Source organism: Clostridioides sp. ZZV14-6153, from assembly GCF_020657855.1.
GTDB lineage: Bacteria > Bacillota > Clostridia > Peptostreptococcales > Peptostreptococcaceae > Clostridioides.
Map to the genome: position 1 here is coordinate 1 of NZ_JAGWCZ010000002.1, position 57,671 is coordinate 57,671.

General features: G+C 28.5%; 47 protein-coding genes, 1 riboswitch and 1 other annotated feature. Of the genes, 31 read left to right on the plus strand and 16 right to left on the minus strand.

Translation table 11 applies throughout. The features are described from left to right. Window positions 1-90: 90 nt before the first annotated feature. Window positions 91-2,517 (plus strand): diguanylate cyclase domain-containing protein, encoded by a 2,427-nt coding sequence (locus KGF46_RS02835; RefSeq protein ID WP_227861788.1) that lies wholly within the window; start codon window positions 91-93, stop codon window positions 2,515-2,517. A gap of 132 nt (window positions 2,518-2,649) precedes the next feature. On the opposite strand, the gene KGF46_RS02840 is transcribed toward KGF46_RS02835, so the two are convergent. Both KGF46_RS02840 and KGF46_RS02845 read right to left on the minus strand, forming a co-directional pair. Then, window positions 2,650-4,014, minus strand: a complete 1,365-nt coding sequence (locus tag KGF46_RS02840) for an amidohydrolase (protein ID WP_227854494.1) — start codon at window positions 4,012-4,014, stop codon at window positions 2,650-2,652. A 159-nt stretch (window positions 4,015-4,173) separates the two neighbouring features. Beyond that, window positions 4,174-5,517, minus strand: a complete 1,344-nt coding sequence (locus KGF46_RS02845; RefSeq protein ID WP_227829221.1) for an NCS2 family permease — start codon at window positions 5,515-5,517, stop codon at window positions 4,174-4,176. A 71-nt stretch (window positions 5,518-5,588) separates the two neighbouring features. Then, window positions 5,589-5,690: riboswitch (purine riboswitch) on the minus strand. Window positions 5,691-6,022: 332 nt separating this feature from the next. On the opposite strand from KGF46_RS02845, the gene KGF46_RS02850 reads away from it, so the two are divergent. The 3 genes from KGF46_RS02850 to KGF46_RS02860 all read left to right on the plus strand — a co-directional run bounded on the left by KGF46_RS02850 (window position 6,023) and on the right by KGF46_RS02860 (window position 9,478). Next, window positions 6,023-6,676 carry a pentapeptide repeat-containing protein gene (locus tag KGF46_RS02850; protein ID WP_227829220.1) on the plus strand — a complete coding sequence of 218 codons (654 nt, stop codon included), beginning with the start codon at window positions 6,023-6,025 and terminating at the stop codon, window positions 6,674-6,676. A 140-nt stretch (window positions 6,677-6,816) separates the two neighbouring features. Beyond that, a complete protein-coding gene (gene brnQ, locus KGF46_RS02855) occupies window positions 6,817-8,088 on the plus strand; it encodes a branched-chain amino acid transport system II carrier protein (protein ID WP_227842353.1) in 1,272 nt (423 codons plus the stop codon). Window positions 8,089-8,290: 202 nt separating this feature from the next. Further along, entirely contained in the window at window positions 8,291-9,478 is a 1,188-nt protein-coding gene (locus KGF46_RS02860) for a DUF3798 domain-containing protein (protein ID WP_227829219.1), read from the plus strand. 152 nt (window positions 9,479-9,630) lie between these two features. On the opposite strand, the gene KGF46_RS02865 is transcribed toward KGF46_RS02860, so the two are convergent. Next, window positions 9,631-11,655 (minus strand): sigma 54-interacting transcriptional regulator, encoded by a 2,025-nt coding sequence (locus KGF46_RS02865; RefSeq protein WP_227842017.1) that lies wholly within the window; start codon window positions 11,653-11,655, stop codon window positions 9,631-9,633. A 387-nt stretch (window positions 11,656-12,042) separates the two neighbouring features. Here KGF46_RS02865 and KGF46_RS02870 point away from each other — a divergent pair, with 387 nt between their 5' ends. From KGF46_RS02870 to KGF46_RS02900, 7 genes are all read left to right on the plus strand, one after another. Then, on the plus strand, window positions 12,043-12,711 hold the full coding sequence (locus KGF46_RS02870) for a nucleoside recognition domain-containing protein (protein WP_227432369.1): 669 nt from the start codon (window positions 12,043-12,045) through the stop codon (window positions 12,709-12,711). 1 nt (window position 12,712) lies between these two features. Continuing rightward, window positions 12,713-13,198, plus strand: coding sequence for a YjiG family protein (locus tag KGF46_RS02875; protein ID WP_227829217.1), 486 nt, complete (start codon window positions 12,713-12,715; stop codon window positions 13,196-13,198). A gap of 58 nt (window positions 13,199-13,256) precedes the next feature. Beyond that, window positions 13,257-14,378, plus strand: coding sequence for a M20 peptidase aminoacylase family protein (locus tag KGF46_RS02880; protein ID WP_227829216.1), 1,122 nt, complete (start codon window positions 13,257-13,259; stop codon window positions 14,376-14,378). Between the two features lie 284 nt (window positions 14,379-14,662). Continuing rightward, a complete protein-coding gene (locus tag KGF46_RS02885) occupies window positions 14,663-15,853 on the plus strand; it encodes a MalY/PatB family protein (protein WP_227829215.1) in 1,191 nt (396 codons plus the stop codon). 138 nt (window positions 15,854-15,991) lie between these two features. Beyond that, window positions 15,992-16,247, plus strand: a binding site (T-box leader). 58 nt (window positions 16,248-16,305) lie between these two features. Continuing rightward, window positions 16,306-17,307, plus strand: coding sequence for an aspartate--ammonia ligase (gene asnA, locus KGF46_RS02890; RefSeq protein WP_227829214.1), 1,002 nt, complete (start codon window positions 16,306-16,308; stop codon window positions 17,305-17,307). 191 nt (window positions 17,308-17,498) lie between these two features. Then, window positions 17,499-17,888 (plus strand): YkvA family protein, encoded by a 390-nt coding sequence (locus KGF46_RS02895; RefSeq protein WP_227829213.1) that lies wholly within the window; start codon window positions 17,499-17,501, stop codon window positions 17,886-17,888. Window positions 17,889-18,049: 161 nt separating this feature from the next. Beyond that, window positions 18,050-19,252: a dicarboxylate/amino acid:cation symporter gene (locus KGF46_RS02900; RefSeq protein WP_227829212.1), complete on the plus strand. Its 1,203-nt coding sequence runs from the start codon at window positions 18,050-18,052 to the stop codon at window positions 19,250-19,252. Between the two features lie 125 nt (window positions 19,253-19,377). On the opposite strand, the gene KGF46_RS02905 is transcribed toward KGF46_RS02900, so the two are convergent. Further along, entirely contained in the window at window positions 19,378-20,454 is a 1,077-nt protein-coding gene (locus KGF46_RS02905) for a pyridoxal phosphate-dependent aminotransferase (protein ID WP_227861789.1), read from the minus strand. Between the two features lie 228 nt (window positions 20,455-20,682). Between KGF46_RS02905 and hpt the strand changes: the two genes are divergently transcribed. The 5 genes from hpt to KGF46_RS02930 all read left to right on the plus strand — a co-directional run bounded on the left by hpt (window position 20,683) and on the right by KGF46_RS02930 (window position 24,192). Further along, window positions 20,683-21,210 carry a hypoxanthine phosphoribosyltransferase gene (hpt, locus tag KGF46_RS02910; RefSeq protein ID WP_227432377.1) on the plus strand — a complete coding sequence of 176 codons (528 nt, stop codon included), beginning with the start codon at window positions 20,683-20,685 and terminating at the stop codon, window positions 21,208-21,210. 88 nt (window positions 21,211-21,298) lie between these two features. Beyond that, window positions 21,299-22,231, plus strand: coding sequence for a phosphatase PAP2 family protein (locus KGF46_RS02915; RefSeq protein ID WP_227829210.1), 933 nt, complete (start codon window positions 21,299-21,301; stop codon window positions 22,229-22,231). A gap of 69 nt (window positions 22,232-22,300) precedes the next feature. After that, window positions 22,301-23,527 (plus strand): NAD(P)/FAD-dependent oxidoreductase, encoded by a 1,227-nt coding sequence (locus KGF46_RS02920; RefSeq protein ID WP_227861790.1) that lies wholly within the window; start codon window positions 22,301-22,303, stop codon window positions 23,525-23,527. Window positions 23,528-23,610: 83 nt separating this feature from the next. After that, on the plus strand, window positions 23,611-23,832 hold the full coding sequence (locus tag KGF46_RS02925) for an alpha/beta-type small acid-soluble spore protein (RefSeq protein WP_227432380.1): 222 nt from the start codon (window positions 23,611-23,613) through the stop codon (window positions 23,830-23,832). Window positions 23,833-24,021: 189 nt separating this feature from the next. After that, window positions 24,022-24,192 carry a hypothetical protein gene (locus KGF46_RS02930; RefSeq protein ID WP_227829208.1) on the plus strand — a complete coding sequence of 57 codons (171 nt, stop codon included), beginning with the start codon at window positions 24,022-24,024 and terminating at the stop codon, window positions 24,190-24,192. Window positions 24,193-24,289: 97 nt separating this feature from the next. Here KGF46_RS02930 and KGF46_RS02935 read toward each other — a convergent pair whose 3' ends face one another. Continuing rightward, on the minus strand, window positions 24,290-24,751 hold the full coding sequence (locus KGF46_RS02935) for a hypothetical protein (RefSeq protein WP_227829207.1): 462 nt from the start codon (window positions 24,749-24,751) through the stop codon (window positions 24,290-24,292). A 191-nt stretch (window positions 24,752-24,942) separates the two neighbouring features. On the opposite strand from KGF46_RS02935, the gene KGF46_RS02940 reads away from it, so the two are divergent. From KGF46_RS02940 to nifJ, 5 genes are all read left to right on the plus strand, one after another. Further along, window positions 24,943-25,404: a hypothetical protein gene (locus KGF46_RS02940; RefSeq protein ID WP_227829206.1), complete on the plus strand. Its 462-nt coding sequence runs from the start codon at window positions 24,943-24,945 to the stop codon at window positions 25,402-25,404. Between the two features lie 42 nt (window positions 25,405-25,446). Beyond that, window positions 25,447-27,210 (plus strand): GAF domain-containing SpoIIE family protein phosphatase, encoded by a 1,764-nt coding sequence (locus tag KGF46_RS02945; RefSeq protein WP_227829205.1) that lies wholly within the window; start codon window positions 25,447-25,449, stop codon window positions 27,208-27,210. Between the two features lie 7 nt (window positions 27,211-27,217). After that, window positions 27,218-27,826, plus strand: coding sequence for a flavodoxin family protein (locus tag KGF46_RS02950; protein WP_227829204.1), 609 nt, complete (start codon window positions 27,218-27,220; stop codon window positions 27,824-27,826). A 72-nt stretch (window positions 27,827-27,898) separates the two neighbouring features. Then, window positions 27,899-28,468 carry a phosphate propanoyltransferase gene (gene pduL, locus KGF46_RS02955; protein WP_227829203.1) on the plus strand — a complete coding sequence of 190 codons (570 nt, stop codon included), beginning with the start codon at window positions 27,899-27,901 and terminating at the stop codon, window positions 28,466-28,468. 513 nt (window positions 28,469-28,981) lie between these two features. After that, a complete protein-coding gene (nifJ, locus tag KGF46_RS02960; protein ID WP_227829202.1) occupies window positions 28,982-32,521 on the plus strand; it encodes a pyruvate:ferredoxin (flavodoxin) oxidoreductase in 3,540 nt (1,179 codons plus the stop codon). An 88-nt stretch (window positions 32,522-32,609) separates the two neighbouring features. Here the strand turns inward: nifJ and KGF46_RS02965 are convergent, their stop codons facing one another. Continuing rightward, complete coding sequence (locus KGF46_RS02965) at window positions 32,610-32,978, minus strand: hypothetical protein (protein ID WP_227829201.1); 369 nt, start codon at window positions 32,976-32,978, stop codon at window positions 32,610-32,612. A 220-nt stretch (window positions 32,979-33,198) separates the two neighbouring features. On the opposite strand from KGF46_RS02965, the gene KGF46_RS02970 reads away from it, so the two are divergent. After that, complete coding sequence (locus KGF46_RS02970) at window positions 33,199-33,795, plus strand: TetR/AcrR family transcriptional regulator (RefSeq protein ID WP_227861049.1); 597 nt, start codon at window positions 33,199-33,201, stop codon at window positions 33,793-33,795. A gap of 169 nt (window positions 33,796-33,964) precedes the next feature. Here KGF46_RS02970 and KGF46_RS02975 read toward each other — a convergent pair whose 3' ends face one another. The 6 genes from KGF46_RS02975 to KGF46_RS03000 form a co-directional block, all read right to left on the minus strand. Beyond that, on the minus strand, window positions 33,965-34,864 hold the full coding sequence (locus KGF46_RS02975) for a CAP domain-containing protein (protein ID WP_227842021.1): 900 nt from the start codon (window positions 34,862-34,864) through the stop codon (window positions 33,965-33,967). A 409-nt stretch (window positions 34,865-35,273) separates the two neighbouring features. Then, entirely contained in the window at window positions 35,274-36,608 is a 1,335-nt protein-coding gene (locus KGF46_RS02980) for a GntP family permease (protein WP_227829198.1), read from the minus strand. Window positions 36,609-36,671: 63 nt separating this feature from the next. Continuing rightward, window positions 36,672-37,448 carry a 3-hydroxybutyrate dehydrogenase gene (locus KGF46_RS02985; protein WP_227829197.1) on the minus strand — a complete coding sequence of 259 codons (777 nt, stop codon included), beginning with the start codon at window positions 37,446-37,448 and terminating at the stop codon, window positions 36,672-36,674. Between the two features lie 97 nt (window positions 37,449-37,545). Further along, window positions 37,546-38,211 (minus strand): 3-oxoacid CoA-transferase subunit B, encoded by a 666-nt coding sequence (locus KGF46_RS02990; protein WP_227861791.1) that lies wholly within the window; start codon window positions 38,209-38,211, stop codon window positions 37,546-37,548. Then, the gene (locus tag KGF46_RS02995; protein ID WP_227861792.1) at window positions 38,211-38,867 is read right to left on the minus strand and encodes a CoA transferase subunit A; all 657 of its coding nucleotides are present in this window, start codon (window positions 38,865-38,867) and stop codon (window positions 38,211-38,213) included. The genes KGF46_RS02990 and KGF46_RS02995 overlap by 1 nt, the downstream gene beginning before the upstream one ends. Before the next feature lie 8 nt (window positions 38,868-38,875). Further along, window positions 38,876-40,054, minus strand: a complete 1,179-nt coding sequence (locus tag KGF46_RS03000) for an acetyl-CoA C-acetyltransferase (protein WP_227842025.1) — start codon at window positions 40,052-40,054, stop codon at window positions 38,876-38,878. A 351-nt stretch (window positions 40,055-40,405) separates the two neighbouring features. Here KGF46_RS03000 and KGF46_RS03005 point away from each other — a divergent pair, with 351 nt between their 5' ends. After that, window positions 40,406-41,308, plus strand: coding sequence for a LysR family transcriptional regulator (locus KGF46_RS03005; protein WP_227829193.1), 903 nt, complete (start codon window positions 40,406-40,408; stop codon window positions 41,306-41,308). 218 nt (window positions 41,309-41,526) lie between these two features. On the opposite strand, the gene KGF46_RS03010 is transcribed toward KGF46_RS03005, so the two are convergent. The 3 genes from KGF46_RS03010 to KGF46_RS03020 form a co-directional block, all read right to left on the minus strand. Further along, window positions 41,527-42,339, minus strand: coding sequence for an ABC transporter permease (locus KGF46_RS03010; RefSeq protein ID WP_227842029.1), 813 nt, complete (start codon window positions 42,337-42,339; stop codon window positions 41,527-41,529). A 2-nt stretch (window positions 42,340-42,341) separates the two neighbouring features. Next, window positions 42,342-43,301, minus strand: coding sequence for an ABC transporter permease (locus KGF46_RS03015; RefSeq protein WP_227842030.1), 960 nt, complete (start codon window positions 43,299-43,301; stop codon window positions 42,342-42,344). A gap of 129 nt (window positions 43,302-43,430) precedes the next feature. Further along, window positions 43,431-44,996, minus strand: a complete 1,566-nt coding sequence (locus KGF46_RS03020; protein WP_227842032.1) for an ABC transporter substrate-binding protein — start codon at window positions 44,994-44,996, stop codon at window positions 43,431-43,433. Between the two features lie 215 nt (window positions 44,997-45,211). On the opposite strand from KGF46_RS03020, the gene KGF46_RS03025 reads away from it, so the two are divergent. The 6 genes from KGF46_RS03025 (at window position 45,212) to ptsG (ending at window position 52,308) form a co-directional block, all read left to right on the plus strand. Beyond that, a complete protein-coding gene (locus KGF46_RS03025) occupies window positions 45,212-46,189 on the plus strand; it encodes an ABC transporter ATP-binding protein (protein WP_227842034.1) in 978 nt (325 codons plus the stop codon). Next, window positions 46,190-47,161 carry a dipeptide ABC transporter ATP-binding protein gene (locus KGF46_RS03030; RefSeq protein ID WP_227842036.1) on the plus strand — a complete coding sequence of 324 codons (972 nt, stop codon included), beginning with the start codon at window positions 46,190-46,192 and terminating at the stop codon, window positions 47,159-47,161. Between the two features lie 61 nt (window positions 47,162-47,222). After that, window positions 47,223-47,795 (plus strand): cation:proton antiporter, encoded by a 573-nt coding sequence (locus KGF46_RS03035; protein WP_255640440.1) that lies wholly within the window; start codon window positions 47,223-47,225, stop codon window positions 47,793-47,795. A gap of 222 nt (window positions 47,796-48,017) precedes the next feature. After that, window positions 48,018-48,836: a hypothetical protein gene (locus KGF46_RS03040; RefSeq protein ID WP_227861793.1), complete on the plus strand. Its 819-nt coding sequence runs from the start codon at window positions 48,018-48,020 to the stop codon at window positions 48,834-48,836. 258 nt (window positions 48,837-49,094) lie between these two features. Further along, window positions 49,095-49,937, plus strand: coding sequence for a BglG family transcription antiterminator LicT (gene licT, locus KGF46_RS03045; protein ID WP_227842044.1), 843 nt, complete (start codon window positions 49,095-49,097; stop codon window positions 49,935-49,937). A 289-nt stretch (window positions 49,938-50,226) separates the two neighbouring features. Next, complete coding sequence (gene ptsG, locus KGF46_RS03050; protein ID WP_227829191.1) at window positions 50,227-52,308, plus strand: glucose-specific PTS transporter subunit IIBC; 2,082 nt, start codon at window positions 50,227-50,229, stop codon at window positions 52,306-52,308. Window positions 52,309-52,508: 200 nt separating this feature from the next. Here the strand turns inward: ptsG and KGF46_RS03055 are convergent, their stop codons facing one another. Further along, window positions 52,509-53,387, minus strand: a complete 879-nt coding sequence (locus KGF46_RS03055; protein WP_227829190.1) for an AraC family transcriptional regulator — start codon at window positions 53,385-53,387, stop codon at window positions 52,509-52,511. A 154-nt stretch (window positions 53,388-53,541) separates the two neighbouring features. Here KGF46_RS03055 and KGF46_RS03060 point away from each other — a divergent pair, with 154 nt between their 5' ends. Both KGF46_RS03060 and KGF46_RS03065 read left to right on the plus strand, forming a co-directional pair. Next, window positions 53,542-54,996, plus strand: a complete 1,455-nt coding sequence (locus tag KGF46_RS03060) for a UDP-N-acetylmuramoyl-L-alanyl-D-glutamate--2,6-diaminopimelate ligase (protein ID WP_227842049.1) — start codon at window positions 53,542-53,544, stop codon at window positions 54,994-54,996. A gap of 296 nt (window positions 54,997-55,292) precedes the next feature. Next, window positions 55,293-57,560 (plus strand): EAL domain-containing protein, encoded by a 2,268-nt coding sequence (locus tag KGF46_RS03065; RefSeq protein WP_227829188.1) that lies wholly within the window; start codon window positions 55,293-55,295, stop codon window positions 57,558-57,560. Window positions 57,561-57,671: the final 111 nt, after the last annotated feature.

A 57,671-nucleotide genomic window follows, 5' to 3' on the forward strand; every position in this document is an offset into this window, starting at 1 on the left:
TAGGAACTAGCCTAATAGCTTGGAGATACTGATAACAATAGTTATCTTGACCAAGAAGCCACCACTTCAAACATTACCGTAGGTAGTTAAGTGGATGGTAGTTCACATCCTATGGGTAAATTAATTGAAAGTATAGAGAAAATAAGAGATGGAGATACAAGTATAAGATTCAATAATGATAAAAATAATGAATATACTGAAATTGCTACCGCTTTTAATAATTTAATTGATACAATGGTAAGTAACTCTGAAGAACTTAAAAGAATAAATGATGACTTAGAAGTGTTGACTGCAAATATTCCTGGAGGAGTATATAAGTATAGTTGTGATGGAAATTACATATTTAGCTTTATAAATGAAGGATATCAAAAATTGTTAGGATATACAAAAGAAGAGTTTGAATCATTTTTCGATAATAAATTGTTAAATGTTATATATGAAGGTGATCGTAAACTGGTTAAAAATGCACTAGAAAAACAATTAAAAAATAGCAATATACTTGAAGTTGAATATAGAGTTGTTCGCTCTGATGGAGAAATACTTTGGTTATTAGATAAAGGCCAAATAGTAAAGGATAAATATGGGAAGCCTTGGGTTTATTGTGTTGTAATTGATATTACATCAAGTAAGTCAGCTCAAGAGCAGTTGGATATAAGTGAAGAGTGCTATAGAATTGTTATGGAGCAAGAAAATAATATTGTTTTTGAATGGAACTTAAATACAGATACAGTAAATATTTCTGACAATTGGGAAAAGAAATTTGGATATAAACTAGTTAGAAGTAATTTAATTGAAGGTATATTGAAAAATGAAATCATCTATAAAGATGATATACAGAAGTATTTAGACCTTTTTACAAATGCTATAAAAGGTGATAACCCATATCATGAAAAAGAACTTAGATTTAGAAAAGGAAAAGATAAATATATTTGGTGTAAAGTTAGATTATCTAGTATTATTGATAAGTATAGTCAATGTACACGTATTATTGGTGTCGTTGTAGATATAGATAAAGAAAAACGAAAAAATGAAGAACTTGAAAATAGAGCCCAAAGGGATTTGCTTACAGGACTGTATAATAAAATCACAGCAGAGGATTTAGTTAGAAAATACATAGAAAATGAAGGAAAAAACCTTAAAAGTGCATTATTTATAATCGATATTGATGACTTTAAAGGAATTAATGATAATTTAGGCCACTTATTTGGAGATGCAGTTTTAAATGATATATCATCTAAATTTATAAATATATTTAGAGAAGATGATATTATTGGGCGTATAGGTGGAGATGAATTTTTAATTTTTTTAAAGGATTTACATTCAGAAAAAGTATTAAAGAAAAAGGCAGATGAATTAATAAATCTATTTAGACGTTCATTTACAGGAAAAAATAAAGATTATAAGATTTTTGGAAGTATAGGGATATCTATTTATCCTGATAATGGTAAAAATTTCAAGGATATTTTTAGATGTGCAGACAATGCACTTTATTTTGCAAAGAGAAAAGGCAAAGATTGCTATTGTATATATGAAAATAATAGCAAAATTATGGATAATGGATTAATAAAAACCAAAACCTTTAATTCTGTCTTAGGTGGAGAAGAAAATATTGATGAAGCGTACAAAACTAAGTCAACATTTAGACAGAATTTTTATGAATATATATTTAGAATTTTATATGAGTCCAAAGATGTTGATACAGCAGTAAATTTTATATTAGAATTAGTTGGTAAAACTTATGATGTAAGTCGTGCATATATATTTGAAAATTCAGATGATAATCTTTACTGTAGCAATACATTCGAATGGTGTAATGATGGTATTAACCCAGAGATAAGTAATCTTAAAAAAGTATCATATAGTTTATTTGATGATTATAAACAAAATTTTAATGATAGAGGAATTTTTTACTGCAAGGATATATCTTCACTTGATGATGAGTTATATAAAATTTTGAAAGTACAAGGGATAGTATCTATGTTACAATGTGCAATCTTAGATGAGGGCGAATTTAGTGGATATGTAGGATTTGACGAATGTAATGGAAATAGATTTTGGACAAAAGAGGAAATAGAATCCTTGACATTTATATCAGAAATATTAAGTATATTCTTAATTAAAAAGCGTAAAGAAGATAAATTAATAAAATCTTATAAAACTATAAAAGCAGTTATGGATAATTTGAATTCATGGACTTATGTGATAAACAAGAATACATATGAGCTTTTATTTATAAACCAAAAGACATTAAGTATAGCTCCAAACACAGAGATAAATCAATTATGTTATAAAGCATTTTGGAATATAGATAAACCATGTGAAGTTTGTCCAATGAATGAACTTAGCGAGGAAAAAAGTTTTTGTACAATAGAATTGTATAATGATAATCTTAATGTTTGGACTAGTGCTAATGCTTCATATATTGAATGGAATGAAGAAAAAAGTGCGTGCCTAATGTGCTGTAATGATATAACTAAATATAAAGAAAATGAATCTAAACCTGAACCTAATTGTTAGTGATATATTTATAGTATAATACTACTACTATTTTTATTTTAATAAAATATAGCATAAAAAAACCAATTGTTTTGTAAGTAGACTATACAAGTTTACTTGAACCAGTATCTCTACAAAACAATTGGTTTTATGCTATTTTATAATTTTAAATTTAGAAGGAATTTTAACTTCTGATTTTTCTTTTATTTTAGAAGCTTGTTTTTTAACTTTTTCCAATAACTCAGATTCATTTACAACTAATACCGTTCTTTCTTTCATAAGCCACTTTCCATCACAAATTGTAGAATCTACATTTTCGCTAGTCATAGAATACACTATGTTTCCAATTGGATTATGCATTGGTAAGCAATGAATTGTATCTGGATTAAGAATAATCATATCTGCTTTTTTGCCAACTTCAAGACTACCAATTTCTTTTTCAAGTAAAGCACATTTTGCTCCATTTATAGTAGCCATTTCTAATATTTGTTCAGCTGGAATAACTGTTGGATTTAAAGTTCTTCCTTTATGTATTAATGAAGTTAAATACATATCTCTCATTAAATCCATTCTATTATTTGAAGGGGCCCCATCCGTACCAATTGAGACTGGAATTCCTTTTTCTAGCATTTCAGGAATTGATGCAAAACCTAGTACTACTTTCATAGCTGCACCAGGGTTATGGGAAACTTTTACATCATGCAATCTGAATAAATCAATTTCTTTATGAGTAAGCCAAACTGTATGAGCAGCTAAAAGGTTTGGCCCCAAAACGCCTAACTTATCAAGATATTCAACTGTTCCAACTCCAGTATTTTGTTTTACAAATGAAATTTCATCAGCTATTTCAGCTATATGCATGTGTATACCTGTGTTGTATTTGTCAGCTAATTGTTTAGTTCTAACAAGTAAATCCTCAGTTGTATTAAAAATAGTTCTTAAAGCAAACCATATTTTAATTCTTTCATTAGATGTATTATTAAACTTATGGAATAAATCTAATTGAGTGTTGATTTCTTCATCAGTAGTTTTTTGCCATGCTTCAGGAAGACCATCTCCTGTATCCATAACTGACTTAGCTAGACATGCTCTAACTCCAGTTTTATCAACAGCTTCAACCATAGCATCGACATATTGACCACCAGACTCTAAAAATGTAGTAACACCAGATTTTATTAGTTCTACACAACATGCAGTAGATGAGATTAAAGAATCTTCGTAATTAAAGCTACTTTCATATGGCCAGATTCTTTCTCTAAGCCATGTTAAAAGCACAACATCATCAGAAAGACCACGACCTAATTGTTGAGATAAGTGAACATGTGTATTGACTAACCCTGGCATTAATATTTTTCCATTAGCATCGTATATTTCAGCATCTGTATCTACAATATTATTATCAAATTTACCAACTTTTTTTATAATATTGTCTTCAATAAGTATACTTCCATTCTCATATACTTCTCTATCTGTATTCATAGTGATTAGATATGCATTTTTTATAAGTAATTGTGACATAAATATCATCCCTTTTCTATGTATTTTTTTATCTATCTATATATTATGATAATAAATTTTATATATAAAGTTAATAGCAAAATCAATTTAGATATAAAATTGATTTTGCTATTTGCAAATTAAAAATAAATAAGCTTTTAATATATCAAAATTAAAATACTAACTTAGTACTAAGTTTACAACTGCAAGTATTCCTATAACCCAAAGTGTGATACTAATTTTATCAGTTTCTTTAGCTACAACATGCATTATTATATATGAAATAAATCCAAAACACAAACCAATACTTATACTATAAGTTAGAGGCATCAATAAAACTGTAACAAAGGCAGGGACTGCTATTTTACTATCAGCAAAATCGATTTGTTTTATACTTTCAAACATGAATACCCCAACCATAACAAGTGCAGGCGCTGCAGCATAAGTAGGAACTATACCAAGTAATGGTGTAAATATAAGTGTAGCTAAGAATAATGCTGCTGTTACTACAGAAGCAAGTCCAGTTCTTGCACCTGCTGCTATACCAGAAGCTGATTCTCCAAATGTTGTAACTGTGCTAGTTCCTAAAAACGAACCTATTAAAGTAGAAGAAACATCTGCATATAACATTTTTCCAAGGTCTTTTATTTCTCCATTTTCATCTTCAAGACCCATCTGCTTGCAACAAGTGATAAGGAATGCTAATGAATCAAACATGTCTATAAACATGAAAGAGAATATAGGTCCAATTAATGAGAATTTTAGTGCTCCTACAATATCTAATTTAAAAGCAATTGGTGCTATACTTGGTGGTGTTGAGATTATTGCTGTTGGTAATTCTACAAATCCACATATAATAGATATTACTGTTGCGACGACTATACTTATTAATATTCCACCTTTAATTTTTTTGTACTCTAATATCGCCATTAAGATAAGTGCAAAAAGAGCTATTAAAACTGTTGGTGTAAAATCTGCAAGTGAAACTATTGTATCTGGGTTTGCAATTATAACCCCCATGTTTTTTAAACCGACAAAAGCAAGGAAAAGACCTATACCTGCTGAAGATGCTACTGCTAATTCTCGAGGAATTGCATCAGCAATTGTCTTTCGTAGACCTGTTACTGCGAGTGTGAAGAATACACATCCAGATAAGAACACAACTCCAAGACCTGTTTGCCATGGAATTCCTGCTCCTATAACCAATGAATATGTGAAGAATGCATTTAGACCCATACCAGGTGCTAGTGCAAATGGTGCATTTCCTAAAATTGCAAATATCAGTGTACCAATGGCTGTAGCTAATATAGTAACTGTTATAAGTGCTGCTTTATCCATACCAGCCTCAGATAATATTGCTGGATTTACGAAAACTATGTATGCCATTGTTAAGAATGTAGTAACTCCACCTATTATTTCTGTCTTAAGGTTAGAGCCACGTTCGCTGAATTTAAACATTTTGTCTAAAAAGCTTAATGATGAATTATTTCCACCTGGTTGTACATTATTAGTGTTTGGTACCATTTTTACCTCCAAAAAACTTTAAAATATAAACAAAAAAATATATATTCATATAGATAGAATAGAATATATATTAAAATTAACATTCTATTCATAGAAAACTCATTTAAGGTGAGTTTGTAGAGACTATTAGACCATATTACTAATATTATATGAACATTTTCTATTTGTTTTTCTGTTGTATTATATCGTAATATTGTATTATTTACAATAAATTTAAAGAAATTATTCGTTTTTTTGTCGATTTTATAAAAAATTGAGGTCATTTTTTATAAAAAATAATTATTTCTAAAGATAAATATTACAGAAGTATAATAAATGTTATACTTTTATAACATTTATGCTATTAATGGAAATTCATTATAAATAAGTTTGTGATATAATTATAAATGTACTGAATACAAGAATATTTCGTAAAAACTTTTTAATATATTGAAAGTACATATAATAGTTTAATATAATAATAAAAATGAATTTAAAAATAATATAATTTATAGTGGAGGAGAAAATGACTAAAATTATTAAAGTACAAAATCCTAAATTTACAGGGGAATTAGAAAATGTTGAAAATATTGAAGCTGTATTAGATGATATATTCAATGATGAAAAAATATTTAATAAAACTATAGAAAATGAGGTTATAAGTGATTTGGATATTACAAGAGCAAGTTTTGAATCTTGTATATTTAGAAATGTATCCTTTGAAAATTGTAATTTAAAAAAGATTGACTTACTTGATGTAGTATTTGAAAACTGTAATTTATCCAATACATCTTTCGATGGAGGAAGTATATACAGAGTTGAATTTAAAGACAGTAAATTAATAGGAGTTAGATTGGATGATTGTATACTTAAAAACGTATTGTTTAAGGATGTTTTAGGTAGATATTCTAACTTCTCGTTTTCTAAGTTTAAGATAGTTTCTATTTTAGATTCAAATTTTGAAAGTTCTGTGTTTCAGGAAGTAAAAAATGAAAATTTAGTATTTGAGTATACAAATTTAAAAAAAGCGAATTTTAATGGAACTAAACTTTCTGGAGTAGATTTTACTACTAATAATATTGAAGGTATTGAAGTAGGAATAGATGATATTAGAGGAGCGTGTTTTGATGTGTCACAAGCAATCGATTTAACAAAACTGATGGGAATTATCATAAAATGAAAATTATATTCAAATATTAAATTGGGAAAACGTTAACAATGTGAGAATTTTTACCAGATTGACATTTTTATGAAAATAAAGTAAGATTATCTTAATATTCAAAATATTTTCAAAGGGGGTAGTTTGGTGTGAGTAAGCAGATGAGAGATATTTTTATAGTTGGTTTTGCTTTGTTTTCTATGTTCTTTGGCGCAGGAAATCTTATGTTCCCTCCATTCTTAGGAATGGAATCCGGTAAAGACTGGTTAATTCCTCTTGTTGGCTTTGTTGTTGCAGATGCTGGTATAGCAATGCTTGTTATCATAGCAACAGCAAGATGTAAAGGAAGCATGGATGATGTACTTAGAAGAGCAGGTAAAGGATTAGCAAGAGTAATGAGTGTAGCTGCTCTAGCATGTTTAGCACTTCTTGTTATACCAAGAACTTGTGCAACAACATATGAAATGGGTATTATACCTATATTTGGAGACCATGGAGCAGCAGCTAAAGCAGTATTTTCAGTAATATTCTTTGGTTTAACTTTAGCATTTACGATTAGGTCTTCTAAAGTCATAGACATAATAGGTAAATATTTAACTCCAGCGCTATTATTAGTATTATTTGCTCTAATTGTAAAAGGGATAATCTCTCCAGCAGGACCTATGAGTCCAGAACATATGATAGATAAAAATCTATTTGGTGAAGGGATATCACAAGGTTATCAAACAATGGATGCTCTAGGTGCAGCATCTATGGCTACTATAATGTTAATGTCTATAGTGGCTAAAGGATATACATCAGATAAAGACCAAATAGGCATGACTATTAAAGCTGGTTTTGTAGCCTGTGTATTCTTGGCATTAGTATATGGTGGTCTTACTTATCTAGGAGCAACAGCTTCAACTTTATATGATACTAGCATACCTCAAGCATCTTTATTAGTTGAGATAACTAGTATACTATTATATGGTCAAGTAGGAAAGGTAATTTTAGGTGTAATTGTAGCACTTGCCTGTTTAACTACTTCTACAGGTCTAACAGCATCAATTTCAACTTATTTTGAAGGAATAAGTAAAGCAACTTATAAACAACTAGTTATAGGTATATGTGTGGCTAGTATGCTTATATCTAATTTAGGTGTTGATGCTATAATAGCTATATCAGTTCCAATTCTACAAACAATATATCCTGTTTTATTGGCAATAGTTATCATGGAATTGGCTGGTAAACATATAAAAAATGATAATGCATTTAAAGGTGCAGCATATGTTACATTACTAGTTAGTGTATTATCAGCTGTAAATGGAATGACAGGAGCTGTTCCATTTATACAAAGTTTACCACTTGCAGGTTTGGGCTTTAACTGGGTAATACCAGCTATATTGGGTGGAATAGTTGGTAACTTCATAAAAAGCAACAAACAAATAGCATAGTAATTTATAATTAATTTAATTTTATAATATATATTTTTTTTAGTACTATGGGTAGATTTAATTAAAATCTAATCTACTCATAGTACTTTTTAGATTGGATTATAATAGTTGGGATATAATTTTTTATAATATAATTTTTCTTTGAAGTATGATAAAATTAGTAATAGTGATAAGAAAGTACAAATTTAGGAGGTTTTAACTAATGCTTAAAAAAATAACAGCATTTATGCTATCTATATGTTTAATCATTGGACTTACAGGCTGTAGCTTAGTTACTGGCAAAAATGATAAAGAGAAAATCATTGATGATTTTAAAGTTGCAGTAGTAACTCAGCCATTATCTGAAAATAAAGTACAATACAATATAGTAGAAGATTTAGCCAAAGAGTATAAGGAAGCTAATGAAACTGATAAAGAAAAAGATGGTGAAGCTAGAGTTGAGCGAACTATAAAACATGTTGTGTTGCCAGAAAACTTTACTTCTAATATAGATAAGTCTATAAATGAAATAGTAAAATTGACTGATGATGAAGAAATTCAGGCAATTGTAGTATCAACAGACCAAGCAGGTCTTTTACCAGCATTACAGAAGGTAAAAGAAAAGCGTCCAGAAATAATAACTATCTCAGCTCCTATGGGAGAGGACAAAAACCAATTGAGTCAATATGTAGATGTAAATCTAGGGATTGACACAGAGGAAAGAGGAAAGTTATTAGTTGAACGTTCAAAGGAAATGGGAGCAAAAGCTTTTATTCATTATGCATCTAAGGATGATTTGAAAGATGCTGATATCGCCAAAAGACTGGAAAAAATTAAAGAGACTTGTAGAAATTTAGGAATGCAATTTGTACAAGTTAATACACCAAATGTAAATACAGAAGAAGATAAAGGTAAAATGAAACAGTTTTTAAATGAAGATATTGATAAACAAGTTAAGAAGTATGGAAAAGATATAAATGTATTTGGTGTAAATGAGTACATGGATGAAGTTATATTAACTAAAGCTTTAGAGTTAAAATATATAGTTGCAGAGCAAAGTAATCCATCACCAGTGGAGACATACCCTAGCGTTATGGGATTTAAAATATCTAAAAAAGATGCTCAAAATTATGATAAGATAAATGATGTGATAAGTGAAAAGGCTAAAGCTGCTGGCATGTCAAATAGACTTGGTGGATATCCTATGCCAATGGATGCTTTTATACCATCATTAGCAACTTATCTTGCAACTGAAATGGTACTTCAAGATTTTACACAAGAAGATGTATGTGACCCAGACTATCTAGAGGCGTTTGCAGAATTAAAATTTGGTATTGGTTCAGAATTTACACCTTTAACAGAGGCACTTTATAATTATCAATCAGTAATATTAAATCAATTAATATATTAACATTAAAAGCTATGAAATTAATAATAAAAATTATTATTTCATAGCTTTTTTGCTGAAAGTATATTTTATTATTTTATAATCAGTTATAGTAAAAATAAAATTTATGATTATAAATATAAATTTTGAAGTAGTAAATTTGAATTACTATAAAACTAAAATATATTATTTTCTATAATTTTTATACCTTTTTCGGTGATAGAACTACCTTTTCTTCCTTTACCAGGAGTTAAATATTCATTAAATGTCAAATATTCTAGCATATTTCTTACTTCATATTCTGTGACATTATGCTCCATAAATTTCATGAGTTTTGCTCTTCCCATAGGTTTTATATATAGTGACTTTAGGATAGCAATACATATATTTTTGTCATATTGATTTAAATCATGAAATATAGATGTATTTCCTAACATATGATGATTATTTAATTTTGAAGATATATTTTGTGGCAGGTCATTTATCGTAAGTTGATTAGAACCCATATAAGCCATATATTCAATACAATTTCTCAATTCTCTGATATTTCCCATCCAAGTATAAGAATTTAAAGCCCTTAAGAGACTTTTATCAAGTTTAATATTTTTATAGGGAAGTTCTTTTAAAAATGATTCCAAAAGAAGTGGTATATCTTCTAATCTGTTTCTAAGAGGAGGCAACTCTAATGTGAACATACTTATCCTGTAAAACAAATCCATTCTAAATTTATTTTCTAAAATTAATTTTTCTAGGTTTTTATTTGTAGCAGCCAGTATTCTTACATCAATTGGAATAATATTTGTACCACCAATCTTTCTGATTTCTTTTTCTTGTAAAACTCTTAAGAGCTTTACTTGTAAATCATGTGGCATATCTCCTATCTCATCTAAAAATATGGTTCCAGTATGAGCTAATTCAAATAATCCCTTCTTTCCACCTTTTTTTGCTCCAGTAAAAGAACCATCTTCATATCCAAACAGTTCACTTTCAAGTAACTCACTTGGAAGTGAAGCACAATTTATTGCTACAAAAGGTTTATTTTTTCTATGAGAATGGTTGTGTATTGATTGAGTAAAAGCTTCTTTACCAGTACCTGTTTCGCCAGTTATTAGTATAGGGTTATCTGTAAGAGCCATTTTTTTTGCTTTTTTTATACAGTCTTTTATAACAGCACTATTTCCAATTATATTATTGAACTTATACTTGGCTATATAACCTCTTTTAACAGAGTCACTTCTTATTTTTTGCTCTAGTATTTCTATCTTGCTTACATCTTTTAATGTAATTAAGCAACCTTCTATATTTTTATAAAGATAAAATGGTTTTTTTGATAGTATAAATTTCTTGTCTATTTCATCTATGTATATAATCATATTATCTATGTTTAGATTTTTCGTGATTTTATCTAAAAAACTCTTTGGTAAAGATTCCATTAAAGAAGGTGATTTTATGAGTCTTTCATCTAATTCTAACATGCTTAGTAAAGATTTATTTACAAATGTGACCTTGTTAAATGTATTGAAAAATATTAATCCATCTCCAATTTCATCAATAGTCATATAGAGTATAGTTTTTAATTTAGATATATTATCTAATGATGTATTTAAAAAATCATGACTAAGTGTTTCCTTAGATAGCTTGTATAGTTTTTCTATAAACTTCTCGTTTTTTAGCTTTAATACTACTAGTAACGACATATATGTATCTAATGAAATTTTTCTCCAACCTAAGTCAACGATGTTTTTTATATATTTTGGTATAAATCTGGTCTGACCTGGTGTTATAGCTGTATCTAAATCATATATTTCTTCACAGTTTGGGTATGTTGGTACAAAATCAATATGATTTATTCCTATTTTATATAAATAAGTAGCCATTTCAAAGGCTGAAGTTTTATTGGTAGTCATAAGTAATGATTTTGTGCCTGGAGGTAGTTTCATCATTTTCTCATATCCAAGCTTTGAAAGTGCTTTTGTTCCATGGATAATTTCAATATCTTCCTTGAAATGCTTTATTAAAAAATTACTAGTTAAAGGTGATAGAGAAAGAACTACATCACCCTCTAAATTCTCTCTTATACCATCAAGTATATTTTGTGTTTCTATGCTTATTTCATCTCCAAAAAAGCTTATTAACTCTTCTTTGTAGTGGTCAGCATTTAATTTATCATATGTTATAAGGATTAATTTTTTTCTGTCCATTTTATTTCTCCTAACTAAGGTAATATTTAGTTTGCTTTTTTAAGAGCAGAACAAGTTATATTATACAACAAATAACATGATAAATTTATACATTTAGCTAAATAATAGGTTTTTGTAGGTTTTTATCCTATAAAAGCCTGTTTATAAAATTAGTTTTAAAAATTATATAGAAAAATATTTATAATATAAAGATTTTTCTACTGTATGTCAATAAAAGGTACATAAATAGAAGTTTAAAAAGTTAGCAATTGCAAGCTGTTCATGTTATGTAAAAAATTAACAATAAAAAAACAAATGAAAAAATATTATTATTAAAGTATTGGCATGGGTTTTGCTTAATAAAAAGGTGTACTAATAAAATTTATTTAAGCAGGAGGGAGAATTTATATGAGCAAACTAGAATCAACAACAGAAAAAATAGAAGTTAAATGGTATGGGTATGTAGCATTAATATTAGGAGCATTATTCTTTTCAGGAATATTTAAAGATGCACCTGGAGCATTAAAGGTACTAGATTTTAATAATGTATTAGGAAACTTTGGTTCATTGGGAACAGTTAATGATGGTGTAGGTACATTAGCTGCAAACTTTAGAGGAGATGGAGGGACTGGTCCTCGTGATGGATGGCTATATGCATTAACTTTAATACCATCAGTTATGTTTGCGCTTGGAATAGTTAGAGTTATAGACCACTTAGATGGTATGAAAGCAGCACAAAAACTTCTTAGTCCACTATTAAAACCATTACTAGGATTACCTGGATTTGCAGGATTAACTTTAATAGCTAGTTTACAATCTACAGATGCTGCTGCATCTATGACTAAGGAACTTAAAGATGATGGATATATAGATGAAAAGCAAAAAGCTGTTTTCTGTGCATTTCAATTTTCTGGCGCATCTGCAATCACGAATTTCTTTGCTTCAGGAGCAGCATTGTTCCCATTTATAGGCGATGTTCCAATATTTATACCACTTGCCTTAATATTAATTATGAAATTTGTTGGAGCAAACTTACTTAGATTATACTTAAATAAATTTGAAAAGGAGGAAGCTTAATATGAGTGATATAGCAAAAAAAGAGGTAAAAGTTAAAAAAGGAAATGTGATAGATGCATTTATTGGTGGAGCTAGAAATGGGTTTCAAATAAGTACAAATTCAATGGCTCCAAATGTTATATTTGGTTTTGCTATAATTTCTATATTCAATTTAACTGGTCTTTTGGATATAATAGGAACAATTTTCACACCTGTAATGAGCATATTTGGGCTTCCAGGCGTTGCAGCAACTGCAATAATGACGATATTTATATCAATGGGAGGAGCTTCTGGGGTAATAGCTGGCTTGTTTACAGCAGGTCAAATAAATCAAGCACATGTTGCAATACTTTTACCAATGTTATTACTTTCAGGAGCTCAGATACAATTTATGGGTAGACTGTTAGGAACAGCTGAATTAAAAACTAAATACTATCCACATATGTTCATAATAGCAACTTTAAATGGATGTATTGCAATGCTTATAATGAATTATTTTATAGTATAGATAACATATGAAAAAAATAATATAGGATAAAAATTAAAATTTATGGAGGTATTATATTATGGAAAATAATAAAAGTTATATTGACTATGTACATAAGGTGTATGATTATTTGCATACAATTCCAGAAAAAGGATTTGAAGAATACAAGACATCTACATTTCTTTTAGAAGAACTTAAAAAAATGGGATTTGAAAATATAGATGAAGGTGTTGCAGGAACTGGTATTATAGTAACAATAGACTCTAAAAAAGAAGGACCAGTATTTGCTATAAGAGCAGATATAGATGCATTAGAATTTATAATTGATGGAGAAAAGAAAATGATACATGCTTGTGGTCATGATGGTCACACTTCAATGCTTCTAACAGCTGCAAGATTAATAAAAGAAAGGGATTTGGTAAAAAAAGGAAAACTAAAAATAATTTTTCAACCAGGTGAAGAAAAACTTTATGGAGCATTAAGAGTAATAGATTCTGGTTTATTAGATGATGTTGAAGAGATGGTAGGTATGCATTTAAGACCTGGGCAAGATTGTAGATTAGGAAAGGCCATACCTGCAATGTATCATTGTGCCAGTTGCATAATGGAATTTAGTATTAAAGGTATTACTTGTCATGGTTCTAAGCCACACTTGGGTGTAAATGCAGTAGATGCTGTCTGTTTAGCAGTAAATGCAATAAATGCAATAAGAGTAAATCCAGCTGTTCCAAATTCTATTAAAGTTACAAATATATCAGTTAAAGGGGAAACATATAATAATATACCAGATGAAGCTTTTATGGCTTTAGATATAAGAGCAGAGAGTAATGAGATAATAGAAGAATTAAAAGAAAAAGCTATTCATGCTATAAAAACCGCTGCAAGTTCTATAAACGCAGAGGCTATACTACTTTCAAAAGATGGAGTTCCAGCAGCAGAGTTTGATGAAGGTCTTGTAAGTTTAGCTGAAGAGACTATTAAAGATGTACTTGGTGAAGATGCATCTATAGGTATATTTAAAAACTCTGGTGGAGAAGATTTTCACTATTACACTCAAAAACTAAAATGTAAGACTACATATATTGGACTGGGTGCTGATGCTACACCAGGATTTCATAATCCTAATGTGACATTTGATACTAAAGCTTTAGAATATGGAGTTGATATCTGGTGCAGACTAGTTGAAAAGAGATTAGGATAAGGTTTTAGATTAATTGCTTTGTATTTAAAAGTTTTTTAAAATTATGAAAAGAGAATTTTTATGTTATTTGCAATATTATTGACATAAAAATTCTCTTTTTATTTTGTTGCAATGAAGTTATTTTTACAATATCGAAAAAATCTATTACAGGAAAAATATGTATATTTTAAATCTATTAAAGCAAAAAGTGTTATTATTATAGTGTGTAGAGTGGTAAAATGTCATTAGATTACAAGGAGTGACAAATTTAATATTTATAGAATTTATATTTTTAGGAGGTTCAAATGAGTAAATATAATTTTGATAGACTTATAGACAGAGTCGGAACAGACTGTGTAAAGTGGGATTTTAGAACTAATTGTTCACCAAAATCGCAAAAAGATGGTTTACCTTTTTGGATTGCAGATATGGATTTTGAATGTGCAGAACCAATAATAGAAGCATTACATAAAAAAATTGACCACAAAATATTTGGATATAGTTCTAATAATAGTGATAAATACTTCGATGCAGTTTGTGGATGGTATAAAAGAAGATTTAACTGGGAAGTAAATAGAGACGATATTGTTTTTAGTCCTGGAGTTGTACCTGCTGTTGCTATTTTAGTAAGAATATTAACAGACTTTGGAGAAGGAGTAATAGTTCAAAAACCAGTATATTATCCATTTGAAGCAAAGATAAAAAGTAATAATAGGGAAGTTGTAAACAATTCTCTAATATATGAAAATGGAAGTTATAGAATGGATTACGCTGATTTAGAAGAAAAAGCTAAGTGTGACAATAATAAAGTACTTATTCTTTGTAGCCCTCACAATCCTGTTGGTAGAGTATGGAGAGAAGAAGAATTAAAAAAAGTTGTAGAAATATGCAAAAAATATGACTTATGGATAATAGCAGATGAAATACACTCTGACTTAATTCGAAAAGGATTTAAACATACTCCTTTACAATCATTATGCCCAGAATATAAAGAGAAAATAGTTACATGTATAGCTCCAAGTAAGACATTTAATTTAGCTGGAATGCAATTATCCAATATAATAGTGAATAATAAAGAGTTAAAGAAGAAGTATCAAGATGAAGTTACAGCTGTTGGAGTTGGTACTTCACCAAATCCTTTTGCTATTGTAGCTACTATAGCAGCATATAATGAAAGTGAAGATTGGCTTGATGAATTAAATGAATATCTAGATAATAATATAAAATTTATTGATGAGTATTTAAAAGAAAACTTACCAAAAGTTAAACTTGTTTATCCAGAAGGAACATATCTAGCTTGGTTAGACTTTACTGCTTATGGATTAAATGAAGTAGAACTTGAAGATTTAATGTTTAAAAAAGCCAATGTATTATTTGATGAGGGTTATATATTTGGAAAAGAAGGTATTGGGTTTGAAAGAATAAATGTAGCATGCCCACAGTCTCTATTAAAAGAATGTATGAATAGATTAAAAACTATATTTGAAAACTTATAAAGCATAGGTAAAAATTTATAAAGTATACAAAAAAATAAAAAATAATAAACTTGACAAAATTTAACTAATCACTTATCATACTATTATGAATAAATAGAAAACATAAAAGTTAACTTTTATTAAAGTAAAGATAAAACTTTAAAGACGTTGAAAGGAAGAGTAGGTATAGAATGTAATTAAAGCGAGTTGGTGATGGTGTGAGACCAATATGAAGTCTATAGTGAAGAACATCCTGGAGTTGCTAACTGAAATTTTAAAAGAGTAGGCTTAGTCGGAACCAAACCGTTATCATATTGGGATGTATCGAGTAATATCTGTACATTATGAGCTGGGTTTGAATTTATTTCAAACTAATCAGGGTGGTACCGCGGAAAAGCAACCTTTCGTCCCTTTTTATAGGGATGAGAGGTTTTTTTAATGGAAAAATATATAAAATATAGGGAGTGAATAGTATGAGTACAATAATACCAAAAGATTATAAAAGTAGTCTAAATGTAATTGATACACAAGTAGCTATAAAAAAATTAAAAGATTTTTTTGAAATGAGATTGAGTAATGAGTTGAATCTAATAAGAGTTTCTTCACCATTATTTGTATTGCCTGAGACAGGGGCAAATGATAATTTAAATGGAGAAAAAGCAGTAAGTTTTGATATACCATTTATGGATAAAAATGCAGAAATTGTTCAATCACTTGCAAAATGGAAGAGATTAGCTCTTAAAAAATATGGTTTTGCAGTTGGAAGTGGTTTATATACAGATATGAATGCAATAAGAAAAAATGAAGAATTGGATAATATACATTCTTTATATGTAGACCAATGGGACTGGGAATTAGTTATAGAAAAAAGTAGCAGAAATGAAAAAACTTTAGAAGATGTTGTAAAAAGATTATATGGAGTATTTAAAGATACTGAAATATTTGTGTGTAGTATGTATGAAGGTATAAAAGAAATTTTACCAGAAGAAATAACATTTATAACATCACAAGAACTAGAAGATATGTATCCAGAGCTATCACCAAAAGAGAGAGAAGATAAAATTGTAAAAGATAAAAAAGCTGTATTTATAACACAAATAGGAAAGACATTAATATCAGGAGAAAAACATGATGGAAGAAGCCCTGATTATGATGATTGGGAATTAAATGGAGATATACTATTTTATAACCCTGTTCTAGATTCTGCATTAGAATTATCATCAATGGGAATTAGAGTTGATGAAGAATCACTAGATAGACAGTTAAAGCTTGCTGGATGTGAAGATAGAAAAGAATTTGATTATCATAAAATGCTTTTAAATGGTGAGCTTCCATATACAATTGGTGGAGGAATTGGTCAATCAAGAATATGTATGTATTTCTTGCAAAAGGCACATATAGGGGAAGTGCAAGTTGGAGTATGGCCACAAGATATGATTGAAAATTTTAGAAACGCAGGAATTGAGTTGTTATAATAAAAAATAAATTAATATTATTGTAAAGATTATAAATGATTTAAACTACTTAAGTCATGATATAACATTCTATATGTAAGCAATACAATTTAAATATAAAATAATTAATAAAATTTATATCTAAAATATTCATCAAATTAATTATATCGGTTATAATGTAGAGTAACCTATGATTATAAGAGGTGATGAATATGGAACTTTTAAAAAGAGCTATTGATATAATTTTAGATACTTTAAAAAAAATTTTAGTAAGATTTAAAAATGCTAAGTTTGGATTACTTTTTATATTTGATTTATTTAAACTACCAGACTTTATGACGGACAAAAGAATAAATATAATTAATAAGGTCAAAGTAGTTTCTGTATTAGTTTTTACTGTATCCTATTTTGTATCTGGGATTGATATAATACCTGAAATGCTCGCGGGAGTATTTGGATTTATAGATGATGCTATAGTATTAATTTGGAGTATAGGTATTGTGGATGAAGAAATTAATAAATACAGAATCATTGCAGAAAAGGAGAAACATTCAAATATAATTGAAAATGTAGAATTTTCTATAAAAGATGAAGAAGAATAACATTTTATAACTGTTATTCTTTTTTTTATTAACAAAAAATGGTTAAAATGTTGACGGAGAGATAAAACTCTATTATCATAAGAAGTGGGGATTCAATGATTGACAAAGTATTCAATGTACAAGAATACTTAATCTAAAAAAATTTATGGAGGGTAAAAGTTATGAGTAAGAAAAAGATAGGTTTAGTGCCTAAACTAATCATCGGTATCATAGTCGGTATTTTAATCGGAAGTTATGCACCAGAAATAATAGTTCAAATATTAGTAACAGTTAGTACTTTATTCTCAGCATTCTTAAAGTTTGTTATACCATTTATAATTATAGGATTTGTAACAGCAGGAATAGCTGACTTAGCAACAGGAGCAGGAAAGTTATTAGGAATAACTACAGGAATAGCATATGGTTCTACTTTAATTGCAGGAGTATTGTCATTTGCAGTATCTATGTTAATATTTCCAAATTTTATTGATGCAAGTGTAGCAAGTCAAATTGGAGACCCAGAAGCAGGAATGTTAGCACCAATATTTACAATTCCACTAGAGCCTATGGTAGATGTAACAGCAGCAATAGTGTTTGCATTTGTAATGGGGCTTGGAATATCAGCTTTGAGAAATCATGGAAAAGGAGAAGTTCTATTTAATTTCTTCCAAGAATTCCAAGAAATCGTAACGAAAACGTTGTCAACAGTAATTATACCTTTACTACCATTATATATAGCAGGAACTTTTGCGAATATAACTATAGCAGGACAAGTATGGACAATATTAGGAGTATTCTGGAAAGTTTATTTAGTAGTAATACCATTACACTTTGTATATATGGCATGTCAATTCACAGCAGCAGGAGCATTCTCAGGAAAGAATCCAATCAAAATGTTAAAAAATCAAATACCTGGATATTTAACAGCTATAGGTACTCAATCTTCAGCAGCAACTATACCAGTTAATGTTGGTTGTGCAGAAAACAATGGAGTAAGTAAGCAAATAAGAGAATTCGTTGTACCTCTTTGTGCAACAATACATTTATCAGGTAGTATGATATCTATAACAGGATTTACAACAGCAGTTTTAATGATGAATGGTATGCCACATGGAATCGATGTATTATTCCCTTATATTGCAATGTTGGGTATAGCAATGGTTGCAGCACCAGGAGCTCCAGGAGGCGCTATAATGAGTGCACTTCCTTTCTTACCAATGGTTGGAATCCCATCAGATGGTGGTCTTGCGAGCTTAATGATAGCTTTATACTTAACTCAAGATAGTTTTGGTACAGCATGTAATGTATCAGGAGACAATGCAATAGCAGTTGTTGTAGACCAAATAAATGATGGAATGAGCAAAAAAGGAAAACAAAGTGCTTAATTTCTTAATAAATAAAAATGAGTTATCTCATAAAGAGATAGCTCATTTTTTTATAATTTATAATTATAAATCCTTAATTATTGTATTATTTGAACTATTTGTGCTAATCTGTATCTAGTCTTTTTCTATTTGAAAATTGTTTTAAGAGATGATATTAGTAATTTATTTTCATCAGGCTTTAGTATACATACTCTAAAAAAATATTCATCTAAACCTTCAAATGAGCAGCAATCTCTTATTATTATTTTTTGTGGAATTAGTTTTTCACGAAGGGATTTAGCTGTCAATTCATGAGTTTTGATTTTACATAATATAAAATTACCTTGAGTATCATATACATCTAGATTGTCTATGCTTTTAAGCTCCTTAAGTAAGTAATTTCTCTCAGTATTCATTAAGGAAATAGTATTAGAGATAAAGTTTGAATCTCTAAACATGATTTCTCCCATCTTAGAGGCCACTATATTGATATTCCATAAATCTAAGTTGTTATTTATTTTATTCTTAACATCATTATCAGATATAAGACCATATCCAAGTCTTATGCCTGGTGTTGAAAAAAACTTTGATGTTCCTCTTATAACAAATAAATTAGAATAATCATCGACTAATTGAGTAGAAGAGTATATGTTTGTATCAGTAAACTCTACATAAGTTTCATCAATCATTAAAAACTTATCTGTGTTTTTTAATAGTTCTCTTATTTCTATTTTAGTAAATGCAAATCCAGTTGGATTACTAGGATTGCAGATTACAACTAAATCATAGTCTTTAGAATTAATAGTCTTTATAAGATTTTCTAATTCTATATGAAAATCATATTCTTTTTTAGCAAAATATTTATCTATAGAACAATTAATTTTAGATAGTTCTTTTTCATACTCTGAATAAGCAGGAGAAAGTAAAAGAGCTTGTTTAGGGTTAATTGTATGTATAAAAGATGAAATTAATTCTGTAGCTCCACTACCAAGTACTATATTATCTATAGAACACTTACAGTAGTTAGATATAGAAGTTTTTAAGTCTATGTAATCAGGGTCAGGATACATAGATACTATATCTATATTGTTTACAATGTATTGTTTGGCTAAATCTGATGTACCAAAAGGATTTATATTAGAACTAAAATCCATAAATTCTTCTTTTGAAAAGCCATACTTACTAGATAAACTATATAAATTAGCTCCATGGTTTATGCTCATAAAAGTACCTCCAATAATAAAATTATATAATTAATAAAAATAACTGATTAATATATTTACATATAGATTATAATACAAAGGAATATTTATTCCAAATTTTTAAGAGAAAAAGCAAAAAAGTATGGATAAGCTGTTAATTTAGGTTTAAAAATGATGAAAAATATTTTAATTGATATTTTAGTATGCTATAATATATAGGTTAATAGATGGAAAGCGGGAGGATTCAAGATGTACAAAGTTACAGGAAAAATGTTGACAGAAGAACAGATAAAAGCAAAAGTTTATGAATTAGGTAAAAAAATAGAAGAAGATTTTAAAGGTGAGGATTTACTAGTAGTAGGTATCCTTAAAGGAGCTAGTGTATTTGTTTCAGATTTAATAAGATGTATAGATTTAGATGTAAATATAGATTTTATGAGTGTTACAAGTTATGGAAATTCAACAGAATCTTCTGGTACAGTTAAAATATTAAAAGATTTAGATGTAGATATTGAAGGAAAGAATGTGTTAATTGTAGAGGATATAATAGATTCTGGTTTAACATTAAGCAATCTAGTTGCAGCTTTAAAAACTAGAAACCCAAAATCTCTAAAATTATGTACTCTACTTGATAAACCTCAAAGAAGAAAAGCTAATATACCTGTAGACTATGTTGGATTTGTTATAGAAGATAAATTCATTGTTGGTTATGGAATAGATTATGCTGAAAAATATAGAAATTTACCTTATATAGGTATAGTTGAGGATGTAGAATAGACTTAAATGTGAATTAAAAGCACTAATCTCTGTAGGAGTTAGTGCTTTTTAATTAAGTATATAAAATTTTAGTAAAGGAGACATCAGTATGGATATTCAATTGAGTATATTATTATTTTTCCAGAGTTTAAGAAATCCAATTTTAAACTTTATATTTCTTGTATTTACAGTAAGTACAGAAGCACCATTATTGATATTAATTACAGCAGTTATATATTGGTGTATAAATAAAAAATGTGGACAAAAAATGTTGTTCGCGATAGTTGGAAATTTTGTTGTGAATCTAGGTATCAAAGAATTTGTAAAGGCTCCTAGACCAATAGGTATAAAAGGTCTTGAATCACTGAGAGTTTCTACCGCTGGAGGATACTCTTTTCCAAGTGCACATACTCAAACTGCAACTACATTTTGGGTTAGTATTATGACTATATTTAAAAGAAACTATATACGTTTATTGGGTGCAGTGATGGTTTTAGGAGTAGGATTATCTCGACTATATTTAGCTGTTCATTGGCCTATAGATGTAATTGCTGGTTGGATACTTGGCATATTTTTTACAGTTGTATTTGTAAAAATATTTGACTATATCGATGATAATAAAAAATATATTTTTCTTGTAGCATTACTTATCCCATTTATATTAATAGCAATATTTCTAAAAAGCCCTGAATATTTTGAAAAATTTGGTATTCTAGTAGGGTTTGTATTTGGGTATATAGTTGAAGATAAATTTGTTAAATTTACTACAGAAAATAATAATAAAAAAATTAATTTTAGTAATAAAAATAAAAAGAGTAAAAACATGATATTTTCGAGAATTTGTAGGTTTTTGATTGGAATAGTCACAATAGGGATTTTATATGTTGCTATTAAAGTGTTGATTTCAATATTAATAACGACTTTAAATATAAGTGACTCTAGTATGAGTATAATTTTTATGAATTTTATTAAGTATACAGTGGTTGTTTTTTATGGAGTAGCAGGAGCTCCTGCATTGTTTAAAATTTTGAAATTAAATTAATTTAATTTGCACTATTGATAGATACTAATTTAATTTTAAGAAAATTTAAGGATAGAAAAGAGTGATTATTTGAAGAAAATAGTAGTAATAGGCGGTGGACCAGCAGGGATGATAGCAGCATCAACTGCATCTGAAAGAGGGTTTGATGTAACTTTAATTGAAAAAAATCATAAGTTAGGTAAGAAGCTTGCAATAACAGGAAAAGGTAGATGTAATATAACTAATGATTGTGATATAGAGGAATTAATAGAAAATGTTCCTACAAATGGTAAATTCTTATATAGTGCTTTTTACACTTTTACAAACGATGATGTAATAAGTATGTTTAATAATCTTGGAGTAAAAACTAAAACAGAAAGAGGAAAAAGAGTTTTTCCAGAAAGTGATAAAGCTTTTGATGTTGTAAAAGCTCTTGAAAAACAAGTAAAAAACAAAAAAGTAAATATATTATTAAACTCTAGGGTAGAAAAAATAATATCTAAAAATAATAAAATCGAAAAAGTAATTCTAAACAATAAAAAAGAAATCAAGTGCGATTCAGTCATAATAGCAACTGGTGGATTAAGTTATCCACTTACTGGTTCTACTGGTGATGGATATAAATTTGCTGTTTCGCAGGGGCATACTATTGTAGATACAAAACCATCTTTGATTGGTATAGAAGTTCAAGAAGGTTTTGTAAAAGATTTAGAAAAATTATCATTAAGAAATGTCGAGATAAACGTGTTTAATAGTAAAAAAAAGAAAGTGTATAATGATTTTGGAGAACTTGAATTTACTAAATTTGGTTTAGATGGACCTATAATAAAGTCTGCAAGTTGTAGGATGAAAGGTACAACTAAAGAAAATTATACTATACTGTTGGATTTAAAACCTGCATTAGACGAAGAAAAATTAGATAAAAGAGTTCAAAAAGATTTTCAAAAGTATACAAATAAAAAATTTGAAAAAGCATTGGATGATTTGCTTCCTAAAAAACTTATACCTATAATAATAAATTTAAGCGAGATTTCTCCAGATACAGTTGTTCATCAAGTTTCTAGAGAACAAAGAAAAAATTTAGTTCATTTACTAAAAAATTTAAAATTTACAGTAAAAAGATATAGACCTATTGATGAAGCAATAATAACTTCTGGTGGAGTAAAAGTGAATGAGATAAACTCAAGTACAATGGAATCAAAATTGGTAGAAGGTTTATTTTTTGCTGGTGAAGTAATAGACATAGATGCATACACAGGAGGATTCAATTTGCAAATAGCTTTTTCAACTGGATATTTGGCAGGTTTTAATTGCTAAAAATTACCTGAATTAAAAATGTTTAAAATCACATAATATTATCAGCAACACAAAATAAATTAAACAGAAGGAAGGTAATCAACATGGCAAGTAACAATAACAACAACAAAACAGTAGTACCAGGAGCAAAAGAAGCTTTAAACCAAATGAAATTAGAAATAGCTAATGAACTTGGTATGAGTAATTATCAACAAGTTGATAAAGGAAACCTTACTGCAAGAGAAAATGGTTATGTAGGTGGATACATGACTAAAAAATTAGTTGAAATGGCTGAACAACAAATGGCTGGAAAAAACAACAGATAGTTAATAAATAATTATTTATAACTATTAGGCTATTGTTATAGCTAGAGCTATCTCAAATATAGAAAGTAATTTCTAAATTGAGATAGCTTTTTTTTATTAAGTTTTATATGTCGATATTTTTATGTAATAAATTTTAGAAATCTGGATAAAATAGTACAAATGAATATATTACATAAGGAGTGATGTAAAATGAGTAGTGTAAACTTTGAAGATTTAAAAAATAAATTTATTAATAGTGATTTAGATGAAAAAATAAAAATCTATACAACAACAGAAGGATTATCAGTAGAACAGTTTAAAGAACTATTGAAATATTATCCAATACAACACTTATCTAAATTAGAAAAAGCTCTTGGGTAATGTCATATAGAAATAAAAATTAAAAAGGCAATTTGTTTAATATAAAAAAATAGTTTTTATATTAAATAAATTGCCTTTTTATAATAAATTTATTTTATTATGCTTTTGATATATAATTATATATTCTCTCGTTTCCAAGTTCAATAGACCCAGTATTGATAAGTGTAATAATACCTTCTATATCCTTAGGAGTCAGGTACTTATATGGAATTGATAGATTATAACCAGTATCATGTAATAAATTTTTCAATTGAATTATCTGAGAGATATTAAAACATTTTATAGATTTAGTAGATTTTTTTCTTGAGTTAGACAAATTTTCATTTTGTATCTTTATTAAAGTTTCAATATAGTCTATATAAGATAACTTAAATTCATATTCATTTATTATTTTTTCATCAAGTATACTATTTATAAAATCTTGAGATAATATATTATCTGCAAATTTATCTGCTGTTAATTTTCCAGATGTAATACCTTTTTGGTATTTTCTAAGAATTTTTTTTGTATAGCAGTATATTTTATTTCTTGTTTCTAAATCTAGCTGTTCTATTTGCACAAAAACACTTCCTTTTAATTGTAAGAATATTTATTTTGAAAAATTTATACTTAGTCTATAAAGTTTTAATAATTTATTTACAATAAATACTAAATTATAAAATATTTGTTATTTTTTATTATTACCAAGTATAAAAAATATTATAATTGTAAAACTTACAAATATATGTAAAATATTTAGGAGTGATGAAAATGTTAAATGGGATAATAAAGCTTTTTTATTCTGAAATTGTAAAAACAAAGATTAATAACTTAGATTCAAGTGGATATTCATTAAGGGATGAATGTAAAGAAATTAGAAATATAACTTTAAAGATAGATAGTGTGTTTTTTAAACTTTTAAAGTTAGTTTTTGGTTCAATACTGCTTATTGTAGCATTCAATCTAAATTGGATATTAGGTATAGGAGTATTTCTAGTTGGAGTGGTGTATATTCTTTATAAGAGAAATATGGAAGAACAAGTGAAGGAACATATAAACAATGTAAAAAATAATATCGACATCTCTAAGATAACTTTTATGGATGAAAAGGGAAGAACAGGTCTAAATTCATTGATTACATTACTTCTTATAGGAATATTGACAGGATTTAACTGGATATTAGTTCTTAGTTTTGTCGTTGTTTTTGTTTTTACTATAAAGAATGTATGTTAAAATACTAATAAATAGTTTAATATATAGGGGGAGAAATTGAGTATGACTAATGGCAATTATAAAATGAAGAATTTAGTGGAAATATCTGCTATGGTGACTGAATCTACAGATTTTTTTAATATAAAAGATAAAATAATAGAAAAAATGTTAGAGGTTGTTCACCCTACAAAGGCATGTGTAAATCTATTTTATAAAAATGATTCTAAATATGCCTATTTAGTATGTTCACAAACCTTAGAGTATGTACCTCAAATTTTTCCAATCAATAGTCTTAAAGGTGCAAAAATTGATTTTGACACATATCCAGAATATATCCATGAAGCTGTAAATGAGAAAAAGATAATATATGTGAAAAATGTATTTGAAGATTCTAGAGCAGAAGGGGAACGAGATTTAGCAAAATCTGAAGGTTACATTGGTAGAATAGTTTTTCCTTTTATCATAAATAATGAAGTAGTTGGATTTATGACTTGCTTTTTGACAGAAGAAGATTTTCTAACAGAACAAGATATAGACTTTATATCTTCTGTTGCATCTCTCTTAAGTTTATCAATAGAAATAACTAATAAAAATAATAATGTACAAATTTTGGTTGATAAATTAAGAGGTTCAATAAGTGCTATAAATGAAGCTACTAAAAAATTATATCTCAATAAAAGTATAGATGGATTTTTAGAAAACTTAAGTAAACAGGCGTGTAACATTACTAATAGTAAAGAAGCTTTGATAATTATAACAGGTCATGGTAATAAAGATAAAATATTTAGCTGTTATAATACTGAGCATAAAAAGAAAACAAATTTATATCCTATGTTGGACAAGTTTGTAAATAAAGAATCCTTAGGAGGATATTTAAATAATTTAAAACCATGCTCACAAAAAGGGATAAACTTGGAAAGTTATATATATTACAAACTCCAAGATAAAAATGAGACTATAGGATGCATTGTTTGTGCAAACAGCAAAAACTACACGAGTGATGATTTAAATATCCTTAGTATATTATCTAAACAGGTTTTAGTTGGTATGCAGTTATATGAGCACAATGAAAAAGAAGTAAAGCACAGGATTCTTGAGAATGAGTTAAATATATTAAATAAACAGCAACAACTTATTATGGACAAAGGTAAAATGGATTGTAATGATGAAAAAGAACTTTATTTTTATCATAAACCAGCAAGAGTAGTAGGTGGAGATTTTTATTATGCTACAAAGGTAGATGCTGAACACATAGTTTATATTGTTGCTGATGTAATGGGGCATGGAATGGTTTCGAATTATGTTGTTGCAATGATAAAGGGTGCCTTTAAAGTGTTATGTAATCAGTATAAGACACCACAAGAAATAATGACAAATTTAAATAGGATGTTATATGATGAGTTTGACAAAATGGGAGTATTTACAACTTGTTTGATTGGTCTTATAGATACTAAAGAAAATATGATTACAGTATCTAATGCAGGACACTATAGCCCTGTAGTTGTAAAAAAAGATGGAACAATAGAAACTAACTTAAATTGTAAAAAGGGAATACCTATTGGGGTAATGGAAGATGCAACATATGAAAATAATATTCTTTCAATGGAAGATTATGCAATGGTATGTATGTATACTGATGGAATTTTAGAAATAAAAAATACATCAAAAGAAGAATATGGTATAGAGAGATTAGAAAACTTTTTAAAAGAAAATTTTAGATTAAATCATCAGCTGATAGTAGAAAATTTAAAATTAGATTTAAGAAACTTTTCATCAAAAGATAATTATGATGATGATATTTTAATCGTTATGTTAAAGGATAGGTAGATTGACTATGGGTTTAAATAATAAAATAGAACTTGAAAGTCCAGAAATTATAATAATAAATGGAAGTCCAAGAAATAATAAAAATTGTAGTTTTATAGCAAATGAAATAAAACTTAAATTAGAAGATAGTGGACTTAGTAGTAAAATATTCAATATATATGATATGGATATTGAATATTGTACAGCATGTGGATTTTGTAATAAGACAGGATATTGCAAATTTAATGATGATATGAAACCTCTATATAAAATGTTTGATGAATCAAAAGGGACTATAGTAATAAGTCCTGTACATTTTGATTCAATATCAGCTAAAGTAAAGACTGTTGTTGATAGAACTCAAGCTATCTATGCAAGCAAGTATATATTAAATAAGCCTTCAATTGATAGGAATAAAAAGCGTATAGGAATGTATATTGCAGTAGGAGGTAGTAAACCTTATGATTCACAATTTAAAGGTGGGCAAATAGTTATGGACTTTTTCTTTAAGAGTATAAATACTAAACTTTTACACAATATATATTTAAACAATACAGATAATATACCTTACACAGATAATCAAGAATTTAAAGACACTATATCTAAGAGTCTAAAAGCGTATATTGATTCAATATAATTTGATTTTGTAAGTAATATTATGTATAATTGTATTGCAATAATTTAAAAATAATTAAAGGAGGGAATTTCAATGAAATTACCAATAGCATTATCTAATAAACATGTTCATTTGAGTCAAGCTGATATAGACGTATTATTTGGAGCAGGTCATGAATTAACTAAATTTAAACCATTATCTCAACCAGGACAATTTGCCTGTGAAGAAAAAGTAGATTTAGTCGGTCCAAAGGGGACTCTAAAAGGAGTTAGAGTTTTAGGGCCAGCTAGAGCTCAAACTCAAGTTGAGATTTCTTTAGCAGATGGATTCCCATTAGGAGTAAAAGCTCCAATAAAAGAATCTGGTGATATAGCTGGAACTCCTGGGGTTAAATTAGTAGGACCAGCTGGAGAAGTTGAAATGAAAGAAGGAGTTATAGTTGCTTCTAGACATATACATATGAGCAATGAAGACGCTGCTAAATTTGGTGTAACTGATAAACAAATAGTAAAAGTTAAAACATCTGGACCAAGAGCATTAGTATTTGAAAATGTATTAGTAAGAGCTAGTGATAGCTTTAATTTAGAAATGCATGTTGACATGGAAGAAGGAAATGCAGCAGGCGTTAAAAATGGAGATTTAGTAGAATTAATAGTTGATTAATTTTATATATGAAATTAATGCTAGTGAATATTTTGTTTACTAGCATATTTTTTACTGTAATAAATTTCTATATTATAAATTTAATCTATTAGATTAATTTATAATATAAAGGGGTATTATGAAAATTATAATAAAAACTTACAAAAATATGATGTAATATGGTAAAATTAATATATAAAATTTATATATGATGAAGAAGGTTCTCTTACTCCTAATATTAATATATACAAATAGATAAAAAAGTTTGAAAAGTCTAACTTAATTTATTATATATTGTATACAAAATTATGAAAAAAACTTAACATATTTAATTTAAAAAAAAATCTACTTAAATATGTAATTAATTTACAATTTTCAAAGGAATTTTATCCAATCTGTAGTATTATATTAGAAGATAGAGTATTTGCGCGACTATGTGTGTTTATATTTTTGTTGTGTAAATTATATGTAAATATAAAAAAATAGACTTGTTATAAACAAGTACAATTGTAGCTATCAAGGAGGATACATATTATGGCTAAGTTTATGAAAACACTTGATGGGAATACAGCTGCAGCTCACGTTGCCTATGCATTTACAGATGTAGCAGCTATATACCCAATCACACCATCTTCAACTATGGCTGAAGTAGTTGATGAGTGGGCATCACAAGGAAGAAAAAATGTATTTGGACAAAAAGTTAATGTTGTTGAAATGCAATCAGAAGCAGGAGCAGCAGGAGCATTCCATGGTTCTTTACAAGGTGGAGCTTTAACTTCTACTTTTACAGCATCTCAAGGTTTATTATTAATGATACCTAACATGTATAAAGTTGCAGGGGAGTTATTACCAGGAGTATTCCATGTAAGTGCTCGTGCTTTAGCATCTCAAGCTTTATCAATATTTGGGGATCATCAAGACGTTATGGCTGCTAGACAAACTGGATGTGTATTATTAGCTTCTGGTTCAGTTCAAGAAGTAGCTGATATAGCACCTGTTGCACATTTAGCTGCAATAGAAGGTAAATTACCATTTATACATTTCTTTGATGGATTCAGAACTTCACATGAAATCCAAAAAGTGGAATTATTAGAAAATGAAGATTATGCAAGTTTATTAAACTTTGAAGCAGTTCAAGCATTTAGAGATAATGCTTTATCTCCAAATCATCCAGTTACTCGTGGTACTGCTCAAAACCCAGATATATATTTCCAAACTAGAGAAGCTTCTAACAAATACTATCAAAATATAGTAGGTATAGTTGAAAAATACATGGAAAAAATGAGTGATTTAACAGGTAGAAAACATAGTTTATTTGATTACTATGGAGCAGAAGATGCTAAATCTATATTAATTGCTATGGGTTCTGTAACAGAAACAATAGAAGAAACTATAGATTACTTAAATGCTAAGGGAGAAAAATATGGTTTAGTTAAAGTTCATTTATACAGACCATTCTCAATGAAACATTTCTTAGATGCTGTGCCATCTACTGTTGAAAGAATATGTGTACTTGATAGAACTAAAGAACCAGGTTCAACTGGTGAACCATTATACTTAGATGTACGTGATGTATTCTATGGAAAAGAAAATGCTCCTATGATAATAGGTGGAAGATACGGATTAGGTTCAAAAGATACTACTCCTTCAGATATAAAAACTGTTTTTGATAACTTAGTTTCAGAACAACCTAAGAATGGATTTACAGTAGGTATAGTTGATGATGTAACTAATACTTCTTTAACTCCATCTGAATCAATTAAAATAGCTTCTAAAGGAACTATAAGATGTAAGTTCTGGGGATTAGGTTCTGACGGTACTGTTGGAGCTAACAAACAAGCTATAAAAATAATCGGTGACCATACTGAAAAATATGCTCAAGCTTACTTTGATTATGACTCTAAAAAATCTGGTGGTATAACTATGTCTCACTTAAGATTTGGTGATACTCCAATAAGAGCTACTTATTTAATAGATGAAGCTGACTATATTGCCTGTCATAAACAATCATATGTTTATCAATATGATTTATTAAAAGGTCTTAAAAAAGGTGGTACATTTGTACTTAATACTATATGGGATCAAGCAGGAATTGAAGAAAACTTACCAGCTCACATGAAACAATATATAGCTAAAAATGATATAAAATTCTATACAGTTAATGCTGTTAAACTAGGACAAGAAATAGGTCTTGGAAATAGAATAAACATGATAATGCAATCTGCATTCTTTAAATTAGCTGAAATAATACCAGAAGAAGATGCTGTTAAATACTTAAAAGATTCTATAGTTAAAGCTTATGGTAAAAAAGGTGAAAAGATAGTTAACATGAACTATGCTGCTGTTGATGCAGGAATAAATGCTTTAGTTAAAGTTGAAGTTCCAGCTTCTTGGGCAAATGCTGTTGATGCAGATAAAGAAGAAGTTAAAGAACCAGAATTTATAAGAAATATATTAAGACCAATGACTGCGCAAGAAGGTAATAACTTACCAGTAAGTACATTCAATGGTATAGAAGATGGAACATTCCCTTGTGGTACTTCAGCTTATGAAAAACGTGGTATAGCTGTTGATGTTCCTGAATGGGTATTGGATAACTGTATCCAATGTAACCAATGTTCTTTTATATGTCCTCATGCATGTATAAGACCAGTTTTAGTTACAGAAGAAGAATTAGCTAATGCTCCAAAAGGATTTGAAGCTAAAAAAGCATTAGGTAAAGGATTAGAAGGATTAAAATATAGAATTCAAGTTAGTCCACTAGATTGTACAGGATGTGGAAACTGTGCTGATATATGTCCAGCTAAAGAAAAAGCTTTAGTTATGAAACCAATAGATACTCAACTTGATACAGAGTTAGATAACTGGGCATTTGCAGTAAATCCTGAAGATGTAGCTCCAAAAGTTGATGTTATGCCTGCAAACACTGTTAAAGGAAGTCAATTTAGACAACCATTAATGGAATTCTCAGGAGCATGTGCTGGATGTGGAGAAACTGCATACATTAAGTTAGTTACACAATTATATGGAGATAGAATGATGATAGCTAATGCTACTGGATGTTCTTCTATATGGGGAGCTTCTGCACCTTCAACTCCTTATACTTGTAACCATGAAGGCAAAGGTCCATCTTGGGCAAACTCTCTATTTGAAGACAATGCTGAATACGGATTTGGTATGTACACAGCTGTTAAACAAATAAGAGGAAAAATAGTAGATGCTATGACAGAATTAGTTTCTATGGATATCTGTGAAGATGCTAAAGCAGTATTTACAGAATGGTTAGATTCTAGAAATGATGGAGAAGCTTCTAAAGTAGCAAGTGCTAAAGTTGTTGAATTATTAGAAAAACCAGCTTGTGATTGCACAGATGAAAAAGCTAAAGAATTAGTAAAAGCTATAAGAGATAGAAAAGATTATCTAGTTAAGAGATCTCAATGGATACTAGGTGGAGACGGTTGGGCATATGACATCGGTTATGGTGGATTAGACCATGTTCTTGCATCTGGTGAAAATGTAAATGTACTTGTATTTGATACAGAAGTATATTCAAATACAGGAGGTCAAGCTTCTAAAGCTACTCCAGCTGCTGCCATGGCTAAATTTGCTGCAGCAGGTAAACAATCTAGAAAGAAAGACCTAGGTATGATGGCTATGACTTACGGAAACGTATATGTAGCTCAAGTTGCTATGGGTGCTGATAAAAACCAATTTATCAAAGCTGTTCTAGAAGCTGAAAAACATGATGGACCATCTTTAATAATAGCTTATGCTCCATGTATAAACCATGGATTAAAAGAAGGTATGGGAAGAACTGTAGCTAACGAAGCACAAGCTGTTGCTTGCGGATACTGGCATTTATACAGATTCAATCCAGAAGTAAAAGCTGAAGGTAAAAACCCATTCACTTTAGATTCTAAGGAACCAACTACAAGCTTCAGAGATTTCATACTTGCACAAGTAAGATACTCTGCTATAGCTAAACAATTCCCAGAAGAAGCTGATGGATTATTTGCAAAAGCTGAAGCTGATGCTAAAGAAAGATATGAAGGATACAAAAAATTAGCTGAATAATAATTAGAATATTATAATGCTTATTTAAGATATAATTTGATAATAATTAGGGATACTATTAAAAAATAGTATCCCTTTTTTATTTATATCAAACTGTAAGAATTAAGATTTTGTTTCTGTATATTGTTCTCCAACCTAAAACTACTAGTAAAGCACCAATAATGTTTAAAATTATACATATATACATTCCAAAATGACCAATGTATTGATTTAGTGTATGTCCCCACAATACACCATCTGGTAGTTGTTTGCCAAAAAAACATGCTACAAAGTACATACTCATTGGTATACCAAACATTTCAAGGGCGTAAGCTATTATAAATTCTAGATAGGCTGTAGTGGGCTTTCTTTGACTTTTTTTATAAAAAGGTAGAAAAAATAGAAAAATTCCATAAATTAATATCCAGATAATTACACCAATCCAATTACCATAGTGCGAAAGTGCTGTTTCGTTCATAAAATTATCCTCCCAAATTTAAATAATTTTTAATGTAAATGTATCTTAGACAACTAAGTAGATTTCAGCTATGTAATTATAAAAAAGATATTGCGATAAATAAAAATTATTTAAAAATATTTTTCGACCACTGGTCGAGTTTTTTGTATTGTATCATATTTTCGACCAGTGGTCAACTTTTTGATACTGTGTTATAATACAAAATAAGGATGGTGAGTATATGGACAAAAAAGAGTTGATTTTAAATGCCATGCAAGAATTATTAAGAGAAGAAAAAGGAGCAACTTGTTCAGTTAGTGATATTGCAAGAAGAGCAGGTATTGGAAAAGGAAGTATATATTATTATTTTAAATCTAAGGATGAAATATTTGATGCAGTAGTTGAACGAACTTATAGCCAGATTATAGACAAATGTAAAGTTATTGTAGAGAAAAGTCAATTGGATTCAATTTCAAAACTGATGCTATTATTTCAAAGTTATATAACATCAACAGTTGAATCTTCAATTGATGAATATCTTCACCAACAATTTAATGCTTCAATCCATCAAAAATCTCTTGCAGAAATACTTACTTCACTTTCTCCCATTATTGCAGAAATATTTCAACAAGGAGTGGAAGAAGGGATATTTAAATGTGAATATACTTTAGAAGTATCAGAGATAATTTTATCTGTTTTCACTTTTTTACTTGACCCGGGTATTTTTTCTTGGAATAAAGAGGAGAAAAAACGCAAATTAGAAGCATTAAGTTTGATTTTAGAAAGAAGTCTAATGGTGCCAAAAGGAAGTTTTGATTTTTTTATAAGGGATTTTTAAATTATTTAATTATTAAATAATATTTATAATATAGGAATTTATATTCAGTATGAAAAATATATTAAAGATAAAATACTATGATATAGTATAGATACAAAAGAGTATCCCATTTATGATTTTTAAAAATCATCTTGAGATACTCTTTTTGTATATATGGAAAAAGAGTATTTTATCCTACAAAGATTTGTGTCCAGTAAATTGAACCACCACTTTTTTGTGCTACTCCAACACCTATTTTACTGTAATTTGGATTTAATATATTTTTTCTATGACCTTCAGAATTCATCCAAGCATTTACAACTTCTTTTGGTGTTTTCTGTCCCATTGCTATATTTTCACCAGCTGTTTTATAGCTTATCCCAAACTTTTTCAACATATCAAATGGAGAACCATAAGTTGGAGAATTATGTGCAAAGTAGTTGTTGTCAATCATATCTTGAGATTTCTTTGTAGCGACATTTGATACATCAGCATCAAGAGTAAGTGGATTTAATCCAGCTTTAGATCTCTCTACGTTTACTAAATCAACGACTTCTTTTTGGTAAGCTGAAAAATTTCCAGTTGTAGAGCCTGAATTGTTATTATCTTCAGGTTTATTAGTAGAGTCTGAGTTGTTATTGTCTTCAGGCTTATTAGTAGAGCCTGAATTGTTGTTGTCCTCAGGTTTATTATCTTCTGGTTTATTACTATCTTCAGGCTTATTAGTAGAACCTGAATTGTCGTTATCTTCAGGCTTACTAGAGTCTGAGTTATTATTATCCTCAGGTTTATTAGTAGAGTCTGAATTATTGTTGTCGCTAGGTCTGTTAGTAATATTACAATTCTTGTCATTATGATTCTTATCTTTACAAGAATTATCCTTGTCAGGTTTAAGTTCTGGCTTTACAGAACAATTTGGTTTTGCTGAAAACTTAAATTTAGCATTAGTATATACTAAATTTTTATTACTTATATTCATATTGTTTTCAAGTGACGAAGCACTTGCAGTAACAGCACTGGAAGCTGTTGCTAAGGTTAACACTCCTAAAGCTAGTATAGTTTTTAATTTTGTTGGTATATTTTTTCTCATTATAAACACCTCTCAATCTAAAAATTCTAAAAATGTTACTAAATTGTAACCTTTAGTGTAGGGGGTACCCGTGCATTTATACTAACATAGAATCAAGTGTTTTTTTACTGTAAAGATATGTAAATAAAATATACCTGGAATAAATAGGTATATTTTATGATGTTTGATAATTTTCATCATTAATCTGCATAGTATGGCATAGCTGCTTTAGAAGAAATAGTGTTTTTATAATAATTCTATGATGTAAAATTCTGCTTGCGGTAAATTTTTTTTATAGTTAGTGATATTTATTTAATATATACTTTGAAAATAAGTAAAAAAAGTATCTTTAATTAAGTTCTTGAAAATAAAAAAGCCATCTATCATAAATAGATGACTTTTTATATAATAAATAGTAATTTGATTTAGTTTAATACATTAGTAATCCTAATGTAATTACAATGATTTCTGCTATTAATGAACCAACTGCAACCACAATAAAAGTCTCTTTAAAACCATTTTTATGTGTTAATTTAGATAAACTCAAGAATGTAAGAAAAACACCACTTTGAGGTACGATTGTTAATATGTTTGAAGCAATTGTAGCAACACGATGGATTAATTCTGGGTTCATGCCAGTACTTAGATAATAATCTGCAAAGTTTGGCATTACTATTCCCAAAGCACCCGAAGAGGAGCCTGTTATTGCTGACATCGTTGAAGTTAAAACAGTAAGGCTTATAAGTGGACTTCCTGGTATTGACATGATAAGTTTACTGAATATATCAAAGCCTGGTGCAGCCATTATTACAGCTCCAAATGCAACAGCAGAAGATGTTGCAAAAATAGGTCCTATAGAACCACTAGCACCAATACTCAATGTTTGTATTTTTGACGATAAAAATTTACGGAATAGAAAAGCAGATAAAATAATTGCAACTATTAAGGCTATGTAAATTACATTTTTTTTCATAAATTCTGAACCAAAAGTACTTCCAGATATTGCTATGACTACAAGTGATAATAGAGGAAAGATACTTGAAAAAAATCCTGGTAATTCTCTATCTAAAGACTCTTCTTCTATATCTGAAGTGTAAGTTGCATAAGTTTCTCCTTTTCTAAGACTTTTGTTTAAAGTATATTTCATGTATACCAGACCAAATACAGCACAACCTATACTTCCTGCAATACTTGGTATAGCTGCTGCTGTAAGAGATGTGTTTAGGTACTGAATAGGAATAACATTTTGAATAGCTGGTGTACCAGGAATCATAGTCATAGTAATTGTTGCAATTCCAAGCCAAAGAGGTATCTGAATAAGATTCCAAGAAATATCAAGTTTTTTAAATAGAGTTCTTGCAAGTGGAATAACTGCAAACATAACTACAAATAAACTTATTCCACCATATGTTAGTATAAAACTCACTATAAATATAGCAACTAAAACTCTGTAAGGGTGGTTAGAGCCAAATTTATTTAAAATAAAATCAGCTATAGATACAGTAGCTCCACTTTCTTCCATAAACTTGGCAAGTATAGAACCTAGTAAGAATATTGCAAAATAGCTCATTATATAGTTTCCAAGTGCTCCCATATAATTATTTTTGTCAGCACCTAGCATTGATGTCACAACATCCATTTTATTTAAGATAACAACTATTAAAGTTGCTATTGGAGCAGCTATAGTTATATGAATTTCTTTAACTGAAAAATATATAATAGCTATAATACCAATAATTATACCAATTGGTGCGATAATACTCATAAATATCCCTCCTTAGTAGAAGGACCTGAAGAATAAATTCCTCAAGTCCTAAATATGTAATAACTACTGTGCAGTATATCCTCCATCTAGTAGGCAAGCTTGTCCTGTAATTCCTTTGGCCTTATCACTAGCTAAAAACATTGCATAATCAGCAATTTCTTGAACATCTAGTAGACGTTTTTGAGGTACAAGTGGATATAGAACTTCTTCTAATACACTTTCTAGTGGTACATTACGAGTTTTTGATAGGTCATTAAATTGACCTCTAACAAGTGGAGTATCTACATATCCTGGGCATATAGCATTAACTGTTATACCTGAGTCAGCAGCTTCAAGTGCAGCAACTTTTGTTAGTCCTATAAGTCCATGCTTAGCTGAATTGTAAGCAGCTTTACCAGCAAATCCAATTACACCATTGATTGAAGCCATGTTTATTATACGACCAAATCCTTGTTTTTTCATTATAGGGAATACTTTTTTAGTAGCTATAAAAGGTGCTGTTAACATTATTTTTATCATAAATTCAAATTTATCAGTTGGGAAATCTTCTATCATAGCAACGTGTTGAAGACCAGCATTATTTATTAGTATGTCTAATCTTCCGTATTTTTCTAGAGTATTATCTATCGCATGGTTAATTTCTTCTTCTTTAGTTACATCACACTTTACATTTGCACAATCATAACCTTCTTTTTGTAATTCTGATGTAACATTATCTAGTGCTTCTTGATTTATATCAGAGAAGACTACCTTAGAACCATTCTTCAAGAATGATTCAGCTATTTGTTTGCCTATTCCACTTGCAGCTCCTGTTACGAATACAACTTTGTCTTTAACCATTTTTATTTCCTCCAATTTAATTTTATTTTTATATTAATTTTTTGTATTAATATTTTGCGTCTTTTAAATTTATTTTCTGATGTAATTTTGATTTATTTTAAATAATTGATGTCTCTTTATTTAATGAATCTGATAATATTAAAGGTGCTTCAGTAGCAGAAAGAACTTCGTCTAATGTGAAGATAGGATTTATTTCTATAAGTATAAGCCCATCTGTTGTTACTTCTATAACTCCCATCTCAGTCACAATTAAATCTACAGCATTAGTTGCAGTAAGTGGGAGAGTACAGTTATTTAATATTTTTGCTGAACCTTTTGAAGTGTGTTCCATTGCTACAATGACTTTTTTTGCTCCAGTCACTAAATCCATAGCTCCACCCATACCTGGAACCATTTTACCTGGAATCATATAATTTGCTATGTTACCATATTTGTCAACTTGGAGTGCTCCAAGAACAGTTACATCTACATGACCTCCTCTGATGATTCCAAAAGAAGTGGCACTATCGAAAAAACAACCTCCAGGAAGAATAGTAACTGGCTGGCCACCAGCATTTACAATAGTTTCATCACTTAAATTTCCATTTTCAGCTGGGCCTAGACCTAGAAATCCATTTTCAGATTGCAAAATAACGTTTACCTCATCTGGAATATAATTTGCTACTTTGGTTGGTAAGCCTATACCAAGATTTACAACAGCTCCATCCTTTAATTCTTTAGAGACCCTGTTTGCAATGTATTCTTGCATTTCTAATTTATCCATTATAAATTACCTCCTTCAACGATGTAATTCACAAAAATACCTGGCGTAGTAATTTCATTGGGGTCGATATTACCTATTTCAACAATTTCACCTGCTTCAACTATTGTAATATTAGCAGCTGAAGCCATTAAATTATTAAAGTTATTCATAGAACCTTTGTAAACTAAGTTACCTGCTTTATCTACCTTTGAAGCAAATAAAAGAGCGACATCAGCATGAATTGGTTTTTCAAGAAGATATTCTTTACCATCGACAACAATCTTTTGCTTTCCTTCTTCAATAAGAGTACCAATACCAGTTGGTGTTAGTATTCCACCTAAGCCATAACCAGCTGCACGAATTTGTTCAGCAAGAGTTCCTTGAGGAACTAATTCGACACATGTTTCATTATCATTCATCTGTCTTCCTGTTTCCTTGTTTAATCCTATGTGAGATGCAATTATCTTTTTAAACTGTTTATTAACAACCATCTTTCCAACACCTTTGTCAATAAAACCAGTATCATTACAAACTAATGTTAAATCTTTTATACCTTTATCACATAAATAATCAATTAAATTTTCTGGAGAACCATTGGCCATGAATCCACCAATCATTACTGTATCTCCATCTTTGATATAAGATAGAGCCTCATCAATGCTAACTATTTTATTCATATTTCCTCCTATCGTGAAACTATCATTGCTATTCCTTGACCACCACCAATACAAAGTGTTGCAAGGCCAGTTTCTACTTTACGTTTTTGCATTTCATAAATTAGGGTTACAAGTACTCTAGCGCCACTTGCTCCTATTGGATGTCCTAGTGCTATTGCACCACCATTTACATTTAACTTAGACGAATCTATTTGAAGTTCATTTTTAACTGCAAGTGCTTGTGCTGCAAATGCTTCATTTGCTTCTACTAAGTCTATATCGTTAATATTAAGACCTGCTTTTTCTAGTGCTTTTTTAGTTGCAGGAATAGGGCCAGTTCCCATGATTTCAGGTTCTACGCCAGATGATGCATATGATTTTATTGTAGCAAGTGGCTTAAGCCCAAGTTCATCTGCTTTTTGTTGACTCATTAGTATCAACATTGCTGCGCCATCATTGATTCCTGATGCATTTCCAGCTGTTACAGTACCTTCTTTTTTAAATGCAGGTTTAAGTTTGGCTAGTATTTCAGATGTCATGCCTAATTTAGGATATTCATCTGTATCAATAGTTTTAATTTCTTTACGATTTATTGTAACTTCTACTGGAACAATTTCATCTTTGAAACGATTGTTTTTTATAGCTTCTTCAGCTTTATTTTGGCTTTCTAGTGCTATTTTATCTTGCATCTCTCTTGTAATTCCAAATTTGTCAGCAACATTTTCGGCAGTGATTCCCATATGGTATTGATTGAAAGCATCTATAAGACCATCTGTTAGCATACTATCTACCATAGTAACATTGCCCATTTTACTACCAAAGCGAGCAGTAGGAATAATGTAAGGTGATTGACTCATATTTTCAGTACCACCTGCAATTACTACATCATTTTCACCAGCTATGATTGATTGAGCTGCTAGTTGAATACTTTTAAGTCCTGAACCACATAATTTATTTACTGTGTAACTTGGTACAGAACTTGGTATATCTGAGTTTATGGCAATTTGTCTAGCAACATTTTGTCCAAGCCCTGCTTGTAGAACATTTCCAATTATCACTTCATCTATTTCAGATAAATCAAGTTTTATACGTGATATAGCTTCCTTAACAGCCACAACTCCAAGTTGAACAGCAGAAGTATTTTTAAATACACCACCAAAGTTTCCTATAGGTGTTCTTACTGCTGATACAATTACTACATCTTTCATGTTTAATAGTTCCTCCTTGAATGATTATTTAAAATTTTCTGAATAAAAAAATTGAAGAACACTATAATAAATTACTTATAATACAAGCTTGTTTTTAAGTATTTTAATTATTTTTATTCCTAATGCTTTAGGTTTTCCTCTTTCTAACTATAGATTACGGCGAAAAATGAGTTTTGTCTAAGTCTAATTTTTTATACAACATATAAGGAAAATTTATAGGATAAAAATTTAGAATACATATAGAGGAATATTTTGTTAAAATATTAATGAAATTATTTTGATTTTCTTATAAAATGTTCTTATAAGCAAAAATATTAATATCAACTATACTTGTAAGAAAGGTGGTTTGAAATGGATATAAAACAGTTAAAATATTTTGTTGAAATAGTGAAATCTGGTTTTAATTTATCAATTGCATCAAAAACTCTTCACATATCTCAACCAGCCTTAAGTCAAATTATAAAAACTTTTGAAGAAAATGAAAATGTATATTTATTTGAGAGATATAAAGGCAGGTTAAATGGATTAACTCCAGCAGGAGAACGATTTTATGTAAATGCAGAAAATATTATAAATGAATATAAAAATATGATGGAGGATTTAAGAGAAGACTCTGTTCAGTTTAAAGGGAAGGTTAGAATAGGGATACCACCACTTATACTTGGAATAGCTTTTTCTGATGTAGTTGCACAATTAGTTGCAAACAATCCAGATATAGAATTCGATATAGTAGAGAAGGGGGCATATGATTTAAGTAGAATGCTTATTTTACAGGAATTAGATTATGCAGTTCTTTTACATCCACATAAAATTGATAGGAGTGTAGTAACAGAACATGTACTTCAAGAAGATGAACTTACTGCATTTTTAAATACAAATCATCATCTTGCAAAGAAAAATAAAATAGATTGGAAGGATTTAAATGAAGAATTGCTTGCAATATTTAATCCTACATTTATGATACATCATAAATTAATGCAAAAATTTACTGATGAAAAAGTTAAACTTAAGAGGTATATTATGTCTGGTTCTTGGGATTTCTTGTTGTTATCAACTACAAATTCTGATTTTATAACTATTTTACCATCACCAGTACATGATTTTTTTGAAAATAGTCAAATTATAGAAAAACCATTTAATGACCCTATTACATGGAAGGTTGTATTATGTAGACCTAAAAAAGAACGTTACAGTCATGTAGATGAGCATGTATTTAAATTTATTATAGATTTCTTTAGTAAAAAGAATCTATAGATTGTTATTTAAATAACAAATAGAAATAAAAGAATTGAGTTTAATTACAGTAAACTATTAGTTTTTCAACTACATATTAATTAAAGGGAAATAAATTTCGCATAATATAGAAGTTTATTAAGCTCTAGAATACATACGATTTTTATTTTAAAATATATAAAAACAGTGAGTGTAGCTATACACTCACTGTTTTTATATATTTTAAAATATTGCTATTATCAATTGCTACTAGAAAACTTTTTACTTATTATAGTTAAACTCATAACTGTTAAGAAGATAAGTAAGCCAGGAAATACAGCTAAATATAACTTATCAAAAATATGTCTTTGAGCATCTTGAAGCATATTACCCCATGATGCAAGAGGTAATTGTATACCAAGCCCTAAAAAACTAAGTGCAGATTCAGTTAAGATAGCATTTGCAATATTTAATGAACCAGCAACTACAATAGTTTCATTTAAGTTTAAAACTATATGTCTAAATAAAATATTTCTAGTTTTAATTCCAGTAGCTTTAGCAGCTAAGCAGTATTCATTTTCCTTTATTTTTAAAGTTTCTCCGCGAACAATTCTTGAAACTTCCATCCAACTCAAAAAACCAATAATCAATATAATAGTAGAAACCTTAGGAGCTAGATAAGTATTTAATACAATTAAAACTAAAAAACTTGGAATACTCATAAGCATGTCTACTAATCTCATCAAGAACTGGTCTAGTTTCCCACCAATATAGCCGCTAATAACACCTACAGCAGTACCAAATACTATAGAAATAAGCATTGATAAGATACCAACACTAAGTGAAATTCGTCCACCATAAAGTGCTCTAGCAAAGTAATCTCTTCCTAGTTCATCTGTACCAAAAATATGTTTTAAGCTAGGTTCTTGAAGTTTAGTAGTAGTATCAATTGCATTAGAGTCTATATTTAACACAAAAGAAGCTATAATTAAAACGATTATTATTCCAAGAGTAGTACATGCAAATGAAAAGGATTTGTCTTTTTTTAACTCTTTCAATATGTTTGTAAACACAATTAAAATCCTCCTTTGCTAGATTTAATCTTAGGGTCAATTAATAAATATAATATATCAGCAATTAAATTACCTAAAATTAAGAAAAGTGCTGACAACATAGTTATTGCCATAATTATAGTGTAGTCCCTTGAAAAAATTGAATCAATCATTAATCTACCCATACCTGGCCAAGAAAAAACTACTTCTGTAACAAAGGCACCAGTCACTAATTTTTGTATGCTCATACCAAGGATTGTAATTAATGATGTCAGAGAATTTTTCAATACATGTTTAAAAAGTATGACTTTTTCTGATAGGCCTTTTGCCCTTGCTGTTGTAACATACTGCTTTTTTAATTGTTCACTTACACTAGCTTCTACATAATTTGTAAAAATAGCTGTATTATATAGTCCCAAAGTTATGACAGGTAGGACTAAATGTTTTACTAAATCTCCAAAGCTATCATTTCCAATTGTATGCATACCTCCAGATGGGAAAATATTAAATTTCACTGAAAAAATTGAAATAAGTATCATTCCTATCCAAAAAGAAGGAATAGAAACACCTACATAATTAAAGATAGATGATATTTTACTGGTTATTGAATTTTTATTTACAGCTAAAAATATTCCAAGTGGAACAGCCACCAGTATTGAAAATGCTAAAGCAGTTCCCATAAGCACAACTGTATTTCCCATTTTTTCAATAATTTGATCTGTAACAGGCATATAATTTATATAAGAAGTACCTAGATTTCCACTTAAAGTGTTTTTTAGCCATCCTAGATATCTAACATAAACGGGCTTATCAAGTCCCATGTTAATTCTTATGTTTTCAATATCTTGTGCAGACATTAAAGGGTTTATATAGGCATCTGCTGGGTCGCCAGGAGCTAACTCCAAAAGACCAAATGATAGTATGGATATTAGGATTAACATAGGTATCAAAACCTTTATTCTATTTAATATTAATTTCAACATAAACAAATTCTCCTAATTAAAAGAGATGTCTTATTTTAAAATAACAAAACAATGGACAATGAGTTCAAAGTTGTCATATTATTTTTAGACATCTCCTTTTCTAATTAATAATATAAAATTTTACAACAATTATTCTGTATATAGTTTAGACCAATCTTCAAACAATATTGCAGGAGATGGCTTAGCTTCTTCTATTCCCTTTAGATTCTTTTGAGCTGCCATTAAGTTTTGCTCATAGTCTATAGTGTAGATAGGAGCATCTTTAGATACATCTTGTTGTATTTGTTTGTATATTTCTTTACGTTTTTCTTTATCTAATTCAGTAAATCCTTTTTCCCATAAAGCATCTATTTCAGGGTTAGAATATTTAGTTTGATTACAATATTGTCCTGTTTCAAACATACCTCTATATGGGTTTGGTTCTAATCCCCAAGCATAACCATTTACATACATATCACACTCAGTACTATTACTGAATAATACATTGAAGAAAGCTTTACTTTCATAAGGAACTATTTCAGCTTCTATATCTATTTTTTTCAACTCTTGTTGAGCTACTAGAGCATAGTTTTTATGACCAAATCTACCTGTGTTATAACCTATTTTTAGTTTATCAATTTTAACACCACTCTTAGCTAATAAGTCTTTAGCTTTATTTGCATCTTGGTCATATCCTTCAACACCTTCTTCTGTATAGAAGTCTGCTTCTGGAACTAATATAGATTTTGCAGGAACAGAACCTTCTTTTCCATATGCTGATTCTATCATTTCATTTCTATTTAGAGCATATGATAAAGCTTGTCTTACTTCTTTATTAGCCATATTTGTTATATTTTGGTTAAATACAATATAGTTTAATCTTTCCTCACTATAAGTATAAGTTTGTAAGTTTGAATTTGATTTTGCTTTTTCGTATCCTTCAGCAGATGTCTTCATAAGTGAAATTTCACCATTGTTTAAAGCAGCTTCTTGAGATGCTTCATTAGGTATTATTTTTAATGCTATAGAGTCTGCTTTTGCTTCTCCACCAAAGTAATCTGTATTTTTTTCAAATACTATACTTTCACCTTTTTTCCATTCTTTAAATTTGAATGCACCAGAACCAACTGGATTATTATTTTTTTCTGATTTAGCTATGTTTGATTCACCTTCAAATACATGTTTAGGTATTGGAGCAATCTTAGAGATACCATATAAGAAAGAGTCACTTGCAGTAGGTAAGGTAATTTTAACAGTTAAATCATCAGTTTTTTCTACTTTAACTGGTTTTTCACCTACTAATAAGTATTGTCTTGATGGAGAATTTTGTTTTTCATCTAAAACTGTATTAAATGTAAATAAAACATCATCAGCAGTTATTGGTTTTCCATCATGCCATTTTAAATCAGATTTTAAATTTATAGTTAGTTCTTTACTATCTTTAAAATCTATTTTTTCTGCTAAATAATTTACTAAATTTCCTTTTTCATAAGTATAAAGAGGAGCATAAACTATATTTGATGCAAGAGAATCTTCTTTAACATTTGCAAAAGCACCATTGATTATATCTGGGTCACTTGCCATAGGGATTACAACAGTTCCACCAGATTTACTTTCTCCTGCACTGGATTTGTCTTTATCATTTGAACTACAAGCTGTAAATGTAAGCATTAATGATGAAACTAAGATTAATGATGCCAATTTTTTGAATTTCATATCTTATAAAACCTCCTAAAATAATATTTAACACATATCCTTTATTTTATAATAATAATCATTATTAAATCAATAAGTATAGAAATTAACTATTGTGTCGATTTGATTGATAGAAAAAACAATAAAATGTAAAAAGAAGTTGTATTTTAAAATTTTATGAAATAAAATCAGAAAGTGTATGTTATTTTAAGCAATTATGCTGAGAGGAGAAAATAATGAATAAAACACTAGTTGAGTTTAAAGATTTAAAAGTGTATTTTCATACAGATAAAGGTATTGTGAAAAGTGTAAATGGAGTAAGTTTTGATATAAATGAAGGAGAAACAGTTGGGATAGTTGGAGAATCTGGATGTGGTAAATCTGTAACAGCAATGTCTTTGATGAAACTAATTCCAACATCAAAAATAGAAAGTGGGGAAATAATTTTTCAAGGAAAAGATATTTTAAAAATGAAAGAAAATGAACTTAGACAAATAAGAGGTAATGAAATATCTATGATTTTTCAAGAACCAATGTCTTCTCTAAATCCAGCATTTACGGTTGGAAATCAAATTATTGAAGGGGTAATGCTACATCAAGGTTTATCAAAAGAAGAAGCTAAAAAAAAGGTAATAGATATGATAAAACTGGTAGAGATACCAAGAGCTAAAGAAATATATGATTCTTATCCACATGAATTGTCAGGTGGTATGAGACAGAGAATAATGATAGCTATGGCTTTATCTTGTAACCCCAAATTACTTATAGCCGATGAACCTACAACAGCTCTAGATGTTACTATTCAAGCCCAAGTTTTAGATATAATGAAAAATATAAAAGAAAAATTAAATACATCTATAATGATGATTACACATGATTTGGGAGTAGTTGCAGAAATGTGTGACAGAGTAGTTGTAATGTATGCGGGTAAAATTATAGAAGTAGCAGATGTTGTTGAGTTGTTTAAAAATCCAAAACATCCTTATACTATTGGACTTTTAAAGTCAAAGCCTATTCTTGGTAAAAATGTAGGTAATAGATTATATTCAATTCCAGGACAAGTACCCAATCCAATTGGTATCCCAGATTCATGTTATTTTAGTGATAGATGTGAAAAAGTACGTGACAAATGTAGAACTCAAATACCTCCTTTAATAAAACTACAAAATGGTCATAGTATCGCATGTTGGTTATATAAAAAGGAGGAGATATAAATGAAAAAAGAAGAAAGTTTATTAAAAGTAGAAGGTCTTAAAAAATATTTTGAAGTTAATTCTGGATTATTTAATAAGGAAGTCAAATATGTAAAGGCTGTGGATGGAGTATCTTTTGATTTAAAAAAGGGAGAAACTTTAGCTATAGTTGGAGAATCTGGGTGTGGAAAATCAACAACAGGAAGAGCTATTCTTAGATTAATAGAAAAAACGGAAGGTACAGTTGAATTTAATGGTATTGATATATATAAGTTAGAAAAGGAAGAACTTAGAAAGTTAAGACCAAAAATGCAGATGATTTTTCAAGACCCATATAGTTCGTTAAATCCAAGACTAAATGTAGAACAAATAGTATCTGAGGCTGTTATAGAACATAATTTAGTACCAAAGAGTGAGATAAAAGAGAATATATTAAATATCATAGAAAATTGTGGTCTTTCTAAGTATCATTTAAATAGAAAACCAGGAGAGTTTTCAGGTGGTCAGAGACAAAGAATAGGTATAGCAAGAGCTTTAGCATTAAATCCAGAGTTTATAGTTTGTGATGAGCCTGTTTCTGCTTTGGATGTTTCTATTCAATCACAAATTATAAATTTACTTATGGATTTACAAGATAAATATAAACTTTCATATTTGTTTATATCTCATGATTTGAGTGTTGTAAATCATATTGCACATAGAGTTTGTGTTATGTATCTAGGTTCTGTAATAGAAATTGCGACAAAAGAAGAACTTTATTTGTATTCTCAACACCCATATACAAAAGCACTTATGAGTGCAGTACCAGTACAAGACCCCACAATCCAGAAAAATAGAATTATATTAAAGGGAGATATTCCGTCTCCAACAAACCCACCCTCTGGATGTAAGTTTCATACAAGATGTCCTTATTGTAAGGAAATATGCAAAATAGAAGTGCCAGCTTTAAAGGAAATCTCAAAAAATCATCTTGTTGCATGTCACTTAGTATAGAGGTTTTCAAAATTAAATTTAACATATATAATAAAAATAATAGTTAGATTTTCTTAAAAATATGATGAATATACTTGAAGGAGAATCGCTATTAAATGATGTTGCAGGAGTAGTAGCATTTAAAGTTGCAGTACTTGCTACTGTTACAGGCTTTTTTTCAATAAAAGAAGTAGGTATTCAATTTTTGATTACTGCACTTGGAGGCATAATAGTAGGAAGTATCTTAGGATATGTAATTATAAACATAAGACTTAGTTTGCATAAGTGGAATTTAGAAGAAATCCCAATGGTAATAGTTATACAGATAATGACTCCACTTTTTGTATATTTTGCGTCAGAAGAGTTGGGGATATCTGGAATTTTAACGGTTGTAATGGCAGGTATAGCCCATGGAATTGAAAAAGAACATTTACAAAATACAACCACTAAATTGAGAATAATATCAAATAATACATGGTATGTTTTAGAGTATGTATTAAATGGGTTCGTTTTTACATTACTTGGTTTTTTGTTACCAGGTATATATCAAGGAATTGTTACTAAAAACGAAAAAATAGCATTAAATTTAACTTTTATTGCTATTTTAATTGTAGTTATTTTATTTATTATAAGATTTATATGGGTATATTTATAGCATAGTTCTTTTATAAAAACTAAGAAAAATCCTTTAAATAATTTCTTTATAGGTTTTTTAGGATTTAAGAATGAAGAAGATGAAAAAGATGATACTTCTAGATGGAAATATTCATTAATAGTTGCTACTTGTGGTGTTCATGGTACATTTACACTTGCAACTGCTCTGTCTATACCATTTTACCTAGACAATAAAGATATGTTTCCAATGAGAGATATTGTTTTGTTTATATCATCAGAAGTCATACTTATAAGTTTATTACTAGCAACAGTTTTATTACCAATACTATTAAAAAAGAATGTACAAAAGTCAGAAAACTTATTGTCTGATGGAGAGGCATATAAATTAATTTTAAAAGAGGCTATTTTAAAACTTAGCAATGAAAAAGCTCAAGAGGTACAGCCAGTAATACATGACTTAAATGAGCAGTTAGTAGATTTAGAAAAAGGGATATTAAATACTCCAGATAACAAAATCATAAATATGATGATTGCAGAGGAAGATAATCAAGGTTTAATAGCTGTTAATAAATTATTGAATGATGGAAAAATTTCTGGGAGAGCATTTGAATTATATAGATTTTATATTACGAAGTCGAGAAAATCTGTCCAAAAATCAATATTTAAGATTGTAAAATTAAAAGTAAGTATGTGGATTATAGATAGAAAAGTAAAAACAGAAGTAAAAGAAAAGATTACAAAAATAATATCTGAAAATAAGGAGCTAATTAAAGAGTTTCACCATGCATATGCACTTTCTACAAAGACAGCTATATCATTTATAAATAAAAATATTAATGAAGATAATAGGCATGAATCATTAATAGTAATTAGATTTTACAATCGTTATTTAAATTGGTTAACTAGAAAAATTCATAATGATGATAAATTTGAAGCAAAAGTAGGATACTATAGATTAATGGCAATACAAAGTGAAAGAGATAGTATTCAACAATTAGTTGAAAGTAAACAAATATCAAGAGAAGTAGCTAAAGAATTATTGGAAAATATTCTTTATGATGAAATGATGATGATAGAATGAAAATTATAAACTGTATAATGTTTAAATTTTATTGGTACTAAAAAAATAGGAAATAGTTTTCAATAATTTGCTTGACATATATAATCATTTATAATAGAATAAAGCTATAAATTGAATACAATATTTATGAGCGTTAACAAACTGGATTGTTACTGGGAAGCAGGCAATACCTAAGTTAAGATATACAGGTGAATTGTATCTTAATTTAGGTGTTTTTTTATGAATAAGGGAAATTGTATTTTGGGAGAGATATTGATTATGATTATTCAACAAATTTACAATAATAATGTTGTATTAGTTTTAGATGAAAACCAAAAAAAAGAATTAATACTAACAGGATGTGGAATAGGATTTCAAAAAAAGAAGGGTCAAGAAGTAGATAAAAGTAAAATTGAAAGAACCTTTGTAACACAAGATGAAAGTTTTATAGATAAAATTGGAAAATTAGCAAGCCAGGTTGATGAAAAGTTTTTTGAGGTGAGCACAGAGGTAATTGCTCATGCAGAAGGCATTTTAAATACTGAGCTTTATGAGTACATATATGTAGCACTTACTGACCATATTGCATTTGCAATTAAAAGATATCATGAAAATATAACTATAAAAAATGATTTACTACATGAAATAAAAAGAATTCACAAAAAAGAATACGAAATTGGAAAATGGGCTGTAGATTATATAAATAAAGAATTTAATGTAGAGTTTCCTTTAGATGAGGCAGGATTTATAGCTATGCACATAGTAAATTCAAACTATAAAGGCAGTTCAAAGGAATCCCTGTTAATTACTAAAATTGTAAAAGACATACTCAATATTATAAGATATTATTATAGAGTTGAGTTTAAAGAAGATGATATAAATTATGATAGACTTCTTACACACTTAAAGTTTTTTGCAAATAGATTAGTAAAAAGAGAGGAACTCAATGATACTAATAATGATATTGTAGATATAATCAAGATAAAGTATGAAAAAGATTATAATTGTGCATATAAAATAAAGACACATGTAGAGAAAAATTATGATTACTATGTAAGTCAAGATGAACTATTATATTTAACACTACATATTAAAAGAGTTATATCTGTGTTGAATTCATAATAATATTACTAAATAAATATAAATTAAATATCGGTACTTAAGATACTATGTAAAATTTAATAGAAATATAATAATTTTAAAACATTAAGGTTGTTACTGATAATGCAGGCAAGACTTAGGTTTATAAAAAAATTATAACAGTTTATTTTTAATTCTAAAATTAGGTTGATATAGGTTTATTTATATTAACATGAGATTTATTTTTAGGGTTAAAACTACTAGTGTAATTTTTTATAAGCTTAAGTCTTTTTTATTTAAAAAATATAAAATAATAAGGAGAGAGAAGTAAATGAAAAAAATATTTGGTGTTTTACAAAAAGTAGGAAAATCTTTAATGTTACCAGTTGCATTACTTCCAGCAGCAGGTATATTGCTTGGTGTAAGTAATGCTTTAGCAGGAGATGCGTTACTTGCTCATTTTCCAGCACTAGCAAATCCTACATTTCAACTTATAATAAGTATAATGGAAAGTTCAGGGCAAATTATATTCAATAACTTGCCTCTTATATTTGCAGTTGGTGTAGCTGTGGGTCTAACTGAAGGCGAAGGTGTAGCAGCATTGGCAGCTATAGTAGGTTTTTTAATCCTTAATACGTCTATGGGTGTTATGGCAGGTGTCACAGAAGATATGATAGATAATTCTATGTATGCAAGTATTGTTGGAATACCAACAATTCAAACAGGTGTATTTGGAGGTATCATAATAGGTATAGTAGCTGCTTATCTTTATAAAAAGTTTTATAAAATTGAACTACCTCAATACTTAGGCTTTTTTGCAGGTAAAAGATTTGTGCCTATTGTTACATCATTAGTCGCAATAGTAATAGGAATCATATTATCATTTATTTGGCCACCAATACAAGAAGGGTTACTTAGTTTTTCAAAAAATGTTATAGAAGCAAATCAAACATTAGCAGCATTTATGGAAGGGTCTCTAGAAAGATTATTAATACCTTTTGGTTTACATCATGTTTTCCATAATCCATTCTGGTATCAATTTGGAGAATATGTAAACAAAGCGGGTGAACTTGTAATGGGTGACCAAAAGATATTTTTTGCTCAACTTAAAGATGGGGTAAATTTCACAGCAGGTACTTTTATGACAGGTGCATTTCCATTTATGATGTTTGGTCTTCCGGCAGCAGCACTTGCTATGGTACATGAAGCAAAGCCAGAAAAGAGAAAGTTTGTAGCAGGAATAATGGCATCAGCTGCACTTACATCTTTTTTAACAGGAATAACTGAACCAATAGAGTTTGCATTTTTATTTGTTGCACCAGCATTATTTGTAGTACATTGTTTATTTTCAGGTTTATCATATGCAGTAATGCAACTATTAGGAGTTAAAATCGGATTCACATTTTCAGGCGGATTAATAGACTTCTTACTATTTGGTGTACTTCCTAATAGAACTCCATGGTATCTAGCTATTTTAGTAGGTATTGGATTTGCAGTATTATATTATAGTGTATTTAGATTTATGATAAGAAAGTTTAACCTAAAGACACCAGGAAGAGAAGATGAATCAGAGTCTAGTGTGGAGACTAGTGAAATGTCAAAAGATGAGTTGGCATCAGAAATACTAATAGCTTTAGGAAATAAAGAAAATTTAAAAAGTTTAGATGCTTGTATAACAAGACTTAGATTAGTTGTAAATGATATAGATAAAGTGGATAAAGAAAAGTTGAAATCACTTGGAGCAGCAGGCGTAATGGTTATTGGAAACAATGTTCAAGCTATATTTGGTCCAAAATCAGATGCAATAAAATCTAATATAAAAGATATAATAGAGGGAAAAGTAAAGGTTGAAAAGACTGATATTAAAAATATAGATAAAAAGAAAACGGAAAAAAATAATAACATAGAAAACACTAATATAGGCGATACTTTGGTGGAAGAAGAAATTTATTCATTGACAAATGGAGAAATCTTAGATATAGAAGAAGTTCCAGACTCTGTATTTTCAAGTAAATTAATGGGAGATGGATTTGCAATTAAATCTGACGATGGATTAATTTATTCACCAGTAGATGGAACTATTGGAGTTGTATTTCCAACTAAACATGCAATAATAATCAAATCTAAAAAAACTGGAGTAGAAATACTTATACATTTAGGTATAGAGACTGTAAACTTAGAGGGAAATGGGTTTGAAGTATTTGTAAATGTAGGAGATGAAGTGAAGTCAGGGGATAAACTGGTTAAGATGGATTTAGAATATATTGAAAAAAATGGTTTATCAACAATGAGTCCAGTAGTGTTTACGAATTTAGAACAAAATCAGAAGTTAAATATTAAAAAGGGAAAAGTTACAGCAAAAGAAAGTAATCGTGTAAGTATATTAAAAGGTAGTATTGAAAAAATTGGGTAGACATATTAACTGAATAGATATATTAATGTGTATAATTAAAACATTATGAAGTTGAGTAATTATATAAGCATGATTTAAAGTTATATATTTTAGTTTAATTAATAAAAATATATGATTTATATTTCAATAAATTAGAGGTATTAGTAAAATAGATATACTAATACCTCTAATTTTTTTGAAATAAAATTTATAATAATTATTTATTCATCTAACAAAGTACTATCTAAAGGGCTTTTATTGTTTGTATAGTTTTTAGGAGATACGCCATAATACTTTTTAAATGCCCTTACGAAGCTAGAATAATCATTAAATCCACATTTATTACAAACTTCACTCATAAGATGACCATTGATTATTAATGACTTAGCTAAAATCAATCTTTTTTGAATTATATAATTGTGTATAGATGTTCCAGTATGAGATTTAAATCTTCTCATAAGATAATATTTGCTTATAAAAAATTCAGATGCAATGCTGTCTATAGAAAGTTTATTCTCTATATTTAAGTTTATATAGTTTAATATTTTTTTTATAGTTTCATCGTAAAATACATCTTCTATAGATTCTATGTTCTCTTTTTTTAAGAAAATTCTATTTAAAAATATCATAAGCTGTATGAATAAGGTATTTCTTAGTATTCCATTTCCAAATTCATTACTAGATTCAGAAATATTTATTTGCTCAATAAAAAGTTTGAGTGATTCAATGTCATGTATATTTAAACGTAGTAGATTACATTTATTTTCTGTGGCTATCTTAAAACATTTTTCTAAATCACTAGTATTATCACTGTTTTTTTTCATAAATTCTGGGCTAATCCATATTGCGATTCTTTCATAAAATACATTTGAATCAATAACTGGTTTGTGAATTTCATTATTGCTAATAAAAAGTATGTCCCAAGGTTTTAGTTTATATGGAATTCCTTCAACAAAATAAGTGACATTTCCATCTATAAATATAATTATCTTATTAAAATCGTGATTATGGTATTCAAATTCTATGTCTTTTTTATCTCTGATACTAAATATTTTAAAATTATCATTTAAGTATCCAATTTTATTGTCTGTAGTTTTCATAAAAGACCTCTCTTAGATTATATTATAGAGAATTATAGAGCATTTTTTGCAATATTTCAAGCATTTTTAACCATTCACATAGTAAAAAATTCTTAATATAATATTACATGAAGTGTAATTTTAGCAAAAAGAGTTTAAAGGGAGGAAAGCATTTATGAAATTAAATGATATTATACAGGGGTTGGATATAATCAGTGTCAAAGGTGAATTAAATATAGATATTAATAATGTACAATATGATTCAAGAAAGGTTACAGAAGGTACATTATTTGTATGTATAAAAGGATTTGTGTCAGATGGTCATAAGTATATAAAAGATGCTATAAACAAAGGAGCAAAAGCTTTTATTGTTGAAGAAGATGTAGACATAAAAGGATATACGTTTATAAAAGTAAAAAATACAAGAGAAGATATGGCAAAGATAGCTGACAATTTTTATAATCATCCATCACAAAAATTTAATGTTATAGGAGTTACAGGTACTAACGGAAAAACTAGTATAACTACTATACTAAACGAAATATTAACTTTGAATAAAAATAAAGTTGGTCTTATCGGTACTATAAAAATATTTGATGGTGAAAAAGACATTATTTCTAATTCAACAACTCCAGAAAGTATAGATTTACAATATCATTTTAGTAATATGTTAAATAATGGATGTGATTACTGTGCTATGGAAGTTTCATCACACTCATTAGCATTAAATAGAGTTGATGAAACCGACTTTAAACTGGGAATATTCACAAACTTAACACCAGACCATTTAGACTTTCACAAAGATTTAGAAGATTATAGAAAAGCTAAAGAAAAATTATTTTTTAAGACTACTATGGCAAACATAATAAATATAGATGATGAGGGTGGTAAAAAGATATACGAAAATATAAAAGGTATAGATGTTCCTTGTTACACATATGGAGTTGAAAATAATGCTGATTTTATGGCTAGAGATATAAAATCAGATTCAGATGGTGTATCTTATAGATTAATAACTCCTTCTTATGAAGAAGTTATATTTATACCAGTTCCAGGAATGTTTACAGTATATAATACCTTAGCTGTTATAGCTGCTTGTTATATACTTGGCATACCTAAACCAGTATATAAAGAAGGTCTTAGACTTTCTAGTGGAGTATCAGGAAGGTTTGAAACAGTACCAAACGATAAAGGTATAAGTGTAATTGTTGATTATGCTCATACTCCTGATGCACTTGAAAATGTATTAAAAACAACTCAACAATTTGCAGAAGGAAAAATAATTTCTGTATTTGGATGTGGTGGAGATAGAGATACTGAAAAGAGACCTTTAATGGGTGCTATTGGACAAAAATATTCTGACATATGTATTGTAACTTCTGATAATCCAAGAACTGAAGAACCAGAAGCAATAATAAAGGATATACTTGAAGGAATAGATAAGGAAAAAGAAAATTATCATGTTGTTGCTGATAGAAAGCAAGCTATAGAAGAAGCTATAAGTATGGCAAAAAAAGATGATGTTGTAATTATAACAGGTAAAGGGCATGAAAATTACCAAATAATAGGTAAAGTTAAGCATCATTTTGATGATAAAGAGGTTGCCAATGAATGTTTAAGTAAAATGTAAGGTTAAAATTTAATAAAATATATATTTTAAGAATATAATATCAAAATTATTTTGATATTATATTCTTTTTATGTTAGTGGACATTAATACAAATTATGTTAGTAACCCTTAATATAAATAATATAATTTATTAAAATTGTATTACTTATATTAATTAATTTTTTATTGTAATAAAGTTGATAATTTTGTATAATTACAGTAAATATGGAAAAATAAGTATTGTCGTAAATTTGTTAGAATAATTAATATAAAATAATAATTATATACATATAGATTCCGGAAAGGCAGGAAGCATGATGTTGGGTGATGCAAAAAATAATAGGCAGGGTTTATCCATAATTGCTATCATAAGTATCTTAGTAGTTACAATTTCCTGTTTGATTTATGGTTCGAAGTTGAATAAGACACTGGGTGAGGAAACGAATCAATATCTTTCAGAAATAGCAAATCAAAGTGTCAATGTGTTAAAAAAACAAATTAATGGCGATATAAAATTGTTACAATCAATTTCAATATGTATTGAAGGAGAAGAATCTTTTGAATTGGACAATATTCTTTCAATACTTAAAAGAGAATCTGTCAATAGCTCCTTTAAAAGAATGGGCGTTATTCTACCAGATGGTATGGCATATACTACAGATGGTTATGTAGAAGATTTTTCTAAGAGAGATTATTTTTCCAAGTCAATGCAAGGAGAAGTAGTCATAACAGGTAAGTTAAAAGATGTAATAAAAGACTATAAAGACATTAATGTGTACTCTGTACCAATTTATAAGGGGAACAAGATTATTGGTGTTATATTTGCTACACATAGTACAAAGTTATATGAAAAGATACTCTCTGTACCAACGTTTAATGGAAAAGGATATTCTTATATAGCTAATAGTAGTGGTGATATTGTTTTAAATCCAAGTAGTAAAAACGCAAATTCTAATATGGAAAATTTATTTTCATATATAAATAAAAGTAATGCCTTATCAAAATCTACTCTTAATGATATGAAGTTAAATATAAAAAATTCTAAATCAGGTTCATTAAGTTATAATATGTCTGGAAAAGGATATTATTTAAGTTATGCTCCAATAGGAATTAATGATTGGTATCTTTTTTCTGAAGTTCCTAGAACTGCTGTATCTGAAAAATCATATGCTATTATAAAACTTACACTATCAGCATGTATAGTTTTAATTGTGATATTTACATCATTAATAATTTATATCTTGATTATGCAAAAAAAGGGCAAGGAAAGATTAGAAGAATTTGCATTTAAAGATAGCATTACAGGAATTGGAAATTCAAATAAATTTAATCTGGAAGGTGGTAAATTTTTATCCACTCATGAGAAAAAGAATCTAGTTTTAATTTATTTTGATATAGATAAATTTAAGTTAGTAAATGATAGATTTGGATATGAAGAGGGAGATAGAGTATTAAGAAAAATTGCAGAGATGATTGAAAATATGTTTAAAGAACAGTCTGTATTTTCAAGAATTTCAAATGATAATTTTGCTATAATATTTGAAAAAAAGAAGGATAAAGAATCAGTTATAGAGATATGTGAAATTATGCGTAAAAAATTATCTATGATAAAAACTAGCTTAGGGGTGGAACTTAATCTGATACCATCTATAGGAGTATATTTTATTGAAGATGGAGAAACAAATATATCTACTTGTCTTGATAAAGCTATGATTGCAAAGACTACAGTAAAAAGAAAATACTTAAAAGTGTATGAAATTTATGCTGAGAATTTAAAGGAAACTCTTATAGAAGAACGTGATATTGAGCAAGAGATGCACGATGCTTTAAAAAATGAACAATTTAAGGTATACTTTCAACCTAAAATTGAATTATCAACAGGTAAAATAGTAGGTTCTGAAGCTCTTGTACGTTGGCAACATCCAAAAAAGGGATTAATAAGTCCAGGTGTGTTTATTCCTATTTTTGAAAAGAATGGTTTTATAACAGAATTAGATATGTTTGTATTTATTCAAGTTTGTAAAAACTTTAAACGTTGGGAAAATGAAGGTTTGCCTAGATTTCCTATATCAGTAAATTTATCAAGAGTACATCTTGAAAATCCTGACTTTATAGAGAAGTTTGAAAACATTGCAAAAGAATATGATATTGAACCAAATTTAATTGAAATTGAACTAACAGAGAGTGCAATATTTGATAATACAAAAATGTTGTTTAAAATAATGCAAAATCTAAAGTCTGTAGGATTTAAAATATCTATGGATGATTTTGGTTCAGGTTATTCTTCTTTAAATATGCTTAAAGATATGCCAATTGATGTCTTGAAATTAGACAGACAATTTTTTATAACAGTAGAAGAAACAAAAAAGAGTCAAATTGTGGTTTCAAGCATTGTTCAGATGGCAAAGCAACTTGATATAAAAGTTGTTTCAGAGGGAGTTGAAACCTTAGAGCAAGCAGAGTTTTTAAGATTTATAGGATGTGATATGGCTCAAGGATTTTTATTTGCAAAGCCAATGCCAATAGAAGAATACGAAAAGTTGATATTAAATAGGAATGATATTGAAGGTATAAGTACAGATTAAAAAGCTTAGTACAAAATAAAATAAAGATTTGTAAGGAAAGTGAACTTTGTGTAGTCAAAGTTCACTTTATTTATGTAAGAACACCTTAGTATAAAAATATGAACTAGGTTT

Excerpts from the sequence above, each read along its gene's own strand:
- KGF46_RS02930 (WP_227829208.1), top strand. The coding sequence starts at position 24,022 with ATGAGTAGTGTAAACTTTGAAGATTTAAAAAATAAATTTATTAATAGT.
- KGF46_RS02925 (WP_227432380.1), top strand. The coding sequence starts at position 23,611 with ATGGCAAGTAACAATAACAACAACAAAACAGTAGTACCAGGAGCAAAA.
- KGF46_RS03000 (WP_227842025.1), bottom strand. The coding sequence starts at position 40,054 with ATGAAAGATGTAGTAATTGTATCAGCAGTAAGAACACCTATAGGAAAC.
- KGF46_RS02945 (WP_227829205.1), top strand. The coding sequence starts at position 25,447 with ATGACTAATGGCAATTATAAAATGAAGAATTTAGTGGAAATATCTGCT.
- KGF46_RS03025 (WP_227842034.1), top strand. The coding sequence starts at position 45,212 with ATGAATAAAACACTAGTTGAGTTTAAAGATTTAAAAGTGTATTTTCAT.
- KGF46_RS03035 (WP_255640440.1), top strand. The coding sequence starts at position 47,223 with ATGATGAATATACTTGAAGGAGAATCGCTATTAAATGATGTTGCAGGA.
- KGF46_RS02990 (WP_227861791.1), bottom strand. The coding sequence starts at position 38,211 with ATGGATAAATTAGAAATGCAAGAATACATTGCAAACAGGGTCTCTAAA.
- KGF46_RS02915 (WP_227829210.1), top strand. The coding sequence starts at position 21,299 with ATGGATATTCAATTGAGTATATTATTATTTTTCCAGAGTTTAAGAAAT.
- KGF46_RS03065 (WP_227829188.1), top strand. The coding sequence starts at position 55,293 with ATGTTGGGTGATGCAAAAAATAATAGGCAGGGTTTATCCATAATTGCT.
- KGF46_RS02865 (WP_227842017.1), bottom strand. The coding sequence starts at position 11,655 with ATGGACAGAAAAAAATTAATCCTTATAACATATGATAAATTAAATGCT.
- KGF46_RS02985 (WP_227829197.1), bottom strand. The coding sequence starts at position 37,448 with ATGGTTAAAGACAAAGTTGTATTCGTAACAGGAGCTGCAAGTGGAATA.
- KGF46_RS02895 (WP_227829213.1), top strand. The coding sequence starts at position 17,499 with ATGGAACTTTTAAAAAGAGCTATTGATATAATTTTAGATACTTTAAAA.
- KGF46_RS03030 (WP_227842036.1), top strand. The coding sequence starts at position 46,190 with ATGAAAAAAGAAGAAAGTTTATTAAAAGTAGAAGGTCTTAAAAAATAT.
- licT (WP_227842044.1), top strand. The coding sequence starts at position 49,095 with ATGATTATTCAACAAATTTACAATAATAATGTTGTATTAGTTTTAGAT.
- asnA (WP_227829214.1), top strand. The coding sequence starts at position 16,306 with ATGAGTACAATAATACCAAAAGATTATAAAAGTAGTCTAAATGTAATT.
- KGF46_RS02970 (WP_227861049.1), top strand. The coding sequence starts at position 33,199 with ATGGACAAAAAAGAGTTGATTTTAAATGCCATGCAAGAATTATTAAGA.
- KGF46_RS02860 (WP_227829219.1), top strand. The coding sequence starts at position 8,291 with ATGCTTAAAAAAATAACAGCATTTATGCTATCTATATGTTTAATCATT.
- KGF46_RS02940 (WP_227829206.1), top strand. The coding sequence starts at position 24,943 with ATGTTAAATGGGATAATAAAGCTTTTTTATTCTGAAATTGTAAAAACA.
- KGF46_RS02995 (WP_227861792.1), bottom strand. The coding sequence starts at position 38,867 with ATGAATAAAATAGTTAGCATTGATGAGGCTCTATCTTATATCAAAGAT.
- KGF46_RS02845 (WP_227829221.1), bottom strand. The coding sequence starts at position 5,517 with ATGGTACCAAACACTAATAATGTACAACCAGGTGGAAATAATTCATCA.
- hpt (WP_227432377.1), top strand. The coding sequence starts at position 20,683 with ATGTACAAAGTTACAGGAAAAATGTTGACAGAAGAACAGATAAAAGCA.
- KGF46_RS02950 (WP_227829204.1), top strand. The coding sequence starts at position 27,218 with ATGGGTTTAAATAATAAAATAGAACTTGAAAGTCCAGAAATTATAATA.
- KGF46_RS02870 (WP_227432369.1), top strand. The coding sequence starts at position 12,043 with ATGAGCAAACTAGAATCAACAACAGAAAAAATAGAAGTTAAATGGTAT.
- nifJ (WP_227829202.1), top strand. The coding sequence starts at position 28,982 with ATGGCTAAGTTTATGAAAACACTTGATGGGAATACAGCTGCAGCTCAC.
- KGF46_RS02875 (WP_227829217.1), top strand. The coding sequence starts at position 12,713 with ATGAGTGATATAGCAAAAAAAGAGGTAAAAGTTAAAAAAGGAAATGTG.
- KGF46_RS02850 (WP_227829220.1), top strand. The coding sequence starts at position 6,023 with ATGACTAAAATTATTAAAGTACAAAATCCTAAATTTACAGGGGAATTA.
- KGF46_RS02885 (WP_227829215.1), top strand. The coding sequence starts at position 14,663 with ATGAGTAAATATAATTTTGATAGACTTATAGACAGAGTCGGAACAGAC.
- KGF46_RS03020 (WP_227842032.1), bottom strand. The coding sequence starts at position 44,996 with ATGAAATTCAAAAAATTGGCATCATTAATCTTAGTTTCATCATTAATG.
- KGF46_RS03005 (WP_227829193.1), top strand. The coding sequence starts at position 40,406 with ATGGATATAAAACAGTTAAAATATTTTGTTGAAATAGTGAAATCTGGT.
- KGF46_RS03060 (WP_227842049.1), top strand. The coding sequence starts at position 53,542 with ATGAAATTAAATGATATTATACAGGGGTTGGATATAATCAGTGTCAAA.
- KGF46_RS02975 (WP_227842021.1), bottom strand. The coding sequence starts at position 34,864 with ATGAGAAAAAATATACCAACAAAATTAAAAACTATACTAGCTTTAGGA.
- KGF46_RS03055 (WP_227829190.1), bottom strand. The coding sequence starts at position 53,387 with ATGAAAACTACAGACAATAAAATTGGATACTTAAATGATAATTTTAAA.
- KGF46_RS02965 (WP_227829201.1), bottom strand. The coding sequence starts at position 32,978 with ATGAACGAAACAGCACTTTCGCACTATGGTAATTGGATTGGTGTAATT.
- brnQ (WP_227842353.1), top strand. The coding sequence starts at position 6,817 with ATGAGAGATATTTTTATAGTTGGTTTTGCTTTGTTTTCTATGTTCTTT.
- KGF46_RS02980 (WP_227829198.1), bottom strand. The coding sequence starts at position 36,608 with ATGAGTATTATCGCACCAATTGGTATAATTATTGGTATTATAGCTATT.
- KGF46_RS02840 (WP_227854494.1), bottom strand. The coding sequence starts at position 4,014 with ATGTCACAATTACTTATAAAAAATGCATATCTAATCACTATGAATACA.
- KGF46_RS02900 (WP_227829212.1), top strand. The coding sequence starts at position 18,050 with ATGAGTAAGAAAAAGATAGGTTTAGTGCCTAAACTAATCATCGGTATC.
- KGF46_RS02905 (WP_227861789.1), bottom strand. The coding sequence starts at position 20,454 with ATGAGCATAAACCATGGAGCTAATTTATATAGTTTATCTAGTAAGTAT.
- KGF46_RS03015 (WP_227842030.1), bottom strand. The coding sequence starts at position 43,301 with ATGTTGAAATTAATATTAAATAGAATAAAGGTTTTGATACCTATGTTA.
- ptsG (WP_227829191.1), top strand. The coding sequence starts at position 50,227 with ATGAAAAAAATATTTGGTGTTTTACAAAAAGTAGGAAAATCTTTAATG.
- KGF46_RS02880 (WP_227829216.1), top strand. The coding sequence starts at position 13,257 with ATGGAAAATAATAAAAGTTATATTGACTATGTACATAAGGTGTATGAT.
- pduL (WP_227829203.1), top strand. The coding sequence starts at position 27,899 with ATGAAATTACCAATAGCATTATCTAATAAACATGTTCATTTGAGTCAA.